This is a genomic window from Nocardia sp. JMUB6875 (genome assembly GCF_041154655.1).
In the GTDB taxonomy this organism is placed as follows: Bacteria; Actinomycetota; Actinomycetes; order Mycobacteriales; family Mycobacteriaceae; genus Nocardia.
Genome location: NZ_BAAFGR010000043.1, coordinates 1 through 50,394 on the forward strand (window position 1 = coordinate 1; position 50,394 = coordinate 50,394).

Sequence of the window (50,394 nt, forward strand, 5' to 3'; positions counted from 1 at the left end):
GGGCGCGGTTGTGGCGGTGGGCGGATCGGGCCGAGGACGCGGTGCGGCCCAGCTATCCCGGGCTGGTGGTCGCCGCGATCTTCTTCGCTTGGTCCGTGTCGCCGTCGTTGTTGCCTCGCACCTGGTTGTTCCAGGGGCTGGTGAGCGGGATCAGCTCGGTGATCGGGTACGGGGTGGGGTGTGTGCTGCAGTGGGCGTTCAAGAAGTGGGTGTGGCCTCGGATTCCGGACGCGGGGGCGCTGGCGAAGCTGTGGCATCCCACGGAGCTGGTGCGGGGGATCATCAAGATCGTGATCGTGGTGGCCTGTGTGGTGGGGGCCGCGTTCATCCTGGCGCGGTCGGCGCGGTGGCAGCGGGATCTGGAAGTGCTGATGGGGATGACGCCGACGACCACGTCGGGGTATCTGCGGGCCGAGATCGTGGCGGGGCTGACGGTGGCGCTCGTCATCGGGGTGTATCGGTTGGTGCGGTGGATGATTCGGCGACTGGTGCGGCTGGGCAATATCGAATTGCGGATTCCACGCAATGTCGCCTACCCGGTGGCGGCGATCCTGGTGGCCGTGCTGGCGGTGCTGCTGTTCCAGGGCGTGCTGGCCAAGGGATTCTTCAATGTGGCGAATGCGGCGTTCAGCGCGCGGAACGGGAAGACCTCGCCGAGCGCGATTCAGCCGCGACTGCCCGAAAGGTCGGGCAGCCCGGCCTCTCTGGCGCAATGGAACACGCTGGGCTCGGAGGGCCGATGGTTCGTGGCGACCGCGCCGACCGCCGAGCGGATCGCCCAGGTGACGGGAAGCCCGGCGCGCGAACCCATTCGGGTCTACGCGGGCCTGGAGTCGGCCAAGACGCCCGAGGACATCGCGAATCTGGTGGTGGCGGAACTGGATCGGACCAAGGCCTGGGACCGCAAGGCGCTCGTCGTGGTCACCACCACCGGCACGGGCTGGGTGGACACCCAGACCGCGGAATCCATCGAGTACATGTACGGCGGCGACAGCGCGATCGCCGCGACCCAGTATTCGTACCTGCCGAGCGTGCTCTCGTTCCTCTCGGACCGGAACAAGGCGACCGAGGCCGGAAAACTGCTGGTGCACGCGGTGCACGAGAAATGGGCGACGCTGCCCACCGAGCACCGGCCCAAGCTGCTCGTCTACGGCGAGAGCCTCGGCTCGCAAGGCTCCGAGGGCGCGTTCACCGGGCTCGATGACATTCGCACCCTGGTCGACGGCGTGCTGTGGGTGGGACCGCCGAACTCCAATCGCATCTGGACTCAGCTGGAGCAGCGCCGCGACCCGGGCACTCCGGAGATCCTGCCCATCTACGCCGACGGCCTGCTGGTGCGATTCGGCGCGACCGCGGCCGACCTCGCCAAACCGGGCCGGGCCTGGATCGACCCGCGCGTGGTCTACCTCCAGCACGCCTCCGACCCCATCGTCTGGTGGTCGCCGGATCTGCTGTTCACCCAACCGGATTGGCTGAAGGAACCCCGCGGCTCGGACGTCTCCAAATCGATTCGCTGGTGGCCCATCGTCACCTTCTGGCAGATCAGTGCCGACCTCGCCCACGCGCAGTCGGTTCCGGCCGGACACGGGCACAAGTACGGCACCACGGTCCTCGACGGCTGGGTCGCCGTCGCCCAGCCCGCGGACTGGAATCCGGACCTGGAACGCAATATCCGCAAGGCCCTCGACGAGGACATCCTCTGGGAGTACGCCCACAAGTAAAAAAGTCCCCTACCCAAAGTTTGCTGGGCCCCTGCGTCAGCAGGGGCCCAGCAGTCTTATCCCCACCGGAACCGTGGTTCCGATCAACGGGACTATTTCGGATCGAAACACCTCCCTGGCCATAGCTTCGAAGGCAGAAACTCTGGCATGAGGAGGGAACACCCGCATGACGAACAAGGTGCTCGATCGGGTTCGCGATCTGCTGCCCGCTATCGCGGAACGGGCCGTCGAGGCCGAGGAGAACCGGCGGGTGCCCGACGCCAGCATTGCCGAGCTCACCCAGGCAGGCGTGTTCCGGATGCTGCAGCCCGCGCGCCTCGGGGGAGACGAAGCCTCGCCGGTCGATTTCTACGAGGTCATCCGCACCATCGGCACCGTGTGCCCCTCCACCGCGTGGGTGTCCTCGGTGCTGGGCGCGCACCCGTGGCAGCTGGCCCTGTTCGAGGATCGGGCGCAGCAGGACGTGTGGGCCGAGAACCCCGACACCCTGGTGTCCTCCTCCTACGCCCCGACCGGCAAGCTGACCGTGGTCGAGGGCGGCTACGAGCTGTCCGGCCGCTGGTCGTTCTCCTCCGGCTGCGACCACGCCCAATGGGTGTTCCTGGGCGCGCTGGTCCCATCCGAGAAGGGCATGGACTACTACACGGTCCTGGTGCCGCGCACCGACTACCGCATCGAGGACGTGTGGAACGTGGCCGGGCTGTCCGGCACCGGCTCCAACGACATCGTCATCGAGAAGGCCTTCGTGCCCGCCTACCGCACCTACTCCGCCACCGATCAGGCCAACCTGGTGGGCCCGGGCCAGGCGGTGAATACCGCACCGCTGTACAAGATCTCGTTCGGCAGCGTCTTCTCCAACACCATCACCGCCCCGATCATCGGCGCGGCGCAGGGCGCCTACGACTCGCACATCGAGCGCCAGCGCGAGCGCGTGCGCCTGTCCTACGGCGGGCAGAAGGTGTCCGAGGATCCCTTCGCCCACGTCCGGATCGCCCGTGCCGCTTCGGAAATCGACGCCGCCATCCTGCAGATGGAGCGGAACATGAACGAGCAGCTGCGCTATGCCGAAGCGGGCGAGGAGATCCCGTTCGAATCGCGGCTGCGCGCCCGCCGCGATCAGGTGCTCGGTACCGAGCGCGCGCTCGAGGCCATCGACCTGCTGTTCAAGAACTCCGGCGGCCACTCCATCCGCAAGCCCAACACCATCGAGCGCAACTGGCGCGACGCGCACGCCGGAAGCGTCCACGCCATCAACGACATCGAGCGCGCGCTGGCCATGTTCGGCAAGGGCGCCATGGGCCTCGAGGTCACGGATCGGATGCTCTGATGACCCTCACCGCGGAGAACACCACCCGCTGGGTGACCGTCGACGGGTACAAGCTGCGCTATCACGAGGCGGGCGCGGGCCCGGTCCTGGTGCTGCTGCACGGTTCCGGCGCGGGCGTCTCCGGCTGGGCCAACTTCGGTGACAATCTGCCGGTGCTGGCCAAGCACTTCCGCTGCCTGATCCTGGACCAGCCGGGCTTCGGCGAGAGCGGGCGGCCGGAGGTGTACGAGCGCAACTACCTGCGCATCACCGCCGACGCCGTGCTCGGGCTGCTCGACGAGCTGGGCATCGAAAAGGCGCACGTGCTCGGCAATTCCATGGGCGGCACCGTCGCGACGCTGCTGGCGCTGGAACATCCGGGCCGGTTCGATCGCGTGGTGCTCATGGCCCCAGGCGGCGTCGGCGTGAACATCCTCGGACCCGAACCGTCCGAGGGCATTACGCGGCTGATGGAGTTCAATGCCGCCCCCAGCGACGAGAAGGCCATGGGCTTCCTGCGCGCCATGGTGTCCAACCCGGCCACCCTGACCGAGGAACTCGTCGCCAAGCGCCTGAAGGCAGCCGCCGACCCGAAGGGCCAGGCCGCGCTGCGCGACGCCTACGCCACCTTCTACAACCCGAAGCTGGCCGAGCCGGTCCCGTTGTGGGCGCGGCTCAAGGGCATCAAGCAGGAAGTCCTGATCCTGTGGGGCCGGGACGACCGGGTCACCCCGGTCGAGGGCGCGCTGTTCGCCGCCCGGCAGCTGCCCAACGCGGACCTGCGCACCTTCGCCCGCTGTGGGCACTGGGTCATGGTGGAGCGCAAGGACGCCTTCGAGCGGTCGGTCATCGACTTCCTGAACAACGGTCTGTAGCAGCCGGTTTCCGGGGCTACAGTCCGAGCATGACGTGGACAGCCCCGGAAATCACCCGCACCCCCCAGCTGCTCGTCGGCGACGAGCGCGCCATGCTGCATTCCCTGCTCACCCGCGGCCGCGAGATCCTGCTGTGGAAATGCCAGGGCCTCACCGGATTCCAGCTCGCGGCCCGCAGCGTGGAACCGTCCACCATGTCCCTGCTCGGACTCATCCGGCACATGACCGAGGTCGAACGCGGCTGGTTCCGCATGCGGGCGGCGGGGGAGGAGATCTCCTACCTCTACTCCGACGAGACCAATCAGGACGGCGACTTCGACGACACCGTCTCCGAACAGGCCGAAGCCGACTATGCCCGCCTGGTCGAGGAAATCACGGCATGCGACAAGGCCATCGCCGACCTTCCTCTCGACCACACGGTCACCCACCCCCGATCCGGCATGGACATCTCCCTCCGCTGGATCTACCTCCACATGATCGAGGAGTACGCCCGCCACTGCGGCCACGCCGACCTGCTCCGCGAGCGCATCGATGGCGCGACGGGATACCAGTAGGCGACCGATGTCAGTCGACGGGGCTATTTCGACGTCTGGGCCGTCAGGCGCTTGCCCTCGGTGAAGAAGGCGAGCAGCGCGTCGGGCCCGCCGAGTTCGGCGATTGTCCTTGCCGCGCCGAAGGATTGGTTCCAGAAGTCGCCGGTGCGCGGCGTCCACGGGCCGACGTAGGCATAGGGCTCGGGGATGAGGGAGTCGCCGGGAGATACGCCGTAGTTCACCTCGTCGGCGTCGATGCCGATATCGAAGTGTTCGGGCCACAGCACCGGGGTCCGATCGGGCGCGAGGGCGCGCAATGCCGCGTCACCGAGTTCGAAAGCGCGCGTGAGGATTCGGTACTGGCCCGGATCGATGAACAGCACTGTGTTCGGGTCGAATTTCGTGGTGTCCGAGTAGACGCCGTCCGGCATGCCGGGTTCGACCCGTACCGCGGCGGCGAGGTCGGCGATGGTCGCGTCGTGCAGTTCCCTGATCGCCGAATCGTCGAGGAAGAGAGCACCCTCCTGCACGGCCAGCCTCGGTGCTTCGACCGTCGCGAATCCGCCGGGCGTCGCCCGCAGCCGGATCGTGCCGCTGCTCTGGTACTCCGGTCCGGCCAGCAGTTGTTCGGCCACCGCGTGCAGGCTCTCGCGGGTCCGGCGGTAGGCGTCGTTCGTCGTCATATGGGTACAGAGTCCTCTGGATGAGTGAGCGTTACAGACCGTCCGTGCGCGCTAGAGTCGCCTTCGAGGATATTCGTGCGGACGAGGAGAGCGCGTGAGCCACAACGGCGTTCTACCACCCGACGACGTCCTGGTGGGGAATCTCCGCAAGCGCGACGAGACCGCCTTCCAGCTGATGCTCGACGCCTGGTCGCCGGGGATGCTGCGGTTGGCGCGCTCGTTCGTCTCCACCAATGCCTCCGCCGAGGAGGTCGTGCAGGAGGCGTGGCTGGCCGTCATTCGCGGTATCGACGGGTTCGAGGGGCGGGCGGCGTTCAAGACCTGGGTGTATCGAATCCTGGTGAACACGGCCAAGAAGCGCGGCATCGCCGAGAGCCGCACCGTCCCGTTCGCGAGCCTGCTGGACGAGGACGAGGGGCCGAGCGTCGATCCGGACCGGTTCCAACCGGCCGGTGACCCGTATCCGGGCCACTGGAAGGCCGGGCAGAAGCCGCAGCACTGGTCCGAGCCGGAAACTGCCACCGAACGGGCCGAATTCGCGCGCGTGGTGGCCGGAGCCCTGGCCGAACTGCCCGACCGCCACCGCATCGTGCTGGTGCTGCGGGATATGGAAGGCTATTCCTCGGAGGAGGTGTGCGGCCTGCTCGACATCTCGGCCGGTAATCAGCGCGTCATCCTGCACCGGGCCCGGGCGGCGATCCGCACCAAACTGGAGGGTTTCTTCGATGCCGAGGCGGTGCTGTCGTGAACTGCGATGATTTCGTCGAACTCGTCACCGCCTTCCTCGACGGCGCCCTCGACGAGCCCACCGAACAGCGCTTCCTGGAACACCTTTCACTGTGCGACGGCTGCGACACCTATCTCGAACAGTTCCGCCGCACCATCCAGGCGGTAGGGGAACTCCCGCCCGAAAGCCTCTCCGGCACCGCCCGCCAGCAACTCCTCGACGCCTTCCGCGGCTTCCACCCCTGACGCTGTAACGCCACCGCGCCGCCCCGACACTGCGCGGCATGACGAACTACGACGACCTGCGCGCGCTCTTCATCAACTGCACCCTCAAGCCTTCCCCCGGCATCAGCAACACCCAGGGCCTGATCGACGCCAGCGCCCGCATCATGGAGAAGCACGGCGTGGAGGTCGACCACATTCGCGCCGTCGACCACGACATCGCCACCGGCGTCTGGCCCGACATGACCGAGCACGGCGCGAAATCCGACGAATGGCCGCAGTTGCAACGCCGCGTCATGGCCGCCGACATCCTGGTCGTCGCGGGCCCGATCTGGCTGGGCGACAACAGCTCCGTCACCAAACGCGTCATCGAACGCCTCTACGCCAACTCCCACCTGCTCAACGAGGCGGGCCAGTACGCCTACTACGGCCGCGTCGGCGGCTGCCTCATCACCGGCAACGAGGACGGCGTCAAACACTGCGCCATGAACATCCTCTACAGCCTCCAGCACCTCGGCTACACCATCCCGCCCCAGGCCGACGCGGGCTGGATCGGCGAGGCCGGCCCCGGCCCCTCCTACCTCGACGAGGGCTCCGGCGGCCCCGAGAACGACTTCACCAACCGCAACACCACCTTCATGACCTGGAACCTCCTGCACCTGGCCCGAATCCTCAAGGACGCCAACGGCATCCCCGCCTTCGGTAACCAGCGCACCGCCTGGGACGCCGGCTGCCGCTTCGACTACGAGAACCCCGAATACCGCTGACCCGGCGCCCGGGCCTACAACTCGTGTTCGTGGGCCCAGGCGGCTAGTTGGGTGCGGGAGGTGAGGCCCAGTTTGGTGAGGATGTGTTCGACGTGGGTTTCGGCGGTGCGGACCGAGATGACCAGGTCGGCGGCGATCCGCTTGTTGCTGTGGCCCGCCGCTACCAGCCGGGCCACGTCCTTCTGGCGGCGCGTCAGGACATTGGTTTCGGTGAGGGTGGCGGCGGTGGCGCGGGGCGTGCGCTTGAGAGCCGGTGGGGGAGTGGCGGGTTCGGGCTCGGTGGGGGTGCGGCCGAGGGCGTAGTCGATGGCCTCCTCGAGGGGGAGGCTGGCGCCCGCGCCGAAGGCGGCGCGGAAGGCTTCCTCGCCGAGGGCCTCGCGGACCTTGAGGCGTTCCTTCTCGCCGACCGCGACGGTGATGGTGTGGGCCAGGCGAATCGTGCTGCGCTGCAGGGATTCCGCCGAACCCATGAGGCGGGCGGCGCGTTCGTGGTCGCCGCGGGCGGAGACGGTCCAGGCCAGGCCCTCGAAGGCCGAGGACAGCCAGATGCAGCGCTCGAACAGGGCGAGCTGTTCGATGGCGCGGCCGTGGTATTCGGCGGCGGCGTCGAGGTCGCCGCGCCGCCAGTGGTCGATGCCGACAGTCCACAGCGCCAGTCCGCCGAGCAGATGCGAGCCGCTGTCGGTGGTGAGTTCCAGGAAACGCTGAGCCAATTCGGTCCGGCCGGGGGCCTCCAGCACCATGGCGGCCATGAAAGAGAATGCGTGCGAGTCCATTTCGATGGCGTGCTGGCCGTGCGAGGCGGCCAGTTCGATGGCGTGGCGGCCCAGATCCAGCGACCGTTCGCGGTCGCTGTTGGCGAAGGCGAGCAGCGACTGATCCAGCGCCACCTCCGCCATGATGTCGTCATCGCCCAGGGCCGCGGCCAATTCCATGCATTCGCCGACCAGCCGGGTCGCCGACTCCTGATCGCCCAGCAGCGCCGCCAGCGAGGCCGCCGACGACAGGGCCTTGGCGCGTTCGGCGGTGCGCTCCGGATTGCGGGCGAGCGAATCGGTGAGCCAGCGGTAGCCCTCGGACAGGAACCGGTTGTGCTCCCAGAAGGGCCGCAGCACGGTCACGGTCGCCATGGTGCGCAGCGGCTCGTCCTCGAGCCCGGACTTCAGCGCCGCACGCAGATTCGCGTGCTCCCGGGACAGTTCGCCGAACCAGACCACATCCTCGGCGGTCCAGTAGGCGGTCTGCCCGCGCATGGCCAGCCGCCGGTAGTGCTCGCGGTGCCGACTCCGAACCTGTTGCGCCGCACCGCGTTCGGTCAGCAGGTCGGCCGCGAATTGCCGGATCGGCTCCAGCATCGAATACCGCGCGACCTGCCCGTCGAAGCGCAGCATCACCACCGACTTGTCGACCAGCCCGGTCAGCGCCTCCATCAGCGAGCCCGGCCCGAGCTCGCACACCGCCTCCGCGGCGTCGATATCGAAACCGCCCGCGAACACCGAAAGCTGTTCCCACAGCGCCTGTTCGGCCGGGGTGCACAGGTCGTAGCTCCACCGGATCGCGCCCTCGATGGTCTGCTGGCGCTGCGGCGCGGTGCGCGGCCCGGCGGACAGCAGCCTGATGGTGTCGTCGAGGCGGTCCAGAATCTGTTCCGGAGTGAACATGCGCAGTCGCAGCGCCGCCAACTCCAGCGCCAGCGGCATGCCCTCCAGGCGACGGCAGATCTCGGCCAGCACCGCCCGATTGGCCGGGGTGGCCTGGAATCCGGGATTGGCGGCGGTGGCGCGCTCGACGAACAGCTGTAGCGCGTCGCCGTCCTCGCCGACGGTCTCCGGCACGGTCAGCGGCGGCACCGGCATGACCTGCTCGCCCGGGATGCCGAGCACCTCGCGACTGGTCGCCAGCACCCGCACATCGGGGGTGGTGGCGATGATCCGACCGACCAGCGCGGCACACGCCTCGATCAGATGCTCACAGTTGTCCAGAATCAGCAGCAGCCGCTTGTCGGCCAGGAATTCGGTGAGCCGGGGCAGCGGCGCGGTGGACTCGTCACGCAGGTTCAGCGCCTCGGCGACACTCAGCGTGACCAGCGCCGGATCCTGCACATCGGCCAGCTCGACCAGCCACACCCCGTCCGGGAAGGCCCGCGACACCAGCTGCCCGATCTGCCGCGAGAGTCGCGTCTTGCCCATGCCGCCGGGACCCAGCAGGGTCAGCACCCGGGTGGTGGGCAGCAGTCGCTTCGCGGTAGCCAGCTCTTCGCGGCGGCCGACGAAGCTAGTCACCTCTTCGGGGAGGTTTCCGTTGACACGCCGCGCCATGGCGTCCAACCTATGTGATCTGTCCCATTTCTTGCCAGCGGCGGTGCATAAAAGCTGCTCGCGTCGGTCTGGTAAGCGCGGCCTATAGACTCGCCGTGTGCCGAGCAGAAGTCGCCGGGCCCGCCTCGCGGACGTCCACGAGATCGCGCTGGGCCTGCCGCACGTGACCATCGACCGAGGTCCCGCGGGCAATCCGATCTACCAGGTCGGCCGCAAATCCTTCGTCTTTTTCCGCACCCCGCGACCCGACGCCTTCGACCCGGACACCGGCGAACGCTACGACGACGTCATCGTCATCTGGGTGCCCTCCGAGGAGGACAAACTGGCGTTGACCCAGGACCCCGATTCGCCGTTCTTCACCACCGACCATTTCCGTGGCCACCTCTCGGTCCTGGTGCGCGGCAGCCGAATTCCCGAACTCTCCCTGGCCGAACTGACCGAAGTCATTCAGGACGCGTGGCTTTCACGCGCCTCCGCCACCCGCGCCCGCAAGTGGCTCGCCGAACAAGGCCCCGCCGCAACGGAATCCGACTGACCCTCAGGCGACGGGCAGGGTGCGCGGCAGCCCGAACGCGGGCAGCAGACTGTTGTCGTGGAACCGGGTGATCGCGCCGATCCGGTCGCCGGACACCGTGAGCACGATCAGCCCGTTGGCGCGCAGCCACGGTGTGTGCGGCACGCGGTGGTAGTAGCCGAACGCGGGCTGACCATTGGCGGTGGTGGGGATCAAGCGCACCGGCGGGCGGCCCACCCAGATACGCCCGAACAGGGCGGCGATCTCGGCGGGCCCGGTCACCAGCATGGGCTCGGGCGGCATGGACAGCCGCGCGTCCGGGGTCAGCAGGGCGACGAGCGCATCGATATCGGACTCGGCGAAGGCCGTGGCGAAGCGGTTCACCAGCTCCGGATCGGCGGCCCGGCTCGGCCCCGCCGCACCGGGCGCGGGCATGGCGGCCCGCGCCCGTTGCAGCGCGCTGTTGACCGCGGCCGGAGTCGATCCCGTCCTGCGCGCCACCTCCGCGGCCGGAAATCCGAGGGCATCGCGCAATACCAGCGCGGCGCGCTGCGGCACCGGCAGCCGCTGCAGCGCGGTGACGAAGGCCAGCGCCACCGACTCCTTCGCCTCGTAGCGCGCCTCGGGCCCGGGTTCCGGCGCGACCGGTTCCGGTAGGCCCGGATACGGTTCCGCCCAAGCGCTTTCGGAGTCCGCCGCCGATACGGTCCGCGGCCGCCGCCCGGCATCGCGCACGGCATTGAAGCAGCGATTGGTCGCGATCCGATACAGCCACGCCCGCACCGACGCCTCGCCGCGATAGGAGCCGATCCCGCGCCAGGCCGCCAGCAGCGTCTCCTGCACCAGATCCTCGGCATCGTGAATCGACCCGAGCAGCCGATAGCAGTGCAGCTGCAGCTCACCGCGATACGGCTCGGTCAGCTCCCGGAAGGCCCGGCCGTCCCCGGCGCGTGCCCTGTCCGCCAGTTCGTCCACCGCGTGCACCACAGCTCCTTCCCGACATCCCCGCACGCATAGGGACACCGCCGCGGCCGTGAATTCATCGGTGAGTTCCCGGCCGCGCCGGGGACCTATCCCTCGACCGATCTCACAGTGAAAGGGAGACCACCGTGTCACTCAACACCGCGTCACTCAACGATAAGCACGCCATCATCTACGGCGGCGCCGGAGCCATCGGCTCGGCCGTCGCCCGCGCCTTCGCCCGAGCCGGTGCGGTCGTGCACCTCGCCGGACGCGACGAGGCGGCCCTGGAAGCCGTGGCCAAGGAGATCCGATCTCACGGCGGCAGTGCGCATTACGCCGTCGTCGACGCCCTCGACAAGGACGCCGTCGAGGCCAACCTGACGGCCCTGGTGGCCGGGACCGGAGGAATCGATATCAGCCTCAACGCGATCAGCGTGCCGCAGCCCGGCGTCCAGGGCATCCCCCTGGTCGACCTCGATGTGGACGCGTACACCGATCCGGTGACCACCTACACCCGCTCGAACTTCATCACCGCCACCGCCGCGGCCCGGCGGATGAGCGAGCGGGGCCGCGGCGTGATCATGACCCTGACCGCCGACCCGGCCCGGCACGGCGCGCCCCTCATGGGCGGCATGCCGGCCGCGTGGTCCTCGCTCGAGGCCCTCACCCGGGGACTCTCGAGCGAACTCGCCCCCAAGGGCGTCCGCGCGGTCGGGATCCGTTCGCAGGGCATCCCCGAAACCGGCACCATCGCAACGGTATTCGGCCTGCACGCCCGCGCGCTCGGCATCTCCGATCAGGAGTTCCTGGCCGTGATCGAGCAGACCAGTCACCTGGGGCGGCTGCCCACCCTCGCCGAGGTCGCCGCCGCCGCAACGTTTCTCGCCTCCGACGAGGCCGCGCCGCTGACCGGCAGCATCCTCAACTTGAGCGCGGGGAGCGTGTCCGACTGAGCGCGGCGCGCAGGGTATCGACGATGACGGTCCGGGCCGCACGGCCTTCCGGCGTCGGCGTCAGGGGATAGACGTGCACCAGGCCCCGGGCCTCGTGATAGTCGACCTCGACGCCCGCGGCCCGGGCCTTCTCGACCATGAGCCGGGCATCCGGGAGCAGGATGTCGCGGGTGCCGCAGAAGACGGTGAGCGGCCCGAGGCCGGTGAAGTCGGCGTAGAGCGGACTCACCCGGGGGTCGGTGAAGGGGAGCGGACCACGCCAGTGATCACCCAGCACCAGACCCCCGTCCCGGCCCAGCCAGGGATCCTCCGGCTGCACGATCGGGATCTCCGGATTGACCATCGAGAGATCGGTGGCGGGCGAAATCAACACCGTCCGAGGCACACTCGGGTCACCGGCGTCGCGCAGCACCACCGCGGTGGACAGCGCGATCTGCCCGCCCGCCGAATCCCCGGCCAGGCACACCTCGCCGTATTCGGCGCGGTTGGCGCGCACCAGCTCGGCGAAGGCCGGAATCACCTGATCGGCGGTGCCGTGCGGGATCAGCGGATAGATGGGCAGGGTGACCGTGGTTTTCGCCCGAGCCGCGATATCGGCGGCCAATTCCCAATGCTGCCGCGCGATCTCGTTGACCCAGCCGCCGCCGTGGCAGTAGATGACGTTGCCGTGCGCATCGCCGGAACGAGGGGTGAGGGTGTAGATCGGCCACCCGTGCTCTCGCCGCACCGACACCTCGACGTCCGAGCGCAGAATGCGCGGCGGCCCGAAGGACTGCGGCCGCAGCGACCGCTCGCGAATGTGCTTCCGAGCCCCCTCGGCGGTCAGGAAGGGCTGGTTGGCGCGGGTGACCCGCAGAAACGCGGGCACCACCACCTGACTCATGAAGCTCGGCATCGCGCCTCCAGTGCATTCGTCCGGCCGATTCGCCGACCTTACCGAACGGTAGCCCGGGCCCTATTCGGATTCGATGACCGCCTCCGTGAGGAACTCCGACATGGCCGCCGCGACGGCATCGGGCTGATCGATCATCGACAGCACATAGGCGTCATCGATCTCCACCAGCCGCGCCCTCGGAATGATCTGGGCCAGCCGCCGGCCGTGCTCGCGCGGCATCACCTTGCCCGCCGACGACCAGAGAATCAGCGCTTCGCCCCGGAAGTTCCGCAGCGCTTCGGTATTCGCGATCAGCTCGGCCTTGGGCCGCTTGGACTTGCCGTACTTCAGCATGTCCCGTTGAATCCGCTTGTCGCGCAAGCCGGGTTCGGTCCAGCCGTGGACGAGTTCGTCACTGAGCGGATAGCGCGCCATCCAGCCGAACAGCAGCGGCGAGGATCGCAGCCAGGGAATGCGTAACTGCTTGAGCCCCAAGGTCAGTGCACCCGGCAGGTACGCGGCCGCGGTGACGGTCTTGCCGGGCAGCCCCGGCGGGAAGTTGGTGAACGCCTCGCACGGCAGCACGATCATCCGCCCGACCCGCTCGTCCAGCCCGTACGCGGTGAGGAACAGGCTGCCACCCCAATCGGTGTGCACCAGCGTGACGTCGTGAAGATCCAGCGCCGCAAGGAAATCCGCGATCAACTGATTTAAGCCCCGCATGCTCAGATCGGCGTCCTCGCGCAACGGTTCCGGATGCGAGCCCAGCGGCAACTCCGGCCGGATGTATCGAAACCCCTCGGGCAGCTTCCCGATCACCGCGTCCCACTGCGTCTGATTCATCAGCAACCCGTGCAAGAGCACGACCGCCGGGCCCTCACCCCGCTCGCTGTAGTGGATTCGTCCCGCACTTATCTCGACGGCCGGCATGATCGCCTCCTCCTCTAGAGCACACGCTCTAGTGCGTTTGCTCTAGTCTGTATCCGTGAGCGAGAACCTGTCAACCACCACCCGGGACCGCCTGGTAGCGGCCGTCGCCGAGCTCATGCGCGTCCAGGGCTACAGCGCGATCACCGTCAAACAGATCACCGCCGCCGCCTCCGCGCCCATGGGCTCGCTCTATCACCACTTCCCAGCCGGGAAGTCCGCGATCGCCGCCGAGTCCCTGCGCACCTCCGGCGCGGCGTACATCCAACTCCTCCCGCTGTTGATGGACGCCCACGACGACCTGTGTGAAGCCGTCCCCGCCGCCTTCGCCGCGGCCGCGGAAACCATCGAGCAGAACGGCTGGATCAACATGTGCCCCGTCGGCACGGTTGCCGGAGAGGTAGCCGACAGTGCGCCCGAAATCCGTGATGTCGCAGCGGAAGTCATGACCTCCTGGATCGACCAGGGCACCGAGTACTTCATCCGCCGCGGCCTTCCGGACGGTGACGCAAGGGAATTGATGATCGCGATTCTCTGCGCGCTGGAAGGCGCGTTCGTGCTCAGTCGGACACTGCGGTCGAAGGAACCGCTGCTGGCCGCCGGACGCGCGATGGGTGCGCGGGTTTCGGAGCTGATGGCGTCCAAGGTCTCACCGGCTTGACCTGAACCAATGTTGAGGTTGAAGAGTGGACGCCATGGACGCCAAGACACTCTCCACCGCAACCATCGTCGGGATCGGCGAGTCGACCCGCTTCGCCCACGAGACCTTCACCATCCGCGACAATCTTTTCCGAGACCTCGTGGAGAACTACGACTTCCGCACCCTGGCCGTCCAGGACAGCGCCGATGTCGGCGAGACCCTCGACGCCTTCGTCCGACACGGCAAGGGCACCGCCACCTCCGCCCTCGACAATGCCTGGCGGCCCTGGCGCACAGCGGAAATGGCCGCGGCCCTCACCTGGATTCGCGAGTTCAACGAGGCCCATCCCGGCGATGAGGTCCGCATCATCGGCATCAAGCCGGTCCAGGCCCAACCGGAGGACTACGACGCCGTCCTGGATGCCGTTCGCGTCCAGGCCCCCGACCGCCTCGCCGAGCTCGCATCCCATCTGGACCCCATCCGCACCGCGCACACCCTCGACGAGCACGTCCAGCGCGCCCAGGGCATCCACCCCGGCCGCCGCTTCCTCGACCGCGCCCGCGACGCCTCGGCCCTGCTCGCCGCGATTCCGGGCCTCGACGAATCCGTCCGCGCCCGAATGGCTTTGATCGAGGAATTCCACGCCCACAGCGTCACGGGCCGCGGCAGTTTCGCCGGCGAGGCCGACCTCTGGGCCGCCTCGATCATCGAGCATTACCGCCGCACCGGGCTGCGCATCGTGTACTGGGACGGCATCTCCCACGTCTCCGCGGTCAAGGACACCGTCGGCAGCGTCCTGCGCGACCACTTCGGCCGCGACTACGCCTCGGTGGCAATCGGATTCCACCACGGAAATGTCGGCATGTACGACATCCCCGCCCCCGCACCGGATTCCCTCGATGCGAAGCTCGGCGAGCAGGCGGACTCGACGCTCTGGCTGGACATGCGCACCGACCCGATCACTGCCCCCACCAAGATGCGGGTCATCAGCGGCATCTACGACCCGGCCCGAGACGCCGACGGGTACACGGCGGTCGACAACCCCGCCGAGGCCTTCGACGTCCTGATCCACGTCCGCGAGGTCACCCCGCTGACCTGGCTCGCCTGATCACCCGACGTGCGCCGCGACGACGCTGGTCGAGCTCGAATCGCCCTCGACCAGCAGATCGCCGCCGGGAGCCCAGACCGCCGCGCCGCCGCATCCGATCCACGGGCCCGCTGTCCCAACGTGATTCGCCAGCACCACCGCCATACCCGACTCACGCGCGATCCCCGGATAGATCGTCGCGCGCTCCCGGACCCCGCCTTCGCTCCCGTACAGCGAACTGGCCAGGTGCACATCGCATCCCGCAGCCGCGTTCCGTGCGATGAGGTCGGGAAAGTGATTGTCGTAGCAGGTGGCGAGCGAGAACCTTAGCCCGCCGAATTCGAACCGGCCGTCCTGCGCCCCCGCCACGAACAACCCTTGCTCCTGCTCGTACAGCTGTTGCTTGAGGTACTCGGAGATCGGTTCGCCGGAAGTCCCGTAGACGAACGTCGCGATGGCGGGCCCGCGATCGGTGGGCGCCGCACAGTTGATCACCGTGGCGATCCCGGTGTCACGCAGCGGATCCAGCCGAGCGTCCCGCGCGCCGACCAGCAAGCCGGGGTCGTCGGCGATCAACTTCAACTCGTACCCGGTCAGCGCCAGCTCCGGATAGACGATCAGCTCCGCGCCTTGGTCGCGCGCCTGCCGGGCAAGCTCGACCGCCTGCTTCACATTGGCGTCGACATCGCCGGGAACACAGGAGAGCTGGGCGGCCGCGATCTTCACGCCGCCCAGCATTCCATCCGTGCGCTCAGCGGTAGCCGACGGCCTCGAAGTGCGGTAGCTGATGGCTCATCCGGTCCCGCTTGGTGCTGAGGTAGTGCACATTGTGCTCGGTGGGCTGGGTCTGCAGTGGAATCCGGCCGTGCACGGTGATGCCGTTGGCCTCCAGACCCGCCTGCTTGGCCGGGTTGTTGCTCAGCAGGCGAACGGAATTCACGCCCAGATCGGCGAGAATCCAGGCCGCCGCACCGTAGTCGCGGGCATCGATGGGCAGCCCCAGCCGCACATTGGCATCGACGGTGTCGGCCCCGGCGTCCTGCAGTTCATAGGCGCGAAGCTTGTTGAGCAGTCCGATGCCCCGGCCTTCCTGACCGCGCAGATAGACGACCACACCGCGTCCCTCGGAGGCGACGGCCGCCAGCGCGGCATCGAGCTGCTCACCGCAATCGCACCGCAGGGAGCCGAAGGCATCACCGGTCAGGCATTCGGAATGCACTCGGGCCATGACGTTTGCACCGGTCGGATCGCCGTAGACCAATGCCAGATGCTCCGCGCCGGAATGCTCATCGGCGTACCCGTACACGCGGAAATCCCCGTACCGCGTGGGCAACCGGGTCTCGACCACACGAGAAATCCCGTGCTCCAACTGTTTCCGATGCTCGATCAAATCCGCGATCGAGACGATCGGGATATCCCACTCCCGCGCCATGACCAGCAGCTCCGGTAGCCGGGCCATGGTGCCGTCGTCATTGACCACCTCGGCGATGACCCCGGCGGGCTGCAACCCGGCCAGCCGCATCAGATCCACCGCCGCCTCGGTATGCCCCGGACGCCCCAGCACCCCACGCGGATTCGCGCGCAGCGGGAACACGTGCCCCGGCCGCGACAGCTGTTCGGCGGTGGTCCGCGGATCGGCCAGCAGCCGCATGGTCGTCGCCCGATCGGCGGCCGAGATACCCGTGCTCACTCCGGCGACCGCGTCCACCGACACGGTGTAGGCGGTCCCCTTCGGATCCTGATTGACCGCGGCCATCGGCGGCAATCCCAGCCGATCGCAGTCCTCCCCGGTCATCGGCACACAGATGACTCCGCTGGTGTGCCGCACCAGGAACGCGATGTTCTGCGCCGTCGCATGCTCGGCGGCCAGGATCAGATCGCCCTCGTTCTCGCGATCCTCGTCGTCCACGACGAGCACCATGCCGCCGCGGGCGACGGCGGCCAGCGCCGCCGCGATGGTGTCGAGTGCACCGGTCATCGTCGACCACCTCCTCCGGGCCGCATGTGCTGTCGGCCTATTTCCAATCGAAATATGCCGGGTGGAGAACAACGAGGTCAGGTCCCGCTGAGCGGGCAGCAGAGCGCAGTGAACGGCCCGGAGACGAATCGCCTCCGGGCCATTGCTCATTCAGTTGTCGGGGTGACCGCTAGTGCGCCGCACCACCGGTCGCCGCGGTGCGCCCGTGCCGCATGAGGAACGCGCCGAGCAGCGCCACCGCCGCCGAGATCGCGACGAAGTAGAACCCGAGCTCGTACCCCTTGTCCGCGTACAGCAGCGGAATGTCCTTGGTGACCGGCGGCGCGCCCGCCACCGACACCACGGCCTTGACCGGATTGGCGGACAGGAACGCGGTCGCCACCGCGAGCCCGATGGCCGCGCCCATGGCCTGCATGACGCCCAGCATGCCGGCGCTGATGCCCTGCTGTTGTGCCGGAACGCCTTCCACGATCAGGTTCGGCGTCGAGGCGTAGTACAGCGCGAACGCGATGCCGTACACCGCGCTGATCAGCGCCTGCGTCTGCCAGCCGTGCGAGAGCGCCGCGTAGCAGAGACCGCTGCCCACGAAGATCACCAGCGCCGAGACCAGCGGCCAGCGCGCACCCGAGCGGCGAATCCAGAGGCCGCCGAGGAAGCCGAACAGCATGGCGATCAACGACTGTGCCAGCGTCACGTGCGTCGCGAACTTCAGCAGCGAGAAGTCGTCACCGTAGGTGTAGCCGGGATCCAGATTCACCTGCACCATTTCCGGCGGCAGCTTCGAGTACACCATCTCCGGCGGCACCTGCGCGTTCACCACTTCGGGTGTGACCTGCGCGTTCACCTGATCCGTCAGCTGCTGCACCAACGCGGGCGGCAGTTCCACACCGGGCGGCATGGCGGCCTTGGCCTGTGCTTCGGCCTGCGCGAGACCCTGCGCGCGAGCCTGGGTCAGCGCCTGCGCCTGGGCCTGTTGCAGCGCACCGGCTTTCACCTGCACCCAGGTCGCGTCCTTGACCTGCGCCACCACCTGATCCGACGGCGGCGACTGTGTCATGTACCCGGTCGCGTAGGACTGGTAGCCGATCATGAACGAGGCCAGCAGACCGACGAACAGCACGATGCTCACGCGCGGGTTGAACAGCAGCTTCATATCCATGATCGGTTGCTTCGCACGCATTTCCACGATCGGGAACAGCGCGAGCAGCACCAGGCCGCCGATCAGCCAGGCCAGCGTGGACGGCTTGGTCCAGCCCCAGTCCTGGCCCTTGTCCAGGTACAGCAGGGTCAGCGTGGCGCCCGCGCCGAGCAGGATCGCGCCGACCAGATCCAGGCGCTGCGGGGTGCGCAGCTTGGACTCGGGAACGATGAGGATCAGCAGCGGAATCATGACCAGGCCGAAGATGAACAGGAACCAGAACAGTCCGCGCCAGCTGGTGTGATCGGTGATGTAGCCGCCGATCAGCGGACCGGCCAGGGCGGAGACACCCAGACCCGTGGAGGCGATGCCGAGGCCGATGGGCACCATGCGGCGCGGCATCAGGTCGCGGATCAGGCCGTAGGACACGACGGTGGTGGCGATCGCGGTCGCCTGCAGTGCGCGGCCGATCAGGAACAGCGCCCAAGTGCTGGTGACGGCGCAGAGCAGGGTGCCGATCAGGAACAGCACACCGCAGACCACGAACATCCGCTTCTTGCCGTAGATGTCGCTGAGCTTGCCGATCAGCGGGGACACCGCGGCGCCGAAGATGCCGAAAACGATGATGGCCCAGTTGATATTGGCGCCCTGGTCGGGGAAGGTGGGCGCGATCTGCCGCAATGCCGAGGCGACCATCACGTACTGCATCGGGGAGATCTCGGTGAACAGCACGATGACCGCGAGGACCGACCAGATCCTCAGATTCGACGCGCCGTCGAGGCGGCCGCTTTCGTCAGGCGCGGCGCCGGGCGGCACCGCGGTATCGACGGAGGTGGACATAGTGCGTCCTCCAGAGTGGGTAGTAACACGATCGTGTGAACCGTGTCACGCCCAGGGGGCGTCGCCTATGAGCAAGTCCGTTCAGTGGGAATCGCCGGAATTCTGCCGCTTCGCAGGCTTTCGGCGGCTACGCTGTCTCGCCAATTTGTCCATATCCGCCAGCAGATCCTCGGCGAATTCCTTTTCCGCCTCGTAATGCTTGACGCACCAGCGCAATACCGCGCTGGGATAGGCCCAGTCCGGATTCACCTCCGCGCCCTCGGCGTCGGCCAGCGCGCGGCGCCGCATGGTCTCGGTGTATTCGATGTGCTGGGTGAGGATTTCGCGCATGCGCTCGGGTTCGGCCAGATGTCCCAGCCAGGCCCGCAGCATCACGCTGTGCTTGAGCACCGGGGCCTCGACGGGGGAGTGGTTCACCCAGTGCGAGGCGGCCTCGCGCCCGCTTTCGGTAATGGCGTACATGCGCTTGCCGCGCATACCGTCCTCGGAGACCACCGTCCGCGAGGTCGCGTAGCCGTGTTTCTCCAAACGCTTGAGTTCGGCGTAGATCTGGCTGAACGACGGACTCCAATAGAAGAACTGCAGACTCCAGTCCGCCCATTTCTTCAGGTCGTAGCCGGAGAGTTCCTCGGCGTGCGAGAGCATTCCGAGCACCGCCCACGCCGTCGTCGGCAGCTCCGGAATCGCCTGCGCCGCATCGGGGTGCGCGCCCTCGGTCATCATCGAACTGTATCGCCCCCGCATCCGGTCGCTCCGCTCAACGCCAGTGCGCGCGACGCGGGAACAGGGTGCGGCCGGCCTCGTGCGCGACCTCGAGCACGACGCGGGCCAGCCGGTCGTAGCTCATGCCGTCGGCGCGACCGGACAGCGACAGCGCGGCGGGCGCGGTACCCCGGCCCCGCAGCGGCGCTGCGACACAGGCGATTCCGGCCACGGCCTCCTCGCGATCGATGGCCACGCCCTGGCGCAGCCGGATCTGCTGCAGCTCGCGGGCCAGCGCCTCGGGCTCGCAGATGGTGCGCGGGGTCAGCCGCGGCAGGCGGTTGCGCAGCGCGGCCTCGGCGATATTGGGCTCCAGACAGGCGAGCATGGCCTTGCCGAGAGCCGTTGCGTGCGCGGGCATCCGGCCGCCGAGGCGGGTGGGCAGGCTCGCGGCGAAGCGGCCGCCGGCCTTGTCCAGGTAGACCACATCGCGCCCGTCGAGGACCGCCAGGTGCCCGACCATGCCGGTGCGCTGGCTCAGCTCGTGCAGCAGCGGGGAGACCGCATCGCGAATCTCGTTGTGGTCGGCGGTGAGTCCGCCCAGCTCCAGGGCGCGCATGCCCAGGCGGTAGCCGCCCGAGGTGTGGGCCAGCCAGCGCAGCTTGATCATCTGGTCCAGGATCCGGTGCACGGTGGACCGCGGCAGCCCGGTGCGCTCGACCAGGCCGAGCAGGGTGAGCGTGGGGGTGGAGGCGTCGAATGCGTCCAGGATCAAGGTCATCCGCTCGATCATCGAGACGGGGACTTCGGCGCTGGCGCGGGAATCCTTGGCGCGCATGGGGTTGTGAGTGGGTCGAGCTTCCGCCGGGGGCAGCAGGGCGACGGACATGGGTACCTCCGTTGGTCATATCCAGTCTAGGACTATTCCGATTAGGCATGTGCCTGGTTCGGAGCGTGTGCTACCAGTCACAGTGCCCTGCGCCACACGCTGGGGAATCGGGGGAACTACGTAAAACCTACGGATACGGGTCCCGATGACCGAACCACGTAGTTGACGCCTCCGGTCCGCGACCTGCTGTCATGACTTCTAGCTATATTTCGGATCGAAATAAGGAGGCGCCGTGGACCCGGTGCTGGATCAAGTTCCGGCCATCGACGCAGCGGCTTTCAAGACCGTGCTGGGGCGCTTCGCCTCGGGAGTCACCGTGATCACCGCCCTTGACGAGGGCCAACCGGTGGGCTTCGCCTGTCAGTCGTTCGCATCGCTGTCGATCGACCCGCCGCTGGTGAGTTTCTTCCCGGCGCGCACCTCGAGCACCTGGCCGAGAATCCGTGCGGCGGGGCGGTTCTGCGTGAACATCCTGGCCGACGATCAGGCCGATATCTGCCGTCGGCTCGGTCGGCCGGGCGCGGACAAGTTCGCCGGGGTCGACTGGGCCGCGTCCGCGAACGGTTCGCCCTTGCTCGTCGGGGCCATGGCGTCGATCGACTGCGAACTGCACGACGAGGTCGACGGCGGCGACCACACCATCGTCATCGGGCGCGTGACCAGCCTGAACGAGCATTCCGAGGCGAATCCGCTGCTGTTCTACCGCGCGTCTTTCAGCCGTCTCGCAGACCAGTAGGCACCGCCCGGCCAGTGAGACTGCGCTGTCGTCGTCGTCACATCGGCCGCAACCATCGAAGCAACACCAGGAGAGGAATTCACATGACCACCGCAGAGAGTGAAGTTCGCGTCATCGACTCGGGCAAGCCCCCGACTCGATTCGCGCGCGGCTGGCACTGCCTCGGCCTGGCCGACTCCTTCCGTGACGGAAAGCCGCACACCGTCAAGGCTTTCGGCACCGAGATCGTGGTCTTCGCCGCCGAGGACGGCACCCTCAACGTGCTCAACGCGTACTGCCCGCACATGGGCGGCAACCTGGCCGACGGCACCATCAAGGGCGATTCGCTGGCCTGCCCGTTCCACGACTGGCGCTGGAACGGCAAGGGCAAGTGCACGGGCATTCCCTACGCGCGCCGCGTGCCGCCGCTGGCCCGCACCAAGGCGTGGCCGACCATGGTCGAGAATCAGATGCTCTTCGTCTGGAACGACCCGGAGGGCAAGCAGCCCCCGGCCGAGCTGGCCATTCCGCGCATCGAGGCCGCGTTCAGCGACGAGTGGACCGACTGGACCTGGAACTCCATGATCGTGGACGCCAACTGCCGCGAGGTCGTCGACAACGTGGTGGACATGGCGCACTTCTTCTACGTGCACTACGGCTTCCCGACCTTCTTCAAGAACGTCTTCGAGGGCCACACCGCCAGTCAGTTCATGACCTCGGTGTCGCGCGAGGACATGATGGGCGAGACCGCCAAGGCGCTGGGCGGCAAGAACGTGCTGCAGTCGGAGGCCTCTTATTACGGGCCGTCCTACATGATCGATTACCTCAAGAGCGAGAGCCCCAACGGCCTCGTGGTCGAGGGCTACCTGATCAACTGCCACTACCCGATCAACGAGAACCAGTTCGTGCTCATGTATGGCGCGATCGCCAAGCGGCCCGAGGGCGTGCCCGCCGAGCAGGCGAACGAGATCGCCGAGAAGTTCGTGGGCGGCCTGGGCAAGGGCTTCGAGCAGGACGCGGCCATCTGGAAGCGCAAGTCGCGCATCAACAATCCGCTGCTGTGCGAGGAAGACGGGCCGGTCTATCAGCTGCGTCGCTGGTACGAGCAGTTTTACGTTGATGTCGCCGATGTCGCCGATGAGATGACGGATCGGTTCGAGTACGAGGTCGACACCACCCGCGCGGTCACCGCCTGGGAAGCCGAAGTCGCCGACAACATCGCCAAGCGCGAAGCGGCTAACGCCTGAGAGGCATTGGGATGGACAAGGTTTCGTGCCGGTCCTGCGGGACCTGCGTGCTGGTGGAGAAGTACAGCGACCAGCACACCAGCGTGCAGTGGAACAAGACCGCGATGGCGGACTGCGCGGAGCTGTCCGGGAACGCGCTGTCGCACACCTGCGGGGCGCTGCGGGCCAGCATCGACGAGGCGGTCGCCTCGGGCGCGGTCGGTGTCAGCACGCGTGACGTGGATGTCCGAACCCGAGGGCGAACCTTGGCCTGACCCTTGAAGAGTGGGCCGCCCGACGTCGTCGGCGGCCGGCCCGTAGATACGGATTACCCGACCGGCACGGCGGTGAAACAGACAGCACAGGAATGGAACTGGAAGAGCGCATGACGGTGACAGACTTCGAGGTAGACGAGGCCCTGGCCGAGGCGAAAGTGACCGGCATCACATCTGTACGGGTCGTGCGCGTGGTGCGGGAGACCGCCGACGCGGTATCGCTCGAACTCGTCCCGGAGGCCGGACATGCCGAACGGTTCGTCTATCGTCCGGGACAATTCCTGACCCTGCGCATCCCCAGTGAACTGACCGGTTCGGTGAGCCGCTGCTACTCGCTGTCGAGCGCGCCGCACGAGGACGGGCCGCTGAAGGTCACCGTCAAGCGGACCGTCGACGGGTACGGCTCGAACTGGCTGTGCGACAACGCCGCCGCGGGTCTGACCCTGCAGGCGCTGCCGCCCGCCGGGATCTTCACCCCGGACTCGCTGGATTCCGACCTGCTGCTGTTCGGTGGCGGCAGCGGTATCACCCCGGTGCTGTCCATCCTGAAATCCGTGCTCGCGCAGGGCACGGGCCACTGCACGCTGATCTACGCCAATCAGCACGAGAATTCGGTCATCTTCGCCCGTGAACTCGCGGAACTGGCCGCCGCGCACCCGGATCGGCTGCTGGTGCTGCACTGGTTGCAGTCGGTCCAGGGGCTGCCGAGCGTGGCCGGCCTGGCCGCGTTGGCCCGTCCGTGGGCGGGCCGGGAGGTCTTCGTCTGCGGTCCCGGCCCGTTCATGGACGCGGTCGCGGCGGCGATGGCCGAGCTGGGCGCGGACCGCAAGCGCGTGCACAGCGAGAAGTTCGTGTCACTGTCGGGCAATCCGTTCGAGAGCGATACCGCCGCGGCCGATGTCGTGATCGACGAGGGCGATGCCGCCGTCGCGCGGGTCGAACTCGACGGTGAGCACCACGAACTCGTCTGGCCGCGGCAGCAGACCCTGCTCGACACCATGCTCGCCAAGGGACTGGACGCCCCGTACTCCTGCAAGGAGGGGGCGTGCAGCGCCTGCGTCTGCCGGATCGTCTCCGGCGAGGTGAGCATGCGCCGCAATGAAATTCTCGAGGACGCCGACATCGCCGACGGCTATGTGCTGGCCTGCCAGGCCGTGCCGGTCACCGACGACGTCTCCGTCACCTACGACTGACAATTCGCGATCGATCCGAGGAGTATCACCATGGCCGCGTTCGCCTCCCTGGGCTACGTGCGCGCCCGCATCGCCGATGTGGCCGCCTGGCGCCAATTCGCCTTCGACACCATCGGTTTCGCCGAGGGCACCGGGCCCAATCCCGATTCCGTCTACCTGCGCGTGGACGAGCACACCTACCGGTTCGAACTGGTGCCGGGCGAGCGCGACGAGGTCATCGCCGTCGGCTGGCAGGTGGCCGACCGCCGCTCGCTGGAGCTGGTGCGCGAGACCCTGGAGAAGGCCGGGGTCGCGGTCTCCACGCTGTCGGTGGCCGAGGCCGTGAACCGGCACGTCGAGGAGGCCATCGCCTTCGTCGACCCGTCCGGATTCACCATCGAGGTCTTCCACGGGCCGCTGCTGGACCACTCGCCGGTGGTCGGCAAGTTCGGAAACCGCTTCGTCACCGGCGATCTCGGGCTCGGTCACGTGGTGCTTCCGGTGCGCGACATCGAAGAGGCGCGCCAGTTCTACACCGACGTACTGGGCTTCGCCTCGCGCGGCTCGTTCCGGGTCGGGCCGCCGGAGCATCCGATCTGGATCCGCTTCATGGGCGTCAACCCGCGCCACCACAGCCTCGCGCTGATTCCGGGCTCGCGGCCGGACGGGCCGGGCATCGTGCACGTCATGGTCGAGGTCGATTCGCTCGACGATGTCGGCCGCGCCCTGGACCGCGTGAACAAGGCGGGCTACCACCTGTCCTCCACGCTGGGACGGCACACCAACGACAAGATGATCTCCTTCTACGTCCGCACCCCCGGCAACTGGGATCTCGAATTCGGTTGCGAGGGAATGCTGGTCGGCGCGGACTACGTCGCCGAGGAGATGACCGCCGACAGCTACTGGGGTCACGAATGGGCCCGGGGCTGACGGCCGATTCGGCACACAACTGAATAACCGGGACGGAAGGACAGTGATATGCGCGCGGTAGTCATGCGAGACCGCAAGCTCGTGGTGGACGAGGTGCCGGACCCGGTGCCCGGGCCCGGGCAGGTGCTGGTGGAGACCATCGCCTGTGGGATCTGCGGGTCCGACAAACAGGCACTCGACTACACCGATGAATTCCTGCAGGCCTCACGGGATTCCGGCGTGCCGACCTTCATGTTCGACCCGCACCGGGACCTGGTCATGGGCCACGAGCTGGCCGCCCGGGTCATCGGCGCGGGACCGGACACGCCGTTCATCGAGGGGCAGCACGTGGTCGCGCTGCCGTGGGCGCTGGATGCGGCGGGCGGGATCCACGGCATCGGCTACTCCAATGACTTTCCCGGTGGATACGGGGAGCGAATGGTGTTGCAGGCCATGGCCCTGGAACCCATCCCGGAGCATGTGCCGCCGCATGTGGCGGCCATGACCGAACCGCTCGCGGTCGGCTTCGGCAATGTGGCGCGCACCGGCATCGGGCCGGACGGGACCGGCATCGTGATCGGTTGCGGCCCAGTCGGTCTGGGCGCGGTGGCCGCGCTCGCCGAGCGCGGTGTCGCACCGATCGTCGCCTCCGATCCGTCCAAGCTGCGCCGCGAGGCCGCCCTACGCCTGGGCGCACACCGCGTGGTCGATCCGGGTGTCGAGGATCCGGTCGAGGTGTGGCAGGAACTCGCCTCCCCCGGCCAGAAGCTGCACGTCTGGGTATGCGCCTCGGTACCCGGCCTGCTCAACGACCTCATGTACAAGGTGCCCCGCGAGACCGCCATCCTCCAGATCGGCGCGGTCATGACCGACGACGTCATCCGCCCCATCGTCGGCATCTACAAGGACATCTCCCTCCAGATGTGCATGGTCTACCCACACGAGGAATACGCGAAAACCTTGCAGCGCATAGCCGATGGCACCGTAGACGCGGCCTCCCTGATCACCGATCAGGTAGGCCTCGATGGCGTCGCCGACGCCATCGAATCCCTACGTAACCCCGACGACCACATACAGATCCTGGTCCGGCCGGAATTGTGAGCACGGCGCAGAATCCCGGGTCAGCGGGTGGTGTTGACCAGCTATGATGGTGACATACATCAGATATGTATGTCACCAACATGCGGAGGTGTGTCATGACCGTCACCCAGATCGATCTCGACGACGATGCCCTGAACGAAGCCATGCGCCTAATGGGGACCACCACCAAGAAGGAGACGGTCAACCGGGCGCTACTCGAGTACGTTCAGCAGCGCAAACGACTGGAGGCGTTCGACAAGCTCCTAGCGATGGGGCAGCGCGGAGACTTCGATCAGGCCGCTGACGCTCATACGTCGGCCAAGGAAGCGTGGAAGCGCGCCTGGCACTCGGAGTCGCCCTAGTGACCGGATACCTGCTTGATACCTCTGCCCTCTGGTACATCTTCCGGAATCCGGATGAGGCCGAACGATGGCGCGAACCGGCGCGCGTTGGGTCGCTCTACATTTGCGAGCCGACGAAGGCCGAGTTCTTGTTCTCGGCCAAAGGTCCGGCGCATCGTGACGAAATGCTCGAGGCCCTGGACGGCCTCTGCAAGTCCGCGCCGGTCCCGAAATCCGCTTGGCGTTGGGTGGATTCGGCTCAGTACAAGCTCACGCAACGTGGGCTGCACCGGTCCGCTGGTGTGGTCGACCTGGTCGTGTGCGCGACTGCGGTCCACCACGACCTGACCGTGCTGCACATTGACAACGATTTCACCACCGTGTCAAGTGTGGTCGAAGAGTTGCGAGAGCGGAATATTCGGGCCTGAGTTTGCCCCGCCCGGCTGGCCGCCGCGATCATCGCGGTGCGGCTCGGCCCGTTCTCCATCGAATTCTCCCTACCATCGGATCGGCTGAATGCTGCGAGATCCGATGGTAGGCAGGGAAATTCGAATTCGCTTTCACCATATCACATGAAAGTAAATTTCCGATTACGTGAAAGCGGCCTTGAATTATCGATCCGTGAAGGTGATTCGCACCGTTACCGGATCGCTCTCCAGGGCGGAGAAGACGCCGCGGGCGACGGGGGCCAGGGCCGGGTGCGGGGCGAAGGAGCGGGCGCGGGCGACCACGTCGTCGTCGGGGAGCAGGACGGCGGTGCCGGTGCGCCAGCGATCGCCCTGGCGGACTCGGACATTCGGGTTGGCGGACAGGTTCAGGCCCCAGCCGGAGCGGAGGCCGTGCTGGCAGATGGCCCAGGCGCCGTCCTCGTCGAACAGCATGGAGACCGGAACTCGGCGCGGCTCACCGGATTTGCGGCCGATGGTCTCGATCTCGGTGGCGAAGGCGGTGCGGACCCCGATCTTGTCCAGGGCGCGGATGGTCGGGTTCATGACGTAGCGGCCCATGGTGCGCTCCACCCGGAACTTGCGGGCGGCGCGGTCGGCGGCCGAGCGCGGGGCCGCGGCGCGCTTGCTGCGGAAGGCGTCGAAACCATTGCGGCGCAGCATGGTCGCCGCGGTGCGCCAGGGGGAGCGGTCGGGATCGGGATCCTTGCCCGCGCCGAGCAGGTGCAGCTGATCGGTGTGCCACTGCAGGTCGAGTGCGCCGTCGGCGGACTTCAGATTGGCGTTGGCCGCCAGGCGCGGCGGCAGGCCCAGCGAGATGTGCGGGGGCCGCAGGGCGTCGGTGCGCTCGGTGAGCAGATCGGCTGCGGCGGTGGGGATCACGGCGGTCGGGCGGCCCAGTCCGATGACATCGCAGGTGCCGTCGGCCAGCGCCTCGGCCATGGCGGCCCGGGAGCGGAAGCCGCCGGTCACCGCGATCGGCACCGTGCCCGCGGCCTGCCGGGCTGTCTCGGCATAGTCCAGGAAGTAGGCCTCGCGGGCGCGGGTGCTCGCCGAGGCGCTGACCGGGCGGCCCATCATGGCGGGGGATTCGTAACTGCCGCCGCTGATTTCGAACAGGTCGATGCCCTCGGCCGAGAGCTCCTCGATGACCGTGCGCGATTCGTCCTCGGTGAAGCCGCCGCGCTGGAAGTCGGCCGAGTTGAGCTTGATGCCCAGCCCGAATCCCGGGCTGACCGACGCGCGAATGCTGCGCGCCACCTCGACCACGAACTGTCGTCGCCGGGTGGCGTCGCCACCCCAGGCATCGGTGCGTTGATTGGACAGCGGCGAAAGGAACTGGGAGACAAGGTATCCGTGCGCGCCGTGGATCTGCACGCCGTCGAATCCGGCCGCCTCGGCGACCCGGGCCGCGCGGCCGAACCGCGCGATGATGTCGAGAATCTCGTCCTCGGTGAGCGCCCGCGGCGCGGGGACGCCGGGAATTCCCATGGCGATCGCCGAGGGCGCGACCGCGCGCGTGCGGGTGACGATCGGATTGGCCTGCCGACCGGGGTGATTCAGCTGCACCCACACCTTGGCCCCGCCGTCCTTGGCGACCTTGGCCCAGCGGGTCAGCGCGGCCAGGTGCCGTTCGTCCTCCATGGCCACATTGCCGGGTTCGCCGCAGTGGCGGCGGTCGACCATGACATTGCCGGTGACGATCAATCCGTAGCCGCCGCGGCTCCAGCGCCCGTAGAGTCGTTCCAGCCGCGCGTCGGGAGCATTCTCGGCATTCGCCAGCCCTTCGCTCAGGGCCGATTTCATAATGCGATTGGGCAGTACCTGGCCGCTGGCCAGCGGCAGGGGATCGTGCAGGGTCGGCATGCTTGGGCCCCATTTCGTTTGATCAGACGCAGTACTGAATCCGACGCAGTCGAGTCGCAGGTTCGAGCAGCGGTCTACACTTGGGGTAGACCAATCGGTATATCCGAAAACGGTAGTACACCGATCGGTATACAGCAAGGAGGAACCGTCCATGGGTGCCCGCGACCGCCTCATCGACAGCGCCATCGCCCTGATGCGCTGCAATGGCATCGCCGGGACCGGCATCGCCCAGCTGCTGGACCACAGCGGCATCTCGCGCCGGTCCGTCTACCTGAACTTCCCGGGCGGCAAATCCGAGCTGGTCGCCGAGGCCACCCGGGCCGCCGGTCAGGCCTCGAGCGCCCTCATGCGGACCGTCCTGGCGGGCAGCGATCTGGCCAGCGCCATCGCGGCCTTCCCGGCCATGTGGCGCGAGACGCTGCTGTCCACCGACTTCAGCGCGGGTTGCCCGATCGTGGCCGCGGCCCTCGGGCGGACGGAGTCGCCGGAGGCCGCGGATGTGGCGGGGGAGACCTTCACCGAATGGGAGGGCATCCTCGCCGAGCGGCTCGAGGCCGAGAATGTCGCGCCCGAGACCGCGCGCTCGCTGGCCACCACCATCGTGGCGGCCATCGAGGGCGCGGTCGTCATGTCGCTGGCGTCCCGCTCGACCGCGCCCTTGGAACGCGCGGGGAAGCAGCTGGCCGACCTGGTCGGGCTGTACACGGGGAAGAAGACCTCCGTCGCCTGAGCGGCTTCAGATCAGGCTCAGGCCACCGTCGATGGTGATGATCGTTCCGGTGGTGTAACCGGACCGGTCGGAGGCGAGAAACGCTGCCATATCCGCGATTTCGCGGGTGTGGGCCGGGCGGCCGAACGGGAAGTCCGCGGCCATCTCGGCGAAGCGGGCATTGGTGTCGATGAGCTTGGTGATGCGATCGGTCGCCACCGGGCCCGGATTGATGCCCACCACCCGGATGCCGTCGCGCCAGCTCTTGCTGCCCAGGGCTCGGGTGAAGGCCATGAGCGCGGCATTGCCGGTGCTGCCCGCGATGTAGTCGGCGTCGGGGCGTTCGCCCGCCGCGCCGATGACATTCACGACCACGCCCCGGCCCTGCCGCTTCATGCTCGCGTAGACCTTGCGGCTCAGGTTGATGTAGCCGAAGACCTTCAGCTCCCAGCCGTGCCGCCAGGCCTCCTCGTCGACGGTGGCCAGGTTCCCGCCCGGCACGTCACCGGCATTGTTGACCAGGATGTCCGGCGCGCCGACGACCTCGGCGAGGCGCTCGATATCCTCGCCCGCCCGCAGATCGGTCCGGTGCGTGTGCACCTCCACGCCGTGTTCGGCGCGCAGCCGCTCCGCGATCTCGTCCAGCTTCTCCTTGCCGCGCGCGGCCAGGTGCAGATGGCAGCCCTCGGCGGCCAGCACCCGCGCGATCTCCGCGCCGATGCCCGCCGAGGCGCCCGTCACGAGTGCGGTTCTTCCGCGCAATCCCAAATCCATTGGCCCATCTCCTGATTGTGTCTGCGGTGCCGATGCGAAACGTTGTGGGTGTTCGCATGGTTCAACTTATTGGTCGAATGTCCACTACGCCGCCGGGACAGGCTCGATGCCGGACAAGCCCAGTGCGTGCTGAAAGACGCTGTCGCGCAGTCGCGCCGGGATGCGCGAGAGCCAGACCGCGAGCCGCGCATCCGAACCCGCCACATAGAGCGGCCTGGGACGGCGCGCCTCGACGGCACGGGTGATCGCGGTGGCCGCCACCTCGACCGGGGCGTAGCGCTGCCCGGCCGTGGCCTGGTCGAAGGCGGCGAGTTGGCGATTGTAGAGGGCGACCCTGCGCGGATCCGCCTGTGCCAGTGCGGCTTCGGCCGCGGCGGCGGACTTGGCGAAGATTTCCGTGCGCATGGCCCCGAGCTGCACGATGGAGACCGGAATCCGCCACGGCGCCAGCTCGACGCGCAGCGATTCCGAATACGATTCCAGCGCAGCCTTGCTCGCGCCGATCGGGCCGAGGAACGGGAAGCCGACCCGGGCGCTGGCCGCGCTGACGTTCACGATCCGGCCGCCGCCCGTGCGCAGCAGTGGCAGGAATTGCTGGATGACGCGGACCGGGCCGTGCACATTGACCTCGAACTGCCGGTGCCATTCGTCGATCGGCACCAGTTCGGTCGGGCCCTGCACGAGCACGCCCGCATTGTTGATCACGGCGTACAGCCCTTGTCCGTCTTGGTGTTTGGCCACCTGTTCGGCGGCGGCTTCGACGCTGTCGGAATCGGTGACGTCGAGGGTGAGCTGGGTGATGCCGGTGGCATCGAGGTCCGGTGTCACGGTGCGGACCCCGGCGTAAACGTGGAATCCCTTGGCGGCCAGGGAGAGTGCGCAGGAGCGGCCGATGCCGCCGCTTGCGCCGGTGAGCAGGATCGCGCGGGTGCTGGTGGCTGTTGTCATGTGAAGCCTCGGATCGAATCGCGGTTGATACGCATACCCGGGTACATGAACAAGAGTACATGTCCCTTGGTACATGTCAACGGCTAGCGGTAGCCCACTTCGATTCGAATCTCGCTGTGGGCTAGGTGTTTTCCCCGTCGATCTCGTCGCGTGCCCATTCGGCCCATTCGGCCAGCGCCTCGTAGAGCCGGATGCCGGCCTCGACCGCGATCCGCTTGGACTTGGCGTGCGGGTCGAGTTCGCCGAATTCGCCGCGGTCCTTGGCCAGGGCCAGCTCGCGGTACATGGCCGCGGTATCGCCGAAGTACCGGCCTTCGCGCTCGAGATGCTCGCCGAGATCCTTCGGGTCCATCAGCCAGAAGAAGAACGACCGCAGCAGCGGTTCCAGCCGCAGCGTGTGGTCGACGTCCTCCTCGACCAGCCATCGCCGCACCTCGGCCAGCCCGGTCTCGGTGATCCGGTACGCCTTACGCCCGCGCGCGCCCTCGCTGTCGATCTCGATCATGCCAGCCTCGGCCAGCTTCCCGAGCTCGGCGTAGATCTTCGGATGACGCGCGGGCCACACCGGCCCGAGCGCCTCCTGGAACCGCTGCGCCAGGTCGTACCCGCTGGCGGGTCCCTCGGCCAGCAATCCCAGTAGCCCGTGCCGCAGCGACATCCCGCACCTTTCCTAGAACCTGAATCCCCATCATCACACCCGGCTAGGGTGCGGCGGCGTCGGCGAGGGCCCGGCGGATCTCCTCGAACTCCGGAATCGAGGCGCTGGCACCCAGTTTGGTGGTGGCGAGCGCGCCCGCCGTGCACGCCCAGGCCAGGGCGGTCTCGGGTCCCTCGTGCCAGTGCGCGGCCAGTGCGCCGGTGAAGGTGTCGCCCGCACCGGTGGTGTCCACGACCTTGACCGGGACGCCGGGATGCGAAAGCATGCTGCCGTCTGTCCCGCGATAGGACGCGCCCGCCGCGCCGAGCGTGGTGATCACATGGGGGACAGCGGCGAGCGCCTCGGCCAGGTGGGCGGCCTCGCCCTCATTGACCACCGCCACATCGACCTCGGCCCACAGTTCGGCCGGAAGTTCGCGCACCGGAGAGGGATTCAGCAGGACCGTGGTCCCGTTCGCCCGCGCGTGCCGGGCGGCCGCCAGCACCGTCGGCACCGGAATCTCCAACTGGCACATGAGCACATCGGCCGCGGCGATCGTCTTCAGCTCCGCCGCGGTCAAGTCCGTCATCCGGCCATTGGCCCCTGCCACCACGATGATGGTGTTCTCGCCATCCCCGTCCACCACGATGGTCGCGATCCCGCTGGGCCCCTCGACCGTCCGCAGCCGCGAGACCCCGACCCCGGCCTTGCTCAACACCTCCCGCAGCGCTGTCGCGAACACGTCGTCCCCGACCGCGCCGACGAATTCGACCTCGGCCCCGGCTCGCCGCGCGGCAATCGCCTGATTCGAGCCCTTGCCACCGGGCACCAGCGCGAACCCGTCGCCGGAAACCGTTTCCCCCGCCTCCGGCCGCCGACCGACCGTCGTCACCAGATCCATATTGATACTGCCCACCACCGCGATTCGGGGTGTGGTCATGCGGTCTTCTTTCCTCGGGCCGGGGAGTGGTCGGGTTCCAGGGGCGGGCTGGCGACGGCGGAGAAGCTGCGGCATTCGGGGACGCACTCGGGCGGGGCCTGGCGCAGGGCGTCATCGCGGACGGTGAAGAAGGCCAGGGCGGCGGCCGCGACCATCAGGACCACCGAGGTGAAGATGGCCAGGCGAAAGCCATGGTCGAAGGCGCTCGGATCGGTGTAGGCCGAGCCGGTGAGACCGGCCAGCGGCGGGATGGCCGCAACCGCCAGCAGACCCGCGGCGCGGGCCACCGCGTTGTTGACGCCGCTGGCCACACCCGCGTGCCGTTCGTCGGCGGTGGCCAGCACGGTGGCGGTCAGCGGGGCCACCGCGAGCACCAGGCCGACGCCGAAAACCAGTGCGGCGGGCAGGACATCGCGCAGGTACGAGGTGTGGATGCCGATGCGGGTCATCAGGATCATGCCCGCGGCGGCCAGCAGCACGCCGACGGTGATCGGCCAGCGCGGGCCGATGCGCTGGGCCAGGGCTCCGGAGCGGGCCGAGAACAGCAGCATGAGGACGGTGACCGGGAGCATGGCGGTGCCCGCGGCGATCGGACTGAATCCGGCCACCACCTGCAGGGTGAGCACGAGCAGGAAGAACACCACGCTCATCGCGCCGTACATGACGAAGGTGACCACATTGATGGCGCTGAACTGCTTGGAGGCGAAGACGTCCACGGGCAGCATGGCCGACGGGTCGGCGCCGGGATGCGAGCGCCGCCGCTCCACCACCACGAAGGCGACCGCCGCCACGACACCCACGATCGCGCTGCCCCACACCAGGATTCGATTCGCGTCGTGTTCTGGGGCCATGGTCAGCGCATAGGTGAATCCGGCCAGGCACAGGGCCGCCAGCACCGCGCCCAGTACGTCGAACTTGCCGTGCGCCTCGGTGTCACGGGTCTCGGGCACGTGCCGGGCCGTCACCGCGACCACCACCGCGGCCAGCGGGATATTGAGCAGGAACACCCAGCGCCATCCGGCCGCCTCGACCAGCCAGCCGCCCAGGAACGGTCCGATGGCCCCGGCCACGCCGCCCAGTCCGGACCACGCGCCCACCGCCTTCGCCCGCTCGTCGGGCCGGAACGAGGCCTGAATGATGGCCAGCGATCCGGGCGTCAGCAGTGCCCCGCCTACGCCCTGCAATGCTCGCGCCGCGATCAGCATCGAAACATCCTGCGCCGCACCGCATAACGCCGACGCGATGGCGAACCACACCACGCCGATCAGGAAGACCCGCCTGCGCCCGTACCGGTCGCCCAGCGACCCGCCCAGCAGGATCAATCCCGCCAACGTCAGCGTGTACGCGTTCACCGTCCACTGCAGCCCGGCCATGGACGCGCCGAATTCGTCGCCGATCCTGGGCAGTGCCACATTCACGACGGTGGCGTCCAGCATGGCCATCCCGGAACCGAGGACGGTCGCGAGAAGAACCCATCGGCCGGTGCCCGAGGACAACCGGATGCTCGCGGTCATGGGGCCCACCGTAACAACCTGCCCCGACAGGCGGCGGAATGTAATAAGTAATCTGTTCACATGACTGCTCCCACGACCACCGACCGGGACGCCGTCCGCGAGGTGGTGCACGACTCGGCGCGCCGGGCTCGGGTGGCGTCGCGGACGCTCGCCCAGCTCACCACCGCGCAGAAGGACGCCGCACTGCACGCCGCGGCCGATGCGCTGCTCGCGGCCAAGGACGCCGTACTCGCCGCCAATGCCGAGGACATCGAGACCGCCAAGGCGGGCGGCACCGCCGAGTCGCTGCTGGATCGGCTGCGGCTGACCGAGGCCCGTGTCGACGGGATCGCGTCGGGGCTGCGGCAGGTGGCCGGGCTGCCGGATCCGGTGGGCGATGTGGTGCGCGGGTCGACACTGCCCAACGGGCTGGAGATCCGTCAGGTGCGGGTGCCGCTCGGCGTGGTGGGCATGGTGTACGAGGCGCGGCCGAATGTCACCGTGGATGCCTTCGGGCTGGCGTTGAAGTCGGGCAACGCGGCGCTGCTGCGCGGTTCGTCCTCGGCGGCCAAGTCCAATGCCGCGCTGGTGAAGGTGCTGCGGGAAGCGTTGGAGGCGCAGGGGATTCCGGCCGACGCGGTGCAGCTGCTGCCGTCGGAGGACCGCTCCAGCGTGACCCATCTGATCCAGGCGCGCGGTCTGGTGGACGTGGTGATTCCGCGCGGCGGCGCGGGCCTGATCAATGCCGTGGTGCGCGACGCGCAGGTGCCGACCATCGAGACCGGGACCGGCAACTGCCACGTCTTCATCCACCGCGACGCGGATCTGGATATGGCCGAGTCCATCCTGATCAATGCCAAGACCCGGCGGCCGTCGGTGTGCAATACCGCCGAGACCGTGTTGATCGACCGGGCCATCGCGGATTTCGCGGTGCCGCGGATGATCAAGGCGCTCGAGGATTCCGGCGTCACCATTCACGGTGATCTGCCCGGGCTGGTGCCGGCCACCGACACCGACTGGGCGGACGAATACCTGTCCCTCGATATCGCTTTGAAGGTCGTCGACGATCTGGACGCGGCCGTCGAGCACATCAACCAGTGGGGCACGGGGCACACGGAGGCCATCGTGACCGGCGATCTGAAGGCCGCCCGCGAGTTCACCGCTCGCGTGGACGCCGCCGCCGTCATGGTGAATGCTTCGACCGCGTTCACCGACGGTGAGCAGTTCGGCTTCGGCGCGGAGATCGGCATCTCCACCCAGAAGCTGCACGCGCGCGGGCCCATGGGCCTGCCGGAACTGACGTCGACCAAGTGGATCGTCTGGGGCGACGGCCAGATTCGGCCCGTGTAGTGGTAACCCGGCTTCGCCGGTTGGAATTGGGGTCTGGGGGCTTCCCCCAGACCCCCGAATAAGGAGGGACCGCCCGTGGCTCCGACCACCGCACCCAACCAGGAGCCGATCTTCTCGTCGGTCGACGATGTGATCGAGCGGCTGGCCGGCACCGGCTACCTGGCCGACAAGGCCACCGCCACTTCGGTTTTCCTCGCCGACCGGCTCGGCAAGCCGCTGCTCATCGAGGGCCCGGCCGGTGTCGGCAAGACCGAGCTGTCCAAGGCGGTCGCGCAGGTCGCGGGTGCGGAGCTGGTGCGGTTGCAGTGCTACGAGGGCGTGGACGAGGCCCGCGCGCTCTACGAGTGGAACCACGCCAAGCAGATCCTGCGCATCCAGGCGTCCTCGGAGAACGATTGGGCCGAAACCAAGGCCGACGTCTTCACCGAGGAATTCCTGCTGGAACGCCCGCTGCTGACCGCCATCCGGCGCAGCGAGCCGACCGTGCTGCTCATCGACGAGACCGACAAGGCCGACGTCGAGATCGAAGGTCTACTGCTCGAGGTGCTGAGCGACTTCTCGGTCACCGTGCCGGAATTGGGGACCATCAGCGCCACCCGCAAGCCGTTCGTAGTGCTGACCTCCAATGCCACGCGCGAGCTGTCCGAGGCGTTGAAGCGGCGCTGCCTGTACCTGCACATCGATTTCCCCGACGAGGATCTCGAGCGGCGCATCCTGGCCAGCCGGGTGCCGGAGCTCAAGCCCGCGGTGGCGGCGCAGCTGGTGCGGATCGTGCACGTGCTGCGCGGCATGCAGCTCAAGAAGCTGCCGTCGGTGGCGGAGTCCATCGACTGGGCGCGCACATTGCTCGCCTTGGGCGCCAAGGATCTCGACGACAAGACGGTGCGGGCCACGCTCGGGGTGGTGCTCAAGCACCAGGCCGATCATGTGCGCGCGCAGTCCGAGCTGAAGCTGGCCTGACATGGCGGAGAACCGGCAGCGCGGACTGGTTTCGGCTGCCATGCGGGCGATTTCGGGCGGTACGCCCGCCAAACCGGTGACGGTGCCGGGACCGACGGCCGAACACGGGCTGCAAGGGCATCTGGTCGGGTTCGTGGAAGCCTTGCGCGGCAGGGGAATTCCGGTCGGGCCGTCCGAAACCGTGGATGCCGGACAGGTTCTCACCGTTCTCGATCTCATGGATCGTGAAGCCCTGCGTGAGGGGCTGGCCTGCGCGCTACTGCGCCGCACCACCCAGCGCACCACCTTCGACGGCATGTTCGACCTGTGGTTCCCGGCCGCGCTCGGTGAGCGGGTCGGGGCCGAGGAGGTCGAATTGCCGATGCGGCCCGACGGCATGGTCGACATTCTCGAACTGCGGAAGATGCTGGCGGAGTTGCTGATCCAGGATCCGTCCGGGGAGCAGGCGCAGCAGTTGCAGGCGCTGGCCGCGCAGATGGTCGAGCAGATGGGGCAGTACCAGGCGGCGGGCGGGCCGTCGTTCTCCGCGTATCAGACGCTGAAGGATCTGCAGCCCGAACTGCTGGTCAGCAAGATTCTCGCGGGTCTGTCGCAGGGCATGGACAATTCGGAGTTCGACTCCGAGGTGGCCCGCCGTACCGCGCGCGCCCGCATCAAGGAGTTCCGCGGCACCGTCGAGGCGGAGACGCGCCGCCGCGTCGCCGAACGCATCGGGCGCGACCGCGTCGCCACCTACGGTGTGGCCCGGCAGGCCGAGGACGCCGACTTCCTGCGCATCTCCCAGACCGAACTCGACGAACTGCGCCGCAGCAGCCAGCGCCTGGCCCGAGTCCTGGCCTCCCGCCTGGCCGCGCGCCGCCGCCGCTCCCGCCGCGGCGAGATCGACCTGCGCAAGACCATGCGCAAGTCCATGTCCACCGGCGGCGTCCCGGTCAACCTGGTCACCCGCAAGCCCCGCCCCGGCCGCCCCGATCTCGTTCTGCTGTGCGATATCTCGGGTTCGGTGGCGGGTTTCTCAGGCTTCACCATGCTGCTGGTCAACGCGTTGCGCGAACAGTTCTCCCGGGTCCGCATCTTCGCCTTCGTCGACCAGACCGACGAGGTGACGCAGCTCTTCGACTCGAAAACGCCCCTGGATCAACTGACCCGGCGCATCTTCACCGAATCCAAGGTCGTCGGCATCGAGGGCCACTCCGATTACGGTTCGGCCCTGGAAGGTCTCGCGGACAAATTCCCCGACGCCGTCACCAGCCGCACCTCCCTGCTCATCCTCGGCGACGCCCGCACCAACTACCGCGACCCCGCCCTCGATACTCTCCGCCAGCTGGTCGGCACCGCCAAGCACGCCTACTGGCTCAACCCTGAGGCCGAGAAAATGTGGGGCACCGGCGATTCCGCCGCCTCGAAGTACGCCGACATCATCGAGATGCACGAGTGCCGCAACGCCCGCCAACTCACCGCCGTCGTGGCCCGACTGCTACCGGTCTAGGAGACACCATGGACGTCCTCGCCTACTGCCTGTCGAAACCCGGTGCCTGGGAAGACGAGCCCTGGGAGGGCGACGTGGTCGCCAAGGTCGGCGACAAGGTCTTCGCCTTCATCGGCACCGGCGAATCGATCGGCCTCAAATGCGGCCGCACCCGCGCCGAAGCCGACGAACTGATCCACGTCTACCCCGACGACGTCACCGCTTCCCACTACATCGGTCGGTACGGCTGGAACAGCGTCGCCGTCGGCGGCAAGATCCCCGACGACGAACTCCGCGAACTGATCGACGGCTCCTACGACGCCATCGTCAGCAAACTCCCGAAGTCCAAACGCCCCCAAGCCTGATCGCGCCCCTCACCCGGCCAGGAACGACAACCGCACCTGCCGCACCGGATTGTCGACATTGAGGTCGACCATCGCGATCGACTGCCAAGTCCCCAGCGCCAACTCCCCACCGAGCACCGGAATGCTGGCGTAAGGCGCGATGAGAGCGGGCATCACATGGGAACGCCCGTGCCCCCGCGACCCATGCGCATGCCGCCACCGATCATCAGCAGGCAGCAAATCCCGCAACGCCGCCAGCAGATCGTCATCGCTACCCGCACCGAGCTCGATCAACGCGATCCCCGCCGTCGCATGCGGCACGAACACATGCAACAACCCGTCACCCCCGTTCGCGACGTCGCCCAAAAACTCCCCACACTGCGGCGTCAGATCATGAACGACTTCACTACGCCCGGTCTTCACCTCGATCACGGTGCTCTCCATACCCACCATCGTCCTCCTCCCCGGCTCCGGCGCCGCGGCTGACTCGCTCGGATTCGACTGGCATGATCGCTGGGTGGATCTACGATTCGGAATTCAGTTGGCGCCGACGGTGACCGAGCTGCCGCGGCTGCGTGCGATGGCCAGGGAGGCGGACCGGGAGGGGCTGGAGCTGCTCGGTATCCAGGATCATCCGTATTCGGGTGGGCTGGCGGACACGTTCGCGGTGATCGCCACGGTGTTGGCGGAAACCGAACGGCTGCGGGTATTTCCGGATGTGGCGAGCCTTCCGCTGCGCGGACCGGCGATGTTGGGTAAGCAGGCCGCGACCTTGGATCTGCTGAGTGGCGGGCGGTTCGAGCTCGCCTTGGGTGCGGGGGCCTTCTGGCCTGCGATCAGCGCCATGGGCGGTCCGACGCGCACGAATCCTGAAGCGCTGCAAGCACTGGAGGAAGCCACCGCGATCATTCGCGCCATGTGGCAGCCGGGCACGAAGGCGAAGGTCGATGGCTCGCTTTACCGTGTGCACGGCGTCCAATCCGGCCCCGCCCCCGCACACCCGGTCGGCATCTGGTTCGGCAGCGTCGGCCCGAAGGCCAACGTTCTCACCGGCCGCATCGCCGACGGCTGGGCCGCACCCATCCCGCACTACCTGCCCTACGAGAAATGGCAAGCGACACAGGACATCATCTCCTCGTCAGCCATCGATGCGGGCCGGAAACCGGGCGACATCATGCGGATGGCGCAGTTGGTCGGAACGATCACCGATACCCCGGGCCCGGTCACCCTCCGGGGTGAGGAGAAGATCCGCACCGACGCGGCCGGCTGGGCTCGAATCCTGGCCGACTTCGCCACGGAGACCGGGTTCGACACCTTCGTGTACTGGCCGGAGTCCGCGGACGAAACCCAGCTGCGCCGCTGGATCGGTGAGGTCGTACCGGCCACTCGGGCCCTGTGCGCCTGACCGTTTCGGGGCCCCGAGCTCAGTTCTCGGGGCCCAACTCGACGACGGTGCCCGGGTGGGCGAGGGACGCGACGGTGATGCGGCCACCCTTGGCCTGATCGATGATCTGGCCCTGCCAGGCAACGAAGCAGGAGGCGATCTCGCTGTTGTAGACGTTGTTCAGCACCGGGGCGAGGGCCTTCGCCAGATCGCCCTCGGCGGCGATGAGCTGGCTTCGGTAGAGGCCGTAGTAGGGCAGGATCGCCTGCAGCACAATGGCTTCCACCCCCTGCACCTGGCTGATGATCGGATCGATGAGTGGCTGGTACCGCGTGATGACCGGCGCGATCTCGGCGAGCACGGGGCCGACCAGCTGCAGGATCGGCTGATAGACCGATCCCAGGGCGAACGCCTCCGAGGAGAACGGACCCGCCAGTGGGGCCAGGCCGATCAGCGAGGCCAGGCCGCCCTGCTGCTTCGGCGCGGGCCAGCCCAGTGGGCAGGCGGGCTGAGTGTTCACCACCGGAGTCGCGAAAGGGCTTCCCGCACCAAGCGGTACGGCGCTGTCGGCCGACGCGCTCGGCCCGAGCGGGACGCTGCCACCCGGAGCCTGGGAGTTCGGACCCGGTGGCAAGGCACCGCCCTGCGTGCGCGGATCGGGATTCAGGGCCGTCGTGGCGGTGGGGCCACCTCCCAGCGGTACCGAGGAGGCCGGGCCGGTACCCAGCGGCACGGCGGCCGGTACACCGGGGGTTGGGCCGGACTGCGCACCCGTTGCCGGGTCTGCGGCGGGACCGGCCGGTATCGGGGCGGGCGCCACCGTCACGCTGCCGGGCGTGGATTGTGCTGCGGCGGAGGACTGTTCGCCCGTCACCACGATGGTCGGCACCCGCTCGTCGGCTCGCACGGTCAGGGTGGTGGCCGCGGCGGCGCTACCCACCACGGTCAGGGCGGCGATCGCGCGCAAGGCGGTGACCGCGGCGGGTCGCCGGGTCGGCTCGGCGGTGGTCATGGGAGCGGCTCCTGATCGAATATCCCGAGGGCGAAGCTATTTCGGCTGTTGCGGTTGGGCGGTTGGGGTGGCGGAACGGTGGACGGTCTCGGGTGCGGCGGCGTCGGGTTCGAAGGTTCCTTCGAGGTGCCAGACGCCGGTGAAGCCGTTGAAGGGGCCACCGACGATGAGGCTGGTCCACTGGAGAGTGAAGGCCTTGGTTCGGGCGTCGTAGGTGCCGGTAGCCGACGGGCCCTGCGCGGCATCGGATTTGGGGCGTTCGAACCATTGGTGCGAGACCCAGTCCCACGCCTTCTGGAGTTCTTCGGCTCCGGCCACCCGCGCGCCCTGGCGCTCCGGTGGTTTGGGCGCGCCCTGGTTGAACTCCTGGTCGTTCCAGGAGGCCGCCCAGGACGACAGGTCGGCGGTGAGCTTGCCGTTGTCGGCGGTCACGGTCGGCGGACCGACCTCGCGGCGGGTCTGCGGGTCGACCGGGTTGGTGGAGATGCCGAACTCGACGGCGAAGAACTTGGTCGGCTTGGTGATGGAGCCCGACAGCGAATTGCCCTGGGCGAAACCGGGTTGCGGCTCGCTCTGGTAGCCGCCCGTCCGCAGGCCGCCCGCGGTGCCAGGCTCCAGCAAGGTGGTGGAACCACCCTGCGCGGGGGAATCGCCATTGGGCATATAGGGCCCGTTCTCCGCTGTGCCGCCCGGCTGAACCATTCGAAACCACGTGCCGCGCACCGTGTTTCCGTCCACCGCACCCGGGGTGAACCGCAGCAGGCCCACCAATTGCTCGGGGCCGCCGGAGGTCTCGTGTGTATCGTCGCTGCCACAGCCCGCGGCCAGCACCGCGGTGGCCGCCAGCACCGCGGCGATCGCGCGGGCACGAGTAAGGGAACGCGACTTGCTCATTGCTCTTCTCCGGTGGAATCACCTCGGCCGGAGCCGGTTGGGACTGGGCGTAAGCCGATCAGGGCCAAGCCCGTGACCAAAATGCCGGGAATCAAGAAGCCCCAGGCCAAGCCGCGAAACGCGGTGAACCCGAGCGGGCGGGTGACGTCGTTCAACGCCACCACGGCGTCGAAATTGCGCACATTGTCGTTCATGGTCCCGACCAGCGCCGCGAAGCGGGAGGTCATGGGCTGCCAGCGGTTCTCGAGCGCGGTGATGCCCGACAGATCGGCATCGGGGTGCGCGGCGCGAACCGCCCCGGCGTAGCGGCTGTTCAATTCGCCGTCCGCGGCGACCAGGGTGACGAAATAGCCCTGGACTCGGCGTACGTGCTCGGTGGTGAGGATCGGCCGGAACCCGTCGATGACCGGCTGCGCGGCAGGAGCCGCCGCGAAAAGCCCTGCCGCCAAAGGTGTCACGATCAGCGCGAGGCCCGCCAGCCCCGCGAAGGCCCGCCACGTCGTGGCCCGTGAGCCGTTCCCTGCGGCGCGGAAGCCGGCGATGCCCGCACCGATCAGCACCACGCCGGGCAATGCCAGCAACCAGGGCAGGCTGCCGAAAGGCGCTGTGTTGGAGAGTGTCCGGTAATTCTGCCGATTGGTGTCGATCGCGTCGAGCATGGACGAGATGTCGGCCCGGATGCCCGGGTAGTCCCGGACGAACTGATCCACGCGGGGATACTCACCCGCAGGCGGCGAAACAGATTGCAGGGTAACAATATTCGTGCGCGCGCCGTCCAGTACGCGCAGATCCGAGCGGTACCCGTCGATGCTCTGCTCGGTCACATACGGGCCGAAGGCGTCGATCATGGCCTCACCCTTCACCGCACGCGGGAACATCCCCGTGGCGACCGGCGCGGCCACGAGCAGCACGCCGAGCATCGCCAGCACCGCGAACGGCCATCGCGCCGTGACCCGTTCGGGCGCCCGCTCCGCCTGGGAGACGAATTCGGAGTAGGCGGGCAGCCCGGAGAACGTGGACACGGTGCTCATCGCCGTATTCGGACCAGGCGGTCCGCGCCGAAGAACACACCGGTGCCGATGATCGCGATGATCAGCAGTACCGGTACCAGCCACGGATAGCGTTGCCCGCGCGGTATTTCCACGGTCTTGGTCGCCAGGACCGGCGCGGCCTGAACCTGCGATGCCGGAGCCGCGGCGGGTGCGGTGGCGGGCTGCGGCGCCGGGGATTCGGCGGCGGGCGCTTGCGGCGCACCCGGTTCCGCGACGGCCGGAGCCGGAGCCGCGGCGGGCGGAGCCGAGGCCGGACCCTGCGGCGCGATCGGTGCCGCGGCGGGCGCGCCCTGCGGCAGGCTGCCCCGATACTGCCCCGCCAGATGCCACAGCCCGGTGAAGTTGTTGAACGGCCCGCCCACGATCTGACTGGTCCACTCGATGACGAAATTGCCCGCCGCGTCGATGCTTCCGCTGACCCCGCTGGTCTTGCCCGGCAGCCCGCCGCCGGGCTTCGGCGACCCCTGATTGAACACCTGGTTGTTCCAGGTGACCCCCAGACTGCTCAGGTCACCCGACAATCGGCCGCCATCGCTGAACAGCTGGGGCAGACCGGTTCCGGAGCCGGTCTGCGGATCCGTCGGATTGGTCGCGGTCGCGAAATCGACGCCGTAGAAACGCACCGGCGTGGTCACCCGCCCCGACTGCGCGTTCCCCGCGCCATCGAAGGCCGCGGCGGGCTGCGGCTGATAGCTGCCGCTGACCAGCCCGCCATCGGTGCCCGCCGACAGCGGCGTCACCGTCTGATCGCTGCATCGGGAGTCGCTGTTCTGGAGGAAGGGCCCATTCGCGTCGCCGGTCGGCAGGATCATGCGGAAGAAGCTTCCGGTCACCGCACCGTTCGCACACACGCCCGGCGCCAGCGCGAACAATCCATTGAGAGCGGCCGGTTCCGCGTGCGCGCCCGGCGCGGCGAGCGCGGACACACCGAGCGTGGAAACACCGATCGCGGCCAGCGCCGCGGCAAACCGATAAGAATGTCGTCCCATGACGAGTTCCCTTGATTGATTCGACTGCTGCGGGCCTGCGGATCTCCAACAGCACACCCATGGCAACTCGAGTCCGGGAGAAAGTCCCGACTTGTGGTCAGCCTGATCGCAACGCCGCGACCCCCGCTCGCCCCGCCGGTGCGCGGGCGATGCAATAGCCCCCGGTAAGCTCGCTTTTCGTGCATAAGAACGGCCGCCGCAAGCTGGGCGTGATGGGCGGCACCTTCGACCCCATCCACCACGGGCACCTGGTCGCGGCCAGTGAGGTCGCGAATCGGTTCGATCTGGACGAAGTGATCTTCGTGCCCACCGGGCAGCCGTGGCAGAAGGGCGATCGGGCGGTCAGTGCGGCCGAGGACCGGTATCTGATGACGGTCATCGCGACCGCGTCGAATCCGCGGTTCTCGGTGAGCCGGGTGGATGTGGACCGGGGCAAGGAGACCTACACCGTCGACACCCTGCGTGACCTGGCCGAACAGCATCCCGACGCGGATCTGTACTTCATCACCGGTGCGGACGCGCTGGCCAGCATCCTGACATGGCAGGATTGGTCGGAACTGTTCGAGCTGGCGAAATTCGTCGGCGTGACCCGTCCGGGGTACGAATTGAATATCGACCATCTCGCCGACTTCCTCCGCGGTTATCCGGAGGGCACGGTCACCATGGTCGAGATTCCGGCCCTGGCCATCTCGTCGAGCGAATGCCGGCGGCGGGCGGGGGAGGGTCGCCCGGTGTGGTATCTCGTCCCGGACGGGGTCGTCCAATACATATCGAAACGGCACCTGTACGTGTCGCAAGACAGTGCATCGTGAAAACAGACAGTGCAACCGTGAACGTGCGCAGGAAGAGGTAGCAGGGTGACAGCATCGGCAGAAGCGGTCAAGATGGCGACGGTGGCCGCACTGGCCGCCGACGAGAAGTTGGCCGCCGACGTGGTCGTGCTCGACGTGTCCGAGCAGCTGGTCATCACCGACTGCTTCGTCATCGCGTCCGCGCCCAACGAGCGCCAGGTCAACGCGATCGTCGACAATATCGAGGACAAGCTGCGCGAGGCCGGGTTCAAGCCGGTCCGCCGCGAGGGCACTCGCGAGGGCCGCTGGGCGCTGCTCGACTACGTCGAGATCGTGATCCACGTCCAGCACGAGGACGAGCGCGACTTCTACGGCCTCGAGCGGCTGTGGAAGGACTGCCCGCAGGTGCCGATCGAGGGCCTCGGGGATCCGCGCGCCGCCGCGGGTGCGAAGGAAGAAGAGGGCGGGGACGAGTAGTGAGCAAGATGGCCGGCGTCCGCCGGTTGATTCTGCTGCGGCACGGGCAAACCGAATGGAATGCCAGCGACCGCATGCAGGGCCAGATCGACACCGAACTCTCTGATGTCGGCAGACGCCAGGCCAAGGACTGTGCGCCCGAGATGGCGTGCGCCGACCTGATCCACATCGTCTCCTCCGATCTCAAGCGCGCCCACGACACCGCGCTCGCCGTCGCCGAATGCGCGGCCATGCCGGTCGTCACCGATTCCCGTCTGCGCGAGACCAATCTCGGCGACTGGGAGGGCATGAACCACCTCGAGGTCGACGCCCAGTACCCCGGCGCCCGCAAGGCGTGGCGGCTGGACCCGACCTTCACCCCGCCCAATGGCGAATCCAAGCTGCAGGTCGGCGCGCGGGCGCTGCCCGTGGTCCAGGAACTGCTCGTCGAGCGCGAGGACTGGCCCGGCCGCACCATCGTGCTGGTCGCGCACGGCGGGCTGATCGCGGCGCTGACCGCGGCCCTGCTCGAACTGCCCGCCGCGTCCTGGCCGGCGCTGGGCGGGCTGGCCAACACCAGTTGGGTGCAGCTGACCAGCCACGGGCCCAGCATCGAGCGGCCCGGCTGGCGGCTGGACGTGTGGAACGCGCTCGCGAAGGTTGCACCCGATGTCCTCTGAGGATTCGACTGCCGCACCGGCATCGAAGGATTCGTCCGAGCGCACGGATTCGTCCGAGCGCAAGGTGCTCGTGGTCGTCGCGGACTCGCTGTCCTACTTCGGCCCCAAGGGCGGGCTGCCCGCCGACCATCCCCGCATCTGGCCGAATCTCGTTGCGGCCGAACTGGACTGGGATGTCGAACTGGTCGCCCGGATCGGCTGGACCTGCCGCGACGCCTACTGGGCGCTGATCGGCGACCCGCGCATCTGGGCGGCGGTGCCGCGCGCGGGCGCGGTGGTGTTCGCGACCGGCGGCATGGATTCGCTGCCCTCGCCGCTGCCGACCGCGCTGCGCGAGCTCATCCGTTACGTGCGACCGGCCGCCGTGCGGCGCCGGGTGCGCGACGCCTACACCTGGCTGCAGCCCAAGCTGTCCCCGCTGGGGTGGCCGGTGGCGCTGCCGCCGTCGGTGAGCGTGGATTACCTGGAGCAGTCGCGGAATTCGCTGGCGCAGTTGCGGCCCGAACTGCCGTTCGTGGCGGTGCTGCCGTCGGTGCACCAGTGCGAGGCCTACGCCAAGGTGCACAGCGGGCGCGAACCCATGGTCGAGGCCGTGACGGCCTGGGCGGGGGAGCATTCGGTGCCGCTGGTGGATCTCGGAGAGGCCGTGCGCGACAACGTGTTCAACGGTCCCGCCAATCCGGACGGCATCCACTGGGGCTGGGAAGGGCACACCGCGGTCGCCCGGGCCATGGTCAAGGTATTGACCGAGGCCACAGCGAAAATGTCGACCGAAGCGACGTCGGAAAAGGCTCCTACTGCATGACCGTGGTGGTGGTGACCGATTCGTCGGCCAGTCTGCCGGCCGACCTCACGGCCGATCTCGGGGTGCTGTCCGTGCCCCTGCACGTGCTGGTCGACGACCGGGAGATCCGGGAGGGCCTGGACGAGTGCGATATCGACTACGGCAACTCCCACGTCACCACCTCGGCCGCCTCGCCGGGTGACCTGCGGGCCGTCTACGAACGGGCGCTGGAACTCAGCGACGGCGACGGTGTTGTCGCCGTGCACATTTCGCGGCAGCTGTCGGGCACCTGGGAGGCCGGGCGGCAGGCGGTGCGCGATATGGACGCCGGAAACCGGATCCGCCTGGTGGATTCGCTCAGCGCCGGACTGGGGACCGGGCTGCCGGTGCTGGCCGCGGCGCGGCGCGCCAAATCGGGTGAGCCGCTGGACGTCGTCTACGACTCCGCGGTGGCGGCCGCCAGCCGGGGGCGCGCGTTCATCGTGGTCAATCGCACCGAGCAGCTGCGCCGGGGCGGCCGATTGAGCACGGCCGCAGCCTTTTTCGGCACCGAGCTGGTCACCAAGCCGATCCTGCAGATCGTGGACGGCCGCCTGGAATTGCGGGAGAAGGCCCGAACGCGGTCCAAGGCCTTCACCAAACTCGTTGCCGCGGCGGTGGATGCGGCCGGGGAGGACGGCGCGGCGATCGCCGTCCAGCACCTGGGGGCCGAGGAGGCCGCCAACACCATCGCCGGTCAGCTGCGGGACCTGATTCCCGGGATTCGCGAGATCATCGTCGCCGAGTTCGGGCCCACGCTGGGTGTGCACCTGGGCATGGGGGCCGTCGGCGCGCTGGTGGTTCCCGGCGGCTGCGGCTAGCCCAGACCCGGTGCGCTAGCGCGGGCCCTGCTGCGCCTGCCGATTGGCCAGTTCGTCGACGAAAACCTTGGCGCACTGGGCCAATTGGGCCGGGGTCAGCGCCGCGATGTCCTTGCCGCAATCGGCATTGGCCGGGCCCTGCGGCGGTTGCGTGCCCGGGGCCGTGTCGTCCAGCTTCACCAGCTGGGTCGGGACCGTGCGGCTGGCGCTGATATCGAGCCGGTAGGCGACCCGGCCGTTGAATTCCACGAAGCCGCGCCAGGAATCGCCGTCGATCGGGGTGAATTCGACCAGCTTGCCGCCGTTGGACATGACCGTGCCCGCATTGCTGGCCAGCCAGGAGCGGGCGTCGGCGTCCAGATTGTCGATATTGATGCGGCGCGGATCGGTGTCGTCGAGCGCGTAGACCGACTCGTGGTTCAGGTTGGCGCGGTGCACCTCGTCGGCCGGGGTGATCGAATAGGCCACGAACAGCTGAGAGGTGCTGCCGCGCAAGGTCATCGGCGTCACCCACTGCAGGCGGCCGGTGGTCTTGTCGCGCAGCAGGTACTCGGAGATATTGCCGGTCTGGGCCGCCGAATTCGCCGGATCGAAGCCGAAGTGGTTGCGGTTCATGTTCTCCCGGCCCGCGACCCACTTGGTCTGCTGGCGTTGCAGGGCCGCGAGCGACTTCGGGTACACCGGGCCGGGCAGGGTTCCGGCGGCGACATCGGTCAGGTAGTCGAGCTTCACATGGCCGTGGTCGCCGCGCACGGTGATGACACCCGCCGGGGCGGTGACGGTGCCGTGCGTCCACGGCATCGGCATGGTGACCGGGATGACCACGATCGGCTCCTTGCCGTCGCAGTAGCCCCAGACATCGCTCATGTCGTAGCCGATCAGCGGAAAGCGTTCGCGCAGCAGGTTGGGCAGGCTGTTGCGGCGGGAGCCGCCGAAGGCGCGATCGATGCCGTAGTCGCCGGAGAACGTGCACTGGGTGGCATTGCCCTGGCCCGACCAGGTGGCCACGCCGCCCAGCGGGACATTGATTCCGGTGCCGTCCAGCACGCCGCTCCAGGCGCCGGTGGTGTCGCCCTTGGCGTTGAGATAGGTGATGGTCTCGGTGCGCAGGCTCACCGCCTGCTGAGCCCCCGTAGCACGGGTCAGCGCGATCCGCGCCCCGTCCAGCGAACCGACCCGCGGCTCCCAGCCCGCGGTGGGCAGGTCGGCCTTCTGGATACAGCCGAACACATCGTGATCGCCCTTGATGGCACAGCCGTCGGTATCCCGATGCCCGCCGTCGGCCAGCAGGTGCACCGACGCCGGAACCTGGTTCGGATCATGCACATACAGCGTGGTCGCACCCGCGTAGAACCGCCCCACATTCTTGTCCTCATTGACGACATACACGCCCACCATCACCACCGAGCCGATCAGCAGCAGCCCCGAGATCATGGTCAGCGCCGGCTGCGGATCCAGATCGGCATCAACCACCAGCACAACCAACGCGACCACAAACGCATAGGTCAAAAACCACCACGGCCCGGCCCCATGCTGAATCACATTGAAATACCAGGCCCGAATCCCGTTCTGCCGCCCGAACCCCGGCGCAACCACCGCCCAGAACAGCCAGTACAACCCGATCAGCCCAGGTGGCACCAACCAGAAAACAAGCATCGTGACGAACTTGTACATCCCAACCCCCGTCCCCCCGTGGCCGATTCGCCCCAGTGATTGATTCTCACTGTAACCCCGCGGGCACCCCCGCACTCACCGGTTTTTCAGCGCCCCAGCCAGCGGAAATGCATTTGTCCACACCGAAATCCGCTATCCACAGCCACCCCGAATCCCCAGCTCGCACGAGCGGCCCGGTCGCCCGCCGCTCCTACCGTCATCTCCATGCCACAACTCGACGAACACACCCCACTCCACCGCCTCAACGCCACCCCGAACCCCGAACACCATTCCACCCGTTCGCATCCCGCCCGCTGGGACGAGGGGTCCCTCGACCATCTCGACCCGGACACCCCCGCCGCGGACCTCGACCCCGACCGCCGTGGCCCGGACCGCGGATTCGCCGCGCCCGCTTGGCTGTCCGAGCCCTGCGGCAGCATCTCCCTCTGGCACGAACGCCTGGTCCCCGAACGCTTCCGCGGCACCCGCTGGGATCCAGGCCCGCGCGGCGCCCTGGTCATCGCCGCCCTCGGTTTCTTCGCAGTGCTCCTCGCGGGCTATGTCGCTCTGCGCGAACAACCCGAATCCCTCCCGGTCCCGCCCATCGCTTCCCTCACCGAACCCGCTCCCCTCGAAGGGGATTCGCCTCCCACCGACGGCACCCCCGCACCCACCCTTCCGGCTGGCGCCGGTGCGCCCGTAAGCCCCGCCGTGCCGCAGCCGGGGCGAAATCCGGTTGCTCCCACGGTGATTGCCACACCGGGCGGTGCCACGGTGGCCGCCACGCCCGGGGAAGTGGTGGTCAGTGTTGTGGGGCTGGTGGAGCACGGTGGGTTGCGGCGGTTCCCGGTTGGGGCTCGGGTGGCGGATGCGCTTCGGGCGGCGGCTCCGCGGCCGGAGGCCGACCTGTCCGGGCTCAATCTGGCTCAGCCGCTCACCGACGGCGATCAGATCATCGTGGCCCGGACCGTGACCCGGCCAACCTCGCAGCAGGCCGGCACCACGATCGTGAACTCGGCTCATCCGGTGGGGAATTCGCCACCCCCGTCATCGGGCTCACCGAAACCCACCGGTGCCGCGGCGAAGGTGAATCTCAATACCGCTACCGAGGCTGAGCTCGATACTTTGCCCGGTGTCGGACCCATTACCGCCAAAGCGATTCTGACCTGGCGCTCCAAGCACGGCCGGTTCACCTCCGTTGATCAGCTCGCCGAGATCGAAGGCATCGGCCATGCCCGGCTCAATCGGCTCCGAGAGCGGGTGACGATATGAGCGGCGAGGGACCTGGCTCCGGGGACACCGCTACGAAGGAACGCGGACTGCTCGAGGTTCCTGAGGTGCTGGACGCCCGCCTGGTGCCTGCCGCCGTGTTCTGTTGGGGCGCAACTACTACCGCATTGATGATGGGCTGGGTCGCCGGGGTTGGTGTGGCGGTCGCGTGTCTGCTGGTGGGCATGTGCGTTGCGGCAGTGGTGGTTCGCGGGGCGCGGCGCGGACGGGGGAGCGGGGTGGCCTGGATCGTTCTGGGGG

Annotated in this window: 54 protein-coding genes; 32 read left to right on the plus strand and 22 right to left on the minus strand. The window is 68.2% G+C overall.

What is annotated here, in order from left to right; translation table 11 throughout:
- Positions 1-8: 8 nt before the first annotated feature.
- The 4 genes from ACAM49_RS13475 to ACAM49_RS13490 all read left to right on the plus strand — a co-directional run bounded on the left by ACAM49_RS13475 (position 9) and on the right by ACAM49_RS13490 (position 4,456).
- Positions 9-1,721: an alpha/beta hydrolase gene (locus tag ACAM49_RS13475; RefSeq protein ID WP_369635866.1), complete on the plus strand. Its 1,713-nt coding sequence runs from the start codon at positions 9-11 to the stop codon at positions 1,719-1,721.
- Between the two features lie 166 nt (positions 1,722-1,887).
- A complete protein-coding gene (gene hsaA, locus ACAM49_RS13480; RefSeq protein WP_369635816.1) occupies positions 1,888-3,048 on the plus strand; it encodes a 3-hydroxy-9,10-secoandrosta-1,3,5(10)-triene-9,17-dione monooxygenase oxygenase subunit in 1,161 nt (386 codons plus the stop codon).
- Positions 3,048-3,902 carry an alpha/beta fold hydrolase gene (locus ACAM49_RS13485; RefSeq protein WP_369635817.1) on the plus strand — a complete coding sequence of 285 codons (855 nt, stop codon included), beginning with the start codon at positions 3,048-3,050 and terminating at the stop codon, positions 3,900-3,902. Before hsaA ends, ACAM49_RS13485 begins: the two co-directional genes overlap by 1 nt.
- Positions 3,903-3,931: 29 nt before the next feature.
- The gene (locus ACAM49_RS13490; protein WP_369635818.1) at positions 3,932-4,456 is read left to right on the plus strand and encodes a DinB family protein; all 525 of its coding nucleotides are present in this window, start codon (positions 3,932-3,934) and stop codon (positions 4,454-4,456) included.
- 23 nt (positions 4,457-4,479) lie between these two features.
- On the opposite strand, the gene ACAM49_RS13495 is transcribed toward ACAM49_RS13490, so the two are convergent.
- Complete coding sequence (locus ACAM49_RS13495) at positions 4,480-5,118, minus strand: hypothetical protein (RefSeq protein ID WP_369635819.1); 639 nt, start codon at positions 5,116-5,118, stop codon at positions 4,480-4,482.
- A gap of 94 nt (positions 5,119-5,212) precedes the next feature.
- Between ACAM49_RS13495 and ACAM49_RS13500 the strand changes: the two genes are divergently transcribed.
- Genes ACAM49_RS13500 through ACAM49_RS13510 form a run of 3 tightly spaced genes read left to right on the plus strand, consistent with a single transcriptional unit; the run spans position 5,213 to position 6,833 of the window.
- Positions 5,213-5,866 carry an RNA polymerase sigma factor gene (locus ACAM49_RS13500; RefSeq protein WP_369635820.1) on the plus strand — a complete coding sequence of 218 codons (654 nt, stop codon included), beginning with the start codon at positions 5,213-5,215 and terminating at the stop codon, positions 5,864-5,866.
- Positions 5,863-6,090, plus strand: coding sequence for an anti-sigma factor (locus tag ACAM49_RS13505; RefSeq protein WP_369635821.1), 228 nt, complete (start codon positions 5,863-5,865; stop codon positions 6,088-6,090). The genes ACAM49_RS13500 and ACAM49_RS13505 overlap by 4 nt, the downstream gene beginning before the upstream one ends.
- 38 nt (positions 6,091-6,128) lie before the next feature.
- Positions 6,129-6,833, plus strand: coding sequence for a flavodoxin family protein (locus ACAM49_RS13510; protein WP_369635822.1), 705 nt, complete (start codon positions 6,129-6,131; stop codon positions 6,831-6,833).
- A 14-nt stretch (positions 6,834-6,847) separates the two neighbouring features.
- Here the strand turns inward: ACAM49_RS13510 and ACAM49_RS13515 are convergent, their stop codons facing one another.
- Positions 6,848-9,151, minus strand: coding sequence for a LuxR C-terminal-related transcriptional regulator (locus tag ACAM49_RS13515; RefSeq protein WP_369635823.1), 2,304 nt, complete (start codon positions 9,149-9,151; stop codon positions 6,848-6,850).
- 97 nt (positions 9,152-9,248) lie between these two features.
- On the opposite strand from ACAM49_RS13515, the gene ACAM49_RS13520 reads away from it, so the two are divergent.
- On the plus strand, positions 9,249-9,686 hold the full coding sequence (locus tag ACAM49_RS13520; RefSeq protein ID WP_369635824.1) for an MmcQ/YjbR family DNA-binding protein: 438 nt from the start codon (positions 9,249-9,251) through the stop codon (positions 9,684-9,686).
- Positions 9,687-9,689: 3 nt separating this feature from the next.
- On the opposite strand, the gene ACAM49_RS13525 is transcribed toward ACAM49_RS13520, so the two are convergent.
- Entirely contained in the window at positions 9,690-10,649 is a 960-nt protein-coding gene (locus tag ACAM49_RS13525) for an RNA polymerase subunit sigma-70 (RefSeq protein ID WP_369635825.1), read from the minus strand.
- A 125-nt stretch (positions 10,650-10,774) separates the two neighbouring features.
- On the opposite strand from ACAM49_RS13525, the gene ACAM49_RS13530 reads away from it, so the two are divergent.
- Entirely contained in the window at positions 10,775-11,581 is an 807-nt protein-coding gene (locus ACAM49_RS13530; RefSeq protein WP_369635826.1) for an SDR family NAD(P)-dependent oxidoreductase, read from the plus strand.
- On the opposite strand, the gene ACAM49_RS13535 is transcribed toward ACAM49_RS13530, so the two are convergent.
- Positions 11,550-12,476: an alpha/beta hydrolase fold domain-containing protein gene (locus tag ACAM49_RS13535; RefSeq protein WP_369635827.1), complete on the minus strand. Its 927-nt coding sequence runs from the start codon at positions 12,474-12,476 to the stop codon at positions 11,550-11,552. The genes ACAM49_RS13530 and ACAM49_RS13535 overlap by 32 nt on opposite strands.
- Positions 12,477-12,536: 60 nt before the next feature.
- A complete protein-coding gene (locus ACAM49_RS13540; RefSeq protein ID WP_369635828.1) occupies positions 12,537-13,385 on the minus strand; it encodes an alpha/beta fold hydrolase in 849 nt (282 codons plus the stop codon).
- Positions 13,386-13,440: 55 nt separating this feature from the next.
- Here ACAM49_RS13540 and ACAM49_RS13545 point away from each other — a divergent pair, with 55 nt between their 5' ends.
- A complete protein-coding gene (locus ACAM49_RS13545; RefSeq protein ID WP_369635829.1) occupies positions 13,441-14,043 on the plus strand; it encodes a TetR/AcrR family transcriptional regulator in 603 nt (200 codons plus the stop codon).
- Between the two features lie 34 nt (positions 14,044-14,077).
- Entirely contained in the window at positions 14,078-15,130 is a 1,053-nt protein-coding gene (locus ACAM49_RS13550) for an erythromycin esterase family protein (RefSeq protein WP_369635830.1), read from the plus strand.
- On the opposite strand, the gene ACAM49_RS13555 is transcribed toward ACAM49_RS13550, so the two are convergent.
- The 5 genes from ACAM49_RS13555 to ACAM49_RS13575 all read right to left on the minus strand — a co-directional run bounded on the left by ACAM49_RS13555 (position 15,131) and on the right by ACAM49_RS13575 (position 20,656).
- The gene (locus tag ACAM49_RS13555) at positions 15,131-15,835 is read right to left on the minus strand and encodes a carbon-nitrogen hydrolase family protein (RefSeq protein WP_369635831.1); all 705 of its coding nucleotides are present in this window, start codon (positions 15,833-15,835) and stop codon (positions 15,131-15,133) included. It lies immediately after the preceding gene.
- A 25-nt stretch (positions 15,836-15,860) separates the two neighbouring features.
- Positions 15,861-17,087: a bifunctional 3,4-dihydroxy-2-butanone-4-phosphate synthase/GTP cyclohydrolase II gene (locus tag ACAM49_RS13560; RefSeq protein ID WP_369635832.1), complete on the minus strand. Its 1,227-nt coding sequence runs from the start codon at positions 17,085-17,087 to the stop codon at positions 15,861-15,863.
- 169 nt (positions 17,088-17,256) lie between these two features.
- Entirely contained in the window at positions 17,257-19,065 is a 1,809-nt protein-coding gene (locus tag ACAM49_RS13565; RefSeq protein ID WP_369635833.1) for an MFS transporter, read from the minus strand.
- Between the two features lie 81 nt (positions 19,066-19,146).
- Positions 19,147-19,785 carry a PadR family transcriptional regulator gene (locus ACAM49_RS13570; RefSeq protein WP_369635834.1) on the minus strand — a complete coding sequence of 213 codons (639 nt, stop codon included), beginning with the start codon at positions 19,783-19,785 and terminating at the stop codon, positions 19,147-19,149.
- Between the two features lie 37 nt (positions 19,786-19,822).
- Complete coding sequence (locus ACAM49_RS13575) at positions 19,823-20,656, minus strand: IclR family transcriptional regulator (RefSeq protein WP_369635835.1); 834 nt, start codon at positions 20,654-20,656, stop codon at positions 19,823-19,825.
- Between the two features lie 232 nt (positions 20,657-20,888).
- On the opposite strand from ACAM49_RS13575, the gene ACAM49_RS13580 reads away from it, so the two are divergent.
- From ACAM49_RS13580 to ACAM49_RS13615, 8 genes are all read left to right on the plus strand, one after another.
- Entirely contained in the window at positions 20,889-21,392 is a 504-nt protein-coding gene (locus ACAM49_RS13580) for a flavin reductase family protein (RefSeq protein WP_040806307.1), read from the plus strand.
- Between the two features lie 83 nt (positions 21,393-21,475).
- A complete protein-coding gene (locus ACAM49_RS13585; protein WP_369635836.1) occupies positions 21,476-22,618 on the plus strand; it encodes a Rieske 2Fe-2S domain-containing protein in 1,143 nt (380 codons plus the stop codon).
- A gap of 11 nt (positions 22,619-22,629) precedes the next feature.
- Positions 22,630-22,872 carry a hypothetical protein gene (locus tag ACAM49_RS13590; RefSeq protein WP_369635837.1) on the plus strand — a complete coding sequence of 81 codons (243 nt, stop codon included), beginning with the start codon at positions 22,630-22,632 and terminating at the stop codon, positions 22,870-22,872.
- A 110-nt stretch (positions 22,873-22,982) separates the two neighbouring features.
- Positions 22,983-24,065, plus strand: coding sequence for a 2Fe-2S iron-sulfur cluster-binding protein (locus ACAM49_RS13595; RefSeq protein WP_369635838.1), 1,083 nt, complete (start codon positions 22,983-22,985; stop codon positions 24,063-24,065).
- 30 nt (positions 24,066-24,095) lie between these two features.
- Complete coding sequence (locus ACAM49_RS13600) at positions 24,096-24,974, plus strand: VOC family protein (RefSeq protein WP_369635839.1); 879 nt, start codon at positions 24,096-24,098, stop codon at positions 24,972-24,974.
- Positions 24,975-25,022: 48 nt separating this feature from the next.
- Complete coding sequence (locus tag ACAM49_RS13605; protein ID WP_369635840.1) at positions 25,023-26,054, plus strand: zinc-binding dehydrogenase; 1,032 nt, start codon at positions 25,023-25,025, stop codon at positions 26,052-26,054.
- Positions 26,055-26,149: 95 nt separating this feature from the next.
- Entirely contained in the window at positions 26,150-26,395 is a 246-nt protein-coding gene (locus ACAM49_RS13610; protein WP_369635841.1) for a type II toxin-antitoxin system VapB family antitoxin, read from the plus strand.
- Complete coding sequence (locus tag ACAM49_RS13615) at positions 26,395-26,802, plus strand: PIN domain-containing protein (RefSeq protein ID WP_369635842.1); 408 nt, start codon at positions 26,395-26,397, stop codon at positions 26,800-26,802. The genes ACAM49_RS13610 and ACAM49_RS13615 overlap by 1 nt, the downstream gene beginning before the upstream one ends.
- A 183-nt stretch (positions 26,803-26,985) precedes the next feature.
- Here ACAM49_RS13615 and ACAM49_RS13620 read toward each other — a convergent pair whose 3' ends face one another.
- Positions 26,986-28,686, minus strand: coding sequence for a nitroreductase family deazaflavin-dependent oxidoreductase (locus ACAM49_RS13620; RefSeq protein ID WP_369635843.1), 1,701 nt, complete (start codon positions 28,684-28,686; stop codon positions 26,986-26,988).
- A 151-nt stretch (positions 28,687-28,837) separates the two neighbouring features.
- Here ACAM49_RS13620 and ACAM49_RS13625 point away from each other — a divergent pair, with 151 nt between their 5' ends.
- Positions 28,838-29,416, plus strand: coding sequence for a TetR/AcrR family transcriptional regulator (locus ACAM49_RS13625; protein WP_369635844.1), 579 nt, complete (start codon positions 28,838-28,840; stop codon positions 29,414-29,416).
- A gap of 6 nt (positions 29,417-29,422) precedes the next feature.
- Here the strand turns inward: ACAM49_RS13625 and ACAM49_RS13630 are convergent, their stop codons facing one another.
- From ACAM49_RS13630 to ACAM49_RS13650, 5 genes are all read right to left on the minus strand, one after another.
- Positions 29,423-30,169, minus strand: a complete 747-nt coding sequence (locus ACAM49_RS13630; RefSeq protein WP_369635845.1) for a short-chain dehydrogenase/reductase — start codon at positions 30,167-30,169, stop codon at positions 29,423-29,425.
- Between the two features lie 84 nt (positions 30,170-30,253).
- Positions 30,254-31,117, minus strand: coding sequence for an SDR family oxidoreductase (locus tag ACAM49_RS13635; RefSeq protein ID WP_369635846.1), 864 nt, complete (start codon positions 31,115-31,117; stop codon positions 30,254-30,256).
- A 121-nt stretch (positions 31,118-31,238) separates the two neighbouring features.
- Positions 31,239-31,775, minus strand: coding sequence for a PadR family transcriptional regulator (locus ACAM49_RS13640; RefSeq protein WP_369635847.1), 537 nt, complete (start codon positions 31,773-31,775; stop codon positions 31,239-31,241).
- Positions 31,776-31,818: 43 nt separating this feature from the next.
- On the minus strand, positions 31,819-32,694 hold the full coding sequence (locus ACAM49_RS13645) for a ribokinase (RefSeq protein WP_369635848.1): 876 nt from the start codon (positions 32,692-32,694) through the stop codon (positions 31,819-31,821).
- On the minus strand, positions 32,691-34,208 hold the full coding sequence (locus ACAM49_RS13650; protein ID WP_369635849.1) for an MFS transporter: 1,518 nt from the start codon (positions 34,206-34,208) through the stop codon (positions 32,691-32,693). The genes ACAM49_RS13645 and ACAM49_RS13650 overlap by 4 nt, the downstream gene beginning before the upstream one ends.
- Before the next feature lie 60 nt (positions 34,209-34,268).
- Between ACAM49_RS13650 and ACAM49_RS13655 the strand changes: the two genes are divergently transcribed.
- The 4 genes from ACAM49_RS13655 (at position 34,269) to ACAM49_RS13670 (ending at position 38,330) form a co-directional block, all read left to right on the plus strand.
- Entirely contained in the window at positions 34,269-35,537 is a 1,269-nt protein-coding gene (locus tag ACAM49_RS13655; RefSeq protein WP_369635850.1) for a glutamate-5-semialdehyde dehydrogenase, read from the plus strand.
- A 75-nt stretch (positions 35,538-35,612) separates the two neighbouring features.
- Positions 35,613-36,497, plus strand: coding sequence for an AAA family ATPase (locus ACAM49_RS13660; protein WP_369635851.1), 885 nt, complete (start codon positions 35,613-35,615; stop codon positions 36,495-36,497).
- 40 nt (positions 36,498-36,537) lie between these two features.
- A complete protein-coding gene (locus ACAM49_RS13665) occupies positions 36,538-37,986 on the plus strand; it encodes a VWA domain-containing protein (RefSeq protein WP_369635867.1) in 1,449 nt (482 codons plus the stop codon).
- A gap of 8 nt (positions 37,987-37,994) precedes the next feature.
- Positions 37,995-38,330 (plus strand): MmcQ/YjbR family DNA-binding protein, encoded by a 336-nt coding sequence (locus ACAM49_RS13670; RefSeq protein WP_369635852.1) that lies wholly within the window; start codon positions 37,995-37,997, stop codon positions 38,328-38,330.
- 9 nt (positions 38,331-38,339) lie between these two features.
- Here ACAM49_RS13670 and ACAM49_RS13675 read toward each other — a convergent pair whose 3' ends face one another.
- Positions 38,340-38,753: a YjbQ family protein gene (locus tag ACAM49_RS13675; RefSeq protein ID WP_369635853.1), complete on the minus strand. Its 414-nt coding sequence runs from the start codon at positions 38,751-38,753 to the stop codon at positions 38,340-38,342.
- 73 nt (positions 38,754-38,826) lie between these two features.
- On the opposite strand from ACAM49_RS13675, the gene ACAM49_RS13680 reads away from it, so the two are divergent.
- Positions 38,827-39,714 carry an LLM class flavin-dependent oxidoreductase gene (locus ACAM49_RS13680; protein WP_369635854.1) on the plus strand — a complete coding sequence of 296 codons (888 nt, stop codon included), beginning with the start codon at positions 38,827-38,829 and terminating at the stop codon, positions 39,712-39,714.
- A 19-nt stretch (positions 39,715-39,733) separates the two neighbouring features.
- Here ACAM49_RS13680 and ACAM49_RS13685 read toward each other — a convergent pair whose 3' ends face one another.
- From ACAM49_RS13685 to ACAM49_RS13700, 4 genes are read right to left on the minus strand one after another with little or no spacing between them, the layout of a single operon-like run.
- Positions 39,734-40,705 carry a hypothetical protein gene (locus ACAM49_RS13685; RefSeq protein WP_369635855.1) on the minus strand — a complete coding sequence of 324 codons (972 nt, stop codon included), beginning with the start codon at positions 40,703-40,705 and terminating at the stop codon, positions 39,734-39,736.
- Between the two features lie 36 nt (positions 40,706-40,741).
- Complete coding sequence (locus ACAM49_RS13690) at positions 40,742-41,599, minus strand: hypothetical protein (protein ID WP_369635856.1); 858 nt, start codon at positions 41,597-41,599, stop codon at positions 40,742-40,744.
- On the minus strand, positions 41,596-42,630 hold the full coding sequence (locus tag ACAM49_RS13695) for a hypothetical protein (protein ID WP_369635857.1): 1,035 nt from the start codon (positions 42,628-42,630) through the stop codon (positions 41,596-41,598). The genes ACAM49_RS13690 and ACAM49_RS13695 overlap by 4 nt, the downstream gene beginning before the upstream one ends.
- On the minus strand, positions 42,627-43,640 hold the full coding sequence (locus tag ACAM49_RS13700; RefSeq protein WP_369635858.1) for a hypothetical protein: 1,014 nt from the start codon (positions 43,638-43,640) through the stop codon (positions 42,627-42,629). The genes ACAM49_RS13695 and ACAM49_RS13700 overlap by 4 nt, the downstream gene beginning before the upstream one ends.
- A 179-nt stretch (positions 43,641-43,819) precedes the next feature.
- On the opposite strand from ACAM49_RS13700, the gene nadD reads away from it, so the two are divergent.
- The 5 genes from nadD to ACAM49_RS13725 are packed head-to-tail and all read left to right on the plus strand — an operon-like array spanning position 43,820 to position 47,211.
- A complete protein-coding gene (gene nadD, locus ACAM49_RS13705; protein ID WP_369635859.1) occupies positions 43,820-44,452 on the plus strand; it encodes a nicotinate-nucleotide adenylyltransferase in 633 nt (210 codons plus the stop codon).
- Between the two features lie 45 nt (positions 44,453-44,497).
- Complete coding sequence (rsfS, locus tag ACAM49_RS13710; RefSeq protein ID WP_369635860.1) at positions 44,498-44,908, plus strand: ribosome silencing factor; 411 nt, start codon at positions 44,498-44,500, stop codon at positions 44,906-44,908.
- Between the two features lie 8 nt (positions 44,909-44,916).
- Complete coding sequence (locus tag ACAM49_RS13715; RefSeq protein ID WP_369635868.1) at positions 44,917-45,567, plus strand: histidine phosphatase family protein; 651 nt, start codon at positions 44,917-44,919, stop codon at positions 45,565-45,567.
- Entirely contained in the window at positions 45,557-46,372 is an 816-nt protein-coding gene (gene octT / locus ACAM49_RS13720) for a diglucosylglycerate octanoyltransferase (RefSeq protein WP_369635861.1), read from the plus strand. Before ACAM49_RS13715 ends, octT begins: the two co-directional genes overlap by 11 nt.
- On the plus strand, positions 46,369-47,211 hold the full coding sequence (locus ACAM49_RS13725; RefSeq protein ID WP_369635862.1) for a DegV family protein: 843 nt from the start codon (positions 46,369-46,371) through the stop codon (positions 47,209-47,211). Before octT ends, ACAM49_RS13725 begins: the two co-directional genes overlap by 4 nt.
- Before the next feature lie 15 nt (positions 47,212-47,226).
- On the opposite strand, the gene ACAM49_RS13730 is transcribed toward ACAM49_RS13725, so the two are convergent.
- Positions 47,227-48,867, minus strand: coding sequence for a hypothetical protein (locus ACAM49_RS13730; protein ID WP_369635863.1), 1,641 nt, complete (start codon positions 48,865-48,867; stop codon positions 47,227-47,229).
- A 222-nt stretch (positions 48,868-49,089) separates the two neighbouring features.
- Here ACAM49_RS13730 and ACAM49_RS13735 point away from each other — a divergent pair, with 222 nt between their 5' ends.
- The gene (locus tag ACAM49_RS13735) at positions 49,090-50,136 is read left to right on the plus strand and encodes a helix-hairpin-helix domain-containing protein (protein ID WP_369635864.1); all 1,047 of its coding nucleotides are present in this window, start codon (positions 49,090-49,092) and stop codon (positions 50,134-50,136) included.
- Positions 50,133-50,394, plus strand: a 262-nt coding sequence (locus ACAM49_RS13740; protein ID WP_369635865.1) for a hypothetical protein, incomplete at its 3' end; no start/stop codon positions are given. The genes ACAM49_RS13735 and ACAM49_RS13740, both read left to right, overlap by 4 nt.

Excerpts from the sequence above, each read along its gene's own strand:
- ACAM49_RS13485 (WP_369635817.1), top strand. The coding sequence starts at position 3,048 with ATGACCCTCACCGCGGAGAACACCACCCGCTGGGTGACCGTCGACGGG.
- ACAM49_RS13690 (WP_369635856.1), bottom strand. The coding sequence starts at position 41,599 with ATGAGCAAGTCGCGTTCCCTTACTCGTGCCCGCGCGATCGCCGCGGTG.
- ACAM49_RS13510 (WP_369635822.1), top strand. The coding sequence starts at position 6,129 with ATGACGAACTACGACGACCTGCGCGCGCTCTTCATCAACTGCACCCTC.
- ACAM49_RS13685 (WP_369635855.1), bottom strand. The coding sequence starts at position 40,705 with ATGACCACCGCCGAGCCGACCCGGCGACCCGCCGCGGTCACCGCCTTG.
- hsaA (WP_369635816.1), top strand. The coding sequence starts at position 1,888 with ATGACGAACAAGGTGCTCGATCGGGTTCGCGATCTGCTGCCCGCTATC.
- ACAM49_RS13550 (WP_369635830.1), top strand. The coding sequence starts at position 14,078 with ATGGACGCCAAGACACTCTCCACCGCAACCATCGTCGGGATCGGCGAG.
- ACAM49_RS13570 (WP_369635834.1), bottom strand. The coding sequence starts at position 19,785 with ATGACCGAGGGCGCGCACCCCGATGCGGCGCAGGCGATTCCGGAGCTG.
- ACAM49_RS13490 (WP_369635818.1), top strand. The coding sequence starts at position 3,932 with ATGACGTGGACAGCCCCGGAAATCACCCGCACCCCCCAGCTGCTCGTC.
- ACAM49_RS13700 (WP_369635858.1), bottom strand. The coding sequence starts at position 43,640 with ATGGGACGACATTCTTATCGGTTTGCCGCGGCGCTGGCCGCGATCGGT.
- ACAM49_RS13515 (WP_369635823.1), bottom strand. The coding sequence starts at position 9,151 with ATGGCGCGGCGTGTCAACGGAAACCTCCCCGAAGAGGTGACTAGCTTC.
- ACAM49_RS13630 (WP_369635845.1), bottom strand. The coding sequence starts at position 30,169 with ATGGATTTGGGATTGCGCGGAAGAACCGCACTCGTGACGGGCGCCTCG.
- ACAM49_RS13695 (WP_369635857.1), bottom strand. The coding sequence starts at position 42,630 with ATGAGCACCGTGTCCACGTTCTCCGGGCTGCCCGCCTACTCCGAATTC.
- ACAM49_RS13625 (WP_369635844.1), top strand. The coding sequence starts at position 28,838 with ATGGGTGCCCGCGACCGCCTCATCGACAGCGCCATCGCCCTGATGCGC.
- ACAM49_RS13540 (WP_369635828.1), bottom strand. The coding sequence starts at position 13,385 with ATGCCGGCCGTCGAGATAAGTGCGGGACGAATCCACTACAGCGAGCGG.
- ACAM49_RS13725 (WP_369635862.1), top strand. The coding sequence starts at position 46,369 with ATGACCGTGGTGGTGGTGACCGATTCGTCGGCCAGTCTGCCGGCCGAC.
- ACAM49_RS13665 (WP_369635867.1), top strand. The coding sequence starts at position 36,538 with ATGCGGGCGATTTCGGGCGGTACGCCCGCCAAACCGGTGACGGTGCCG.
- ACAM49_RS13605 (WP_369635840.1), top strand. The coding sequence starts at position 25,023 with ATGCGCGCGGTAGTCATGCGAGACCGCAAGCTCGTGGTGGACGAGGTG.
- ACAM49_RS13595 (WP_369635838.1), top strand. The coding sequence starts at position 22,983 with ATGACGGTGACAGACTTCGAGGTAGACGAGGCCCTGGCCGAGGCGAAA.
- ACAM49_RS13730 (WP_369635863.1), bottom strand. The coding sequence starts at position 48,867 with ATGCTTGTTTTCTGGTTGGTGCCACCTGGGCTGATCGGGTTGTACTGG.
- ACAM49_RS13610 (WP_369635841.1), top strand. The coding sequence starts at position 26,150 with ATGACCGTCACCCAGATCGATCTCGACGACGATGCCCTGAACGAAGCC.
- ACAM49_RS13495 (WP_369635819.1), bottom strand. The coding sequence starts at position 5,118 with ATGACGACGAACGACGCCTACCGCCGGACCCGCGAGAGCCTGCACGCG.
- ACAM49_RS13715 (WP_369635868.1), top strand. The coding sequence starts at position 44,917 with ATGGCCGGCGTCCGCCGGTTGATTCTGCTGCGGCACGGGCAAACCGAA.
- ACAM49_RS13645 (WP_369635848.1), bottom strand. The coding sequence starts at position 32,694 with ATGACCACACCCCGAATCGCGGTGGTGGGCAGTATCAATATGGATCTG.
- ACAM49_RS13675 (WP_369635853.1), bottom strand. The coding sequence starts at position 38,753 with ATGGAGAGCACCGTGATCGAGGTGAAGACCGGGCGTAGTGAAGTCGTT.
- ACAM49_RS13590 (WP_369635837.1), top strand. The coding sequence starts at position 22,630 with ATGGACAAGGTTTCGTGCCGGTCCTGCGGGACCTGCGTGCTGGTGGAG.
- octT (WP_369635861.1), top strand. The coding sequence starts at position 45,557 with ATGTCCTCTGAGGATTCGACTGCCGCACCGGCATCGAAGGATTCGTCC.
- ACAM49_RS13575 (WP_369635835.1), bottom strand. The coding sequence starts at position 20,656 with ATGTCCGTCGCCCTGCTGCCCCCGGCGGAAGCTCGACCCACTCACAAC.
- ACAM49_RS13600 (WP_369635839.1), top strand. The coding sequence starts at position 24,096 with ATGGCCGCGTTCGCCTCCCTGGGCTACGTGCGCGCCCGCATCGCCGAT.
- ACAM49_RS13655 (WP_369635850.1), top strand. The coding sequence starts at position 34,269 with ATGACTGCTCCCACGACCACCGACCGGGACGCCGTCCGCGAGGTGGTG.
- ACAM49_RS13670 (WP_369635852.1), top strand. The coding sequence starts at position 37,995 with ATGGACGTCCTCGCCTACTGCCTGTCGAAACCCGGTGCCTGGGAAGAC.
- ACAM49_RS13640 (WP_369635847.1), bottom strand. The coding sequence starts at position 31,775 with ATGTCGCTGCGGCACGGGCTACTGGGATTGCTGGCCGAGGGACCCGCC.
- ACAM49_RS13650 (WP_369635849.1), bottom strand. The coding sequence starts at position 34,208 with ATGACCGCGAGCATCCGGTTGTCCTCGGGCACCGGCCGATGGGTTCTT.
- ACAM49_RS13620 (WP_369635843.1), bottom strand. The coding sequence starts at position 28,686 with ATGCCGACCCTGCACGATCCCCTGCCGCTGGCCAGCGGCCAGGTACTG.
- ACAM49_RS13560 (WP_369635832.1), bottom strand. The coding sequence starts at position 17,087 with ATGACCGGTGCACTCGACACCATCGCGGCGGCGCTGGCCGCCGTCGCC.
- ACAM49_RS13535 (WP_369635827.1), bottom strand. The coding sequence starts at position 12,476 with ATGCCGAGCTTCATGAGTCAGGTGGTGGTGCCCGCGTTTCTGCGGGTC.
- ACAM49_RS13585 (WP_369635836.1), top strand. The coding sequence starts at position 21,476 with ATGACCACCGCAGAGAGTGAAGTTCGCGTCATCGACTCGGGCAAGCCC.
- ACAM49_RS13635 (WP_369635846.1), bottom strand. The coding sequence starts at position 31,117 with ATGACAACAGCCACCAGCACCCGCGCGATCCTGCTCACCGGCGCAAGC.
- ACAM49_RS13565 (WP_369635833.1), bottom strand. The coding sequence starts at position 19,065 with ATGTCCACCTCCGTCGATACCGCGGTGCCGCCCGGCGCCGCGCCTGAC.
- ACAM49_RS13735 (WP_369635864.1), top strand. The coding sequence starts at position 49,090 with ATGCCACAACTCGACGAACACACCCCACTCCACCGCCTCAACGCCACC.